Consider the following 56,194-nt stretch of genomic DNA (forward strand, 5'->3'; position numbering starts at 1 on the left):
TGCTGGTGGATGCGCGCGCGGAAGGCGTCGGTGCCCTCGCGGCGCACCAGGCTGTCCGGATCCTCGCCCTCGGGGAGGAACAGGAAGCGCACCCGGCGGCCGTCCTGCAGGTTCGGCAGGCAGGACTCCAGGGCGCGCCAGGCGGCGTTGCGTCCGGCGCTGTCGCCGTCGAAGCAGAACAGCAGGCTCGGCACGACGCGGAACAGGCGCTTGATGTGTTCCTCGCTGGTGGCGGTGCCGAGGGTCGCCACCGCGTTGCGCAGGCCCTGCTGGGCCAGGGCGATGACGTCCATGTAGCCCTCGACCACCAGGATTTCGTCGAGGTCGCGGCTGCTCTTGCGCGCTTCGTAGAGGCCGTAGAGTTCCTGGCCCTTGTGGAACACCGGGGTTTCCGGCGAGTTGAGGTACTTGGGCTTGTCGTCGCCGAGCACCCGGCCGCCGAAGGCGATCACCCGGCCGCGGCTGTCGCGGATCGGGAACATCACCCGGTCGCGGAAGCGGTCGTAGCGCTTGCCGCTGTCGGCGTTCTCGATCAGCAGTCCGGCGTCGATCAGCGCCTTCTGCTGCAGGCTGTCGCCGCCCAGGTGCTTCATCAGGTTGTCCCAGCCGGGCGGGGCGAAGCCGAGGCCGAAGTCGCGGGCGATCACCCCGGACAGGCCGCGGCCCTTGAGGTAGTCGACCGCCGCCTGGCGGGCCGGGTGGCTCTTCAGCGCCTGGCGGTAGTAGCCGGCGGCGGCCTCCAACAGCGGGTAGAGCGGCGAGTCGCCGCTCTGGCGGGGGCGCTGGCCGGGGCGCGCGTCCTCGCGTGGCACGTCGAGCCCGGCGCGCTTGGCCAGATCCTCGACCGCCTGGGGGAAGTCCAGGTGGTCGTGCTCCATCAGGAAGCTCAGGGCGTTGCCGCCGGCGCCGCAGCCGAAGCAGTAGTAGAACTGCTTGTCCGGGCTGACGCTGAACGAGGGGGTCTTTTCCTGGTGGAACGGGCAGCAGGCGCTGTAGTTCTTGCCGGTCTTCTTCAGCTGCACGCGCGAGCCGACCACTTCGACGATGTCGGTGCGGTTGAGCAGGTCGTCGATGAAGCGTTGCGGGATCAGGCCGGCCATGGGGTGCTCGTCTGCGGACCGTTCAGCCGCAGGTGCGGGCTGGCGGGCGGGATTGGAAGCGCTCGGCAATGCAAAAAACTCCGGGCCTTGCCGGGGCAAGTCGGAGTGGCGGTGGATCTAAAGCAAACACCCGGCCTGGGCCGGGTGTGCATGCGAACTGACTGACTGAGTCGGAACTCAGTACAGACGCTCGCGGCGGCGCTGCTCGCGCTGCACTTTCTTGGCGTGGCGCTTCACGGCAGCCGCGGCCTTGCGCTTGCGCTCGGCGGTGGGCTTTTCGTAAAACTCGCGGCTGCGCACTTCGGCCAGTACACCGGCTTTTTCGCAGGAGCGCTTGAAACGACGCAGGGCTACGTCGAAGGGTTCGTTCTCTTTAACTTTGACGGCGGGCATCCAGGTCGTACCTTCACTGATTACCGAGTATGAATGGTGCAATCCAGCAAAAAGGCTCGGGAGGCACCGGTTCTCAAGGGCTGCGGATATTACCCCCTTGCCGGGGGGAATGCAAAGCTTCGCGTGGCGAAAAGCGCCGGCCGGCGGTCTGCCGGGACGCTGCGAGTGCTTGGTGTCGGCCGGTCTGGCGCTTATCATGCGCGGTTTATCACCCCCTATCAGGGCGAAACGAGGCGATTTGCCGATGCGAGTGCTGGGCCTGGAAACCTCCTGCGACGAAACCGGCGTTGCGCTGTACGACAGCGAGCGCGGCCTGCTGAGCGATGCGCTGTTCAGTCAGATCGACCTGCACCGGGTCTACGGCGGTGTGGTGCCCGAGCTGGCCTCGCGCGATCACGTCAAGCGCATGCTGCCGTTGATCCGCGAGGTGCTCGACGGCGCCGGCTGCCGCTTCGCCGACATCGACGCGGTGGCCTATACCGCCGGGCCGGGCCTGGTCGGTGCGCTGCTGGTCGGTGCCTCCTGCGCCCAGGCGCTGGCGCTGGCCTGGGGGGTGCCGGCGGTCGGCGTCCACCACATGGAAGGCCACCTGCTGGCGCCGATGCTGGAGGAAACCCCGCCCGAGTTCCCCTTCGTCGCCCTGCTGGTGTCGGGCGGGCATACCCAGCTGGTGTGCGTCGACGGCATCGGCCGCTACGAGCTGCTCGGCGAGTCGCTGGACGATGCCGCCGGCGAGGCCTTCGACAAGACCGCCAAGCTGATCGGCCTGGGCTATCCGGGTGGCCCGGAGATCGCTCGCCTGGCCGAGCGCGGCACGCCGGGGCGCTTCGTGTTCCCGCGGCCGATGACCGACCGGCCCGGCCTGGCGTTCAGCTTCAGCGGGCTGAAGACCTTCGCCCTCAACACCTGGAAGCAGTGCGAGCGCGAGGGCGGCGACCTCGAACAGGCGCGCGCTGACATCGCCTTGGCCTTCCAGCAGGCGGTGGTGGAGACGCTGACCATCAAGTGCCGGCGCGCACTCAAGCAGACCGGCCTGCAGCGCCTGGTGATCGCCGGCGGGGTGAGCGCCAACCAGGCGCTGCGTCAGGCGCTGGAAACCATGCTCGGCGAGCTCAAGGGCCAGGTGTTCTACGCGCGGCCGCGTTTCTGCACCGACAACGGCGCGATGATCGCCTATGCCGGCTGCCAGCGCCTGCTGGCCGGTCAGCACGAGGGGCCGCAGATCCAGGTGCAGCCGCGCTGGTCGATGGAGAGCCTGCCGGCGGTCTGAGGACGCGCGGTACTCAGCCGAGCAGTGAGCGTTCGCGGCCCTGGCGCAGGGCCCGCAGGTTGTCGCGATGGCGCCAGACGATCAGTATGGACAGCAGGCCGAGCGGCCACAGCAGCTCCGGCTGTTGCCAGGCCAGCAGCGGCAGGCTCAGCGGCGTGGCGCTGAGCGCCGCCAGCGAACTGATGCGGGTCAGGGCGAAGACCAGCAGCCAGACGCCCAGCGCCAGCAGCGCGGCCGGCCAGTAGAGCCCCAGCAGCAGCCCGGCGGCGGTGGCCACGCCCTTGCCGCCGCGAAAGTGGAAATACAGGGGATAGAGATGCCCCAGCACGGCGGCCAGGCCGATCCAGGCCTGCTGCAGCGGCGGCAGCTCCGCCTGGCGGGCCAGCAGTACCGGCAGCAGGCCCTTGCCCAGGTCGCCGAGCAGGGTCAGCGCCGCGGCGCGCTGCCCGGCCAGGCGCAGCATGTTGGTGGCGCCGGGATTGCCCGAGCCGCCCAGACGCGGATCGCCGCTGCCCAGCCAGCGGCCGAGCAGCACGGCGAACGACAGAGAACCGAGCAGATAGGCAAGCAGTGCCAGCAGCCAGGGCATGAGCGATTCCGGGGGCGGCAAAGCCCTGATTCTAACGATGCGCCACGACCTTGTCGTGGCACGAAGAGGGTAGCGTGGACATAGTCTTCATCGACGGGCTGGAAGTCGACACCGTGATCGGCGTGTACGACTGGGAGCGCGGCATTCGCCAGTGCCTGACCCTGGACCTGCAGCTGGGCTGGGACATCCGCCCGGCGGCGGCCGGCGACGACCTGGGCGCGGCCCTCGACTACGCGGCGGTCAGCGCGCGGGTGCAGGCGTTCGCCGCCGCCAGCAGCTTCCAGCTGGTGGAAACCTTCGCCGAGCGGCTCGCCGCGCTGCTGATGACCGAGTTCGGCATCGCCTGGCTGCGCCTGCGTCTGACCAAGCCCGGCGCGGTGCCGGCGGCGCGCGGCGGGGTGGGTGTGGAGATCGAACGCGGATGCCGCTGACCACGGTGTTTCTCGGTCTGGGCAGCAATGTCGACCGTCACCGCCACCTGTGTGCGGGCCTCGATGCGCTTGCGGCCTTCCTCGTCGACCTGCGCTGTTCTCCGGTGTTCGAGAGCGAGCCGGTGGGCATCCGCAGCGGGCCATTCTACAACCTGGCGGTGCTGGCGCAGACCGACCTGCCGCTGGCCGAGCTGGATCGCCGGCTCAAGGCCATCGAGGCGGACAACGGTCGCTACGCGCCGGATCGCAAGGGGTTGCCGCTGGATATCGATGTGCTGCTCTACGACGACCTGATCGGCGACTTCGACGGCCTACAGCTGCCGCGCGCGGAGATTCTGCGCAACGCCTTCGTGCTCTGGCCGCTGGCCCTGCTGGCCCCTGCGGCGCGGCACCCGGCCGAGGGGCGCAGCTTCGCCGCGCTGTGGCAGACGGCGTGCATCGGTCAGCGGCTGTGGCCGGTGTCCTTCGTCTGGCGCGGCGTCGAGCTGACCCCGGCCGAGTTGCGGGCGGCCTTCCCGGCTCCGTAGGGTGCCCGTGCGCACCACTCCGGACACCTCTGTCAGGACGCGGCGCTCCTTACGGCGCCTTGGCGCGTCGCTCCTCGCGAAAGACCTTGAGCGCCGCGAGGCGCGCGCGCTTGAGCGCCTCGCCCAGCTCCGCCCCCTTGAATCCCTGCGCCAGCAGCGGCTGCACCGCCACACCGCGCGCCACGGCGGCGGCGGCACGCAGGTAGTCGGCTTGCGGATAGGCGCGCTGCTCGAAGCCGAGGCGGCCGCGGGCGTCCATCTCGCAGGCGGCGAGGAACTGCTCGAAGCGCTCCGGGCGGCGGTACAGATCGAAGTGCTGGAACAGCTCGGCCAGGGTCTGCGCGCGCAGCTCCAGGGCGCGATGGGCGTGGGTGTGGTATTCGCCGACCAGCAGGGCCAGCTCGGCGCACTCGCGCGGCGCCTTGCAGCGTGCGTTGACCGCTTCGATCAGCGGCAGACCGCGCTGTTCGTGGGCGATGTGTCGCGGCCAGTGGCGCGGGTCGGTGAGGCCCTTGCCCAGATCGTGGAGCAGGCAGGCCCAGCGTACCGCCAGCGGCTGGGCGTGCTCGGCACACTGGCGCAGCACCATCAGCACATGCACGCCGCTGTCGACTTCCGGGTGATGGCTGGCGGTCTGCGGCACGCCGAACAGCGCGTCGACCTCCGGCAGCAGCGCGCGCAGCGCGCCGCAGTCGCGCAGCACCTGGACGAACAGGTCGGGGCGCGGCTCCAGCAGGGCGCGCTCGGTTTCCTTCCATACCCGCTCGGCGGTCAGCGCGGCCAGTTCGCCCGAGGCGGCCAGTTCGCGCATCAGCGCCAGGGTCTCGTCGGCGACGCGAAAGCCCAGCGGCGCGTAGCGGGCGGCGAAGCGGGCGACGCGCAGCACCCGCAGCGGGTCCTCGGCGAAGGCCGGCGAGACATGGCGCAGCAGGCGATCGGCGAGGTCGCGCTGGCCGCCATAGGGGTCGATGATCCGCCCGTCGGCGTCCTCTGCCATGGCGTTGACCGTCAGGTCGCGGCGGATCAGGTCCTCTTCGAGGGTCACCTCGGGGCTGGCATGGAAGACGAAGCCGCCATAGCCGCGCCCGCTCTTGCGTTCGGTGCGCGCCAGGGCGTACTCCTCGCCGGTCTCGGGGTGGAGGAACACCGGGAAATCGGCGCCCACCGGGCGAAAGCCGCGGGCGAGCAGCTCCTCGGCATGGGCGCCGACCACCACCCAGTCGGTTTCCGTGACGGGGCGGCCGAGCAGGCGGTCGCGCACGGCGCCGCCGACCTTGTAGATCTGCATGGACTGTCCTGAAGGCTGCGGGGGCGCACAGGATACCCCGCGCCATCGGCGGGTCGGTAATGCCGCTGGGCGCAGGGCCGGGCACGCGCATGAGGTCGCCGCGGCGCTGCGAGCAGTCCGGCCTCGCCTTGAGGCGGCGTTGCCGGGCGCGGGCGATCGCAGCGAGGGCACTGCGCCCACGGGGTTCGCGGGCGCATCGGACGTCCCTGCACCCGCCTCGCGATCCGTGAACTGCGCCATGCCGGCGGGACGACCTTGAGCGGACTCAGGCCGGAGGGGCGGGGCCGGCGCGGCCTCAGAGCGGACGGACGCCCACCTCGGCGTCCGCCTCGCGCTCGCGGCGCGGCGGCACGTGCTGGACGTTGAGGCGCTGGTCGCCGTGCATGCTTTCCAGGTGCACGTCGAAGCCCCACAGGCGGTGCAGGTGCTTGAGCACATCCTCGGTAGAGCTGCCCAGCGGCTTGCGGTCGTGCTGGTAGTGGCGCAGGGTCAGCGAGCGGTCGCCGCGCAGGTCGACGTTCCAGACCTGGATGTTCGGCTCGCGGTTGCCGAGGTTGTACTGCCCGGCCAGCAGCTCGCGGATGCGCCGGTAGCCGCTGTCGTCGTGGATCGCCTCGACCAGCAGCTCGTCCTTCTGGTCGTCGTCGAGGATGCCGAACAGGCGGAAGTCGCGGATCACCTTGGGCGAGAGGAACTGCAGGATGAAGCTCTCGTCCTTGAAGCTCTGCATGGCGAACTTCAGGGTGGCCAGCCAGTCGCTGCCGGCGATGTCGGGGAACCAGCGGCGGTCCTCCTCGGTCGGTTCCTCGCAGATGCGGCGGATGTCGCGGTACATGGCGAAACCCAGCGCGTAGGGGTTGATGCCGCTGTACCAGGGACTGTCGAAGGCCGGCTGGTAGACCACGCTGGTGTGGTACTGGAGGAATTCCATCATGAAGCCGTCGGTGACCAGGCCCTCGTCGTACAGGTCGTTGAGCAGGGTGTAGTGCCAGAAGGTCGCCCAGCCCTCGTTCATCACCTGGGTCTGGCGTTGCGGGTAGAAGTACTGCGCGATCTTGCGCACGATGCGCACCACCTCGCGCTGCCAGGGTTCGAGCAGCGGCGCGTGCTTCTCGATGAAGTAGAGGATGTTCTCCTGCGGTTCGGCCGGGAAGCGCTTGCCGTCGCCGCCGTGCTCCTTGCCGGCGCCCTTGGGAATGGTCCGCCACAGGTCGTTGACCTGGCGTTGCAGCTGCTCCTCGCGGTCCTTCTGGCGGCGCCGCTCTTCCTCGGCGGAGATCGGGTAGGGGCGCTTGTAGCGGTCGACGCCGTAGTTCATCAGCGCGTGGCAGGAGTCGAGCAGGTCTTCCACCGCGTCGATGCCGTGGCGCTCCTCGCACTGGCTGATGTACTGCTTGGCGTAGACCAGGTAGTCGATGATCGAGCTGGCGTCGGTCCAGCTGTGGAACAGGTAGTTGCCCTTGAAGAAGCTGTTGTGGCCGTAGCAGGCGTGGGCGACCACCAGGGCCTGCATGCAGATGGTGTTTTCTTCCATCAGGTAGGCGATGCAGGGGTTGGAGTTGATCACGATCTCGTAGGCCAGGCCCATCTGGCCGCGCTTGTAGCCCTTTTCGGTGGCGAGGAAGTGCTTGCCGTAGGACCAGTGGTGGTAGCCGATGGGCATGCCGACCGAGGCGTAGGCATCCATCATCTGCTCGGCGGTGATCACCTCGATCTGGTTGGGGTAGGTGTCCAGCGCGTAGCGTTCGGCGATCCGGGCGATCTCCCGGTCGTAGGCGCGGATCAGCTCGAAGGTCCATTCCGAGCTGGTGGACAGGGGCTGGCCCTTGTGGGCGCGCGGGCTCATGCGGCGACCCTCCTCTGGAACAGGGCGCGGAACACGGGGTAGATGTCGGCGGCGGACACCAGTTGCTGCTGGGCGAAGCTCTCCGGGAAGGCTTCGCCGACCTGCAGATACTCGTGCCACAGCGCCTGGTGCTCGCGCGGGGTGATTTCGACGTAGCTGAAGTACTGTACGAACGGCATGATCTGGCGCAGCAGGATGTCGCGGCACACCGGCGAGTCGTCGTTCCAGTTGTCGCCGTCGGAGGCCTGGGCGGCGTAGATGTTCCACTCGTGGGCCGGGTAGCGCGCGGCCATCACTTCCTGCATCAGCTTGAGGGCGCTGGAGACGATGGTGCCGCCGGTCTCGCGCGAGTAGAAGAACTCCTGCTCGTCGACCTCCTTGGCGCTGGTGTGGTGGCGGATGAACACCACCTCGATCTTGTCGTAGCTGCGCTTGAGGAACAGGTAGAGGAGGATGAAGAAGCGCTTGGCGATGTCCTTGGTGGCCTGGGTCATCGAGCCGGAGACGTCCATCAGGCAGAACATCACCGCCTTGGAGGTCGGGTTGGGCTGCTTGACCAGCAGGTTGTACTTGAGGTCGAAGGTGTCGAGGAACGGCAGGCGCTCGATGCGCGCGCGCAGCCCGGCGATCTCCTCCTCCAGGGCGCGGATGTCGCCGAAGTTGTCCGGCTCCTCGATCTTCAGGCGCTCCAGTTCGACCTTCAGCTCGCGCAGGCGGGCGCGGCTGGAACCGGTCAGGGCGATGCGTCGGGCGTGGGCCGAGCGCAGGGTGCGCACGATGTTCAGCCGCGCCGGGGTACCCTCGCTGCTGATCCCGGCGCGCACGGTCTTGAAACTGTCGATACCGGTGAGATGCTTCTTCACCAGATTGGGCAGGGCGAGATCCTCGAACATGAAGTCGAGAAACTCCTCCTGGGTGATCTGGAACACGAAGTCGTCCATGCCTTCGCCGGAGTTGCCGGCCTTGCCCTGACCCGCGCCACCCCCACCGCTGCCGGAGGGACGGGGGATGCGTTCGCCGGTGACGAACTCCTTGTTGCCGGGGTGGACGATGGTCTGCCGGCCGCCGCGGCCGTGGTGCCAGACCGGCTCGTCGATGTCGCGGGAGGGGATGCTGATCTGCTCGCCGTGTTCCATGTCGGTGATCGAGCGGCGGCTGACGGCTTCCTCCACCGCTTTCTTGATGTGGTCGCGATAGCGGCGCAGGAAACGCTGACGGTTCACCGTGCTCTTGTTCTTACCGTTCAGTCGCCGGTCGATGACGTAACTCATGACGTACTCCCGTGCGGGCGGGGAGGCGGAGGCAACGCCCGGAGCGCGTGGCGCTCCGGGGTCGGTCTGTTCCTAGGGTACTACTGCGACTTGCGGACGCGCAGATACCATTCGGCGAGCAGGCGCACCTGTTTCTCGGTGTAGCCGCGCTCGACCATGCGGCGCACGAAGTCGTTGTGCTTCTGCTGCTCTTCCTTGCTGCCCTTGGCGTTGAAGCTGATCACCGGCAGCAGGTCTTCGGTGTTGGAGAACATCTTCTTCTCGATCACCGCGCGCAGCTTCTCGTAGGACAGCCACGACGGGTTCTTGCCGTTGTTGTTGGCCCGCGCGCGCAGCACGAAGTTGACGATCTCGTTGCGGAAGTCCTTCGGGTTGCTGATCCCGGCCGGTTTCTCGATCTTCTCCAGCTCCTCGTTGAGCGCGCCGCGGTTGAGGATCTCGCCGGTTTCCGGGTCGCGGTACTCCTGGTCCTGGATCCAGAAGTCGGCGTACAGCACGTAGCGGTCGAAGATGTTCTGCCCGTACTCGCTGTAGGACTCCAGGTACGCGGTCTGGATCTCCTTGCCGATGAACTCGACGTAGCGCGGCGCCAGGTATTCCTTGATGAAGCGCAGGTAGCGCTCGCGGGTTTCGGCGGGGAACTGTTCCTGCTCGATCTGCTGCTCCAGCACGTAGAGCAGGTGCACCGGGTTGGCCGCCACCTCGTGGGGATCGAAGTTGAACACCTTGGAGAGGATCTTGAAGGCGAAGCGGGTCGACAGGCCGGTCATACCCTCGTCGACGCCGGCAGCGTCGCGGTACTCCTGGATCGACTTGGCCTTGGGGTCGGTGTCCTTGAGGTTCTCGCCGTCGTAGACGCGCATCTTCGAGTAGATGTTGGAGTTGTCCGGCTCCTTCAGGCGGCTCAGTACGGAGAACTGGGCGAGCATCTTCAGGGTGTCTGGGGCGCAGTGGGCCTGGGCCAGGGAGCTGTTGACCAGCAGCTTGTCGTAGATCTTGATCTCGTCGGAGACGCGCAGGCAGTAGGGCACCTTGACGATATAGATGCGGTCGATGAACGCCTCGTTGTTCTTGTTGTTGCGGAAGCTGTGCCACTCGGCCTCGTTGGAGTGGGCCAGCAGGATGCCGCTGTAGGGAATCGCGCCGAGGCCCTCGGTGCTGTTGTAGTTGCCTTCCTGGGTGGCGGTCAGCAGCGGGTGCAGCACCTTGATCGGCGCCTTGAACATCTCGACGAACTCCATGATGCCCTGGTTGGCGCGGCACAGCGCGCCGGAGTAGCTGTAGGCGTCGGGGTCGTTCTGCGGGAATTCTTCCAGCTTGCGGATATCCACCTTGCCGACCAGCGCGGAGATGTCCTGGTTGTTCTCGTCGCCCGGCTCGGTTTTGGCGATGGCGATCTGGTTAAGGATCGACGGGTACAGCTTGACCACGCGGAACTTGCTGATGTCGCCGCCGAATTCGTTGAGCCGCTTGGTCGCCCAGGGCGACATGATCGAGCTCAGGTAGCGCTGCGGGATGCCGTACTCCTCTTCGAGGATCGCGCCGTCCTCGTCGGGGTTGAACAGCCCCAGCGGCGACTCGAACACCGGCGAGCCCTTGATGGCGTAGAAGGGGATGTGCTCCATCAGGTGTTTGAGCTTCTCGGCCAGCGAGGACTTGCCGCCGCCCACCGGACCGAGCAGGTAGAGGATCTGCTTCTTCTCCTCCAGGCCCTGGGCGGCGTGGCGGAAGTAGGAAACGATCTGGTCGATGCACTCTTCCATGCCGTGGAAGTCGGCGAAGGCCGGATAACGGCGGATCACCTTGTTGGAGAAGATCCGCGACAGCCGCGGGTCGCTGGCGGTGTCGACCAGTTGCGCCTCGCCGATGGCCTTGAGCATGCGCTCGGCGGCGCTGGCGTAGGCCATCGGGTCCTGTTTGCACAGGTCCAGGTACTCCTGCAGGGAGTACTCTTCCTGCCGCGTCGTTTCGTAGCGCTGCTGGAAGTGGCTGAAAATACTCATGACTTCACCTCGCTCGATGCCTGGGACCGGAGCGGGCCTCGGGCGGGCGCGAACAGGCAGGCGCAACGCCTGCCTCTCCCCCTCTCTCGACCCCCAATGGTCGTACTGCCTGCCTGGAAGCCGGTGGGCCGGCTTTCCTTCTGTGAAAAGTCTTGAGGCAAGCATAGACCCGCTTGGGCGGGTGTGCAGGCGATCTGCGTGGCGAGCGGCGCGCGCCGGTCAGTCGTCGAGGGCGGCGCGGTCGACGTCGTCCGGGTAGTGGCGGCACCACAGCTCGAAGCCTCCGTCCAGGCTGTAGACCTCGGCGAAGCCCTGGTGGGCGAGGTAGGCGGCGGCGCTCTGGCTGGAATTACCGTGGTAGCAGACCACCACCAGCGGCGCGTCGAAATCGGCAGCGGCGATGAAATCGGCCAGCGAGTGGTTGTCCAGGTGGCGCGCGCCGCGAATGTGGCCGCTGGCGAAGCTTTGCGGGTCGCGGATGTCGACCAGCACGGCGCCGTTCTGGCGCAGCTGCTGGGCGGTGACGGGGTCGATGCGCTGGAAGTCGCTCATGCGGGGTCCTTCTGACAACTGCAGGTATGGCGCTCGCCGCGGTCGACGTCGAGCAGGGTCAGGGCGCCGCCCCAGACGCAGCCGGAGTCGAGGGCCTGGACCCCAGGCTCGTCGCAGCGGCCTTCGAGGGCGGCCCAGTGGCCGAAAATGATCCGTTGGCCGCGCATGCGCCGCTCGGGGTGGCTGAACCAGGGGGCGAAGCCCTTGGGCGCGCTGCCCAGGCCTTCCTTGCTCTTCAGGTCGAGGCGGCCGTCGGCGGTGCAGAAGCGCATGCGGGTGAAGTAGTTGGTGATGGTGCGCAGGCGCGCCACACCGCGCAGCTCGCTGTTCCAGCGATCCGGCTCGTTGCCGTACATGCCGTCGAGGAACAGCGGCAGGCGCGCATCGTCGCGCAGCGCCTCCTCCACCTCGGCGGCGCGCTTGAGCGCCTTCTTCAGCGACCACGGCGGCGGGATGCCGGCATGCACCAGGGTGATTTGCCGCTCGGCGTCGTGATGCACCAGCGGCAGGCGGCGCAGCCAGTCGAGCAGGTCGTCGCGATCCGGCGCGTCGAGGATCTCGCGCAGGGTGTCGCCCTTCTTCAGCCGCTCGATGTTGTGCGCCACCGCCAGCAGGTGCAGGTCGTGGTTGCCCAGCACGCTGACCACCGAGTCGCGCATGGCGAACAGGAAGCGCAGAGTGTCCAGCGACTGCGGGCCGCGGTTGACCAGGTCGCCGACCAGCCACAGGCGGTCGCGCGCCGGGTCGAAGGCGACCCGGTCGAGCAGGCACTTGAGCGGGCCCAGGCAGCCCTGCACGTCGCCGACCGCGTACAGCGCCATCAGTGCAGCGCCCCGGGCACGGCCAGGCGGAACGGGCTGATCGGCGCATCGAAGCCATGGCCGTCGTCGGCCTGCATGCGGAAACTGCCGTGCATGCTGCCGACCGGGGTGGGCAGCATGCAGCCGCTGGTGTAGGTGTGGCTCTGTCCCGGTTCGAGGTGCGGCTGTTCGCCGACTACGCCGGCGCCGCGCACTTCCTGCACCTTGGCGTTGCCGTCGGTGATGATCCAGTGGCGGCTGAGCAGCTTGGCGGCGACCTCGCCGCGATTGTGCAGGGTGACCGTATAGGCGAAGGCGTAGCGTTCCTCGTCCGGCAACGACTGTTCGGGCAGGTGGCGGGAAACGACGTCGACGTCGATCTGGTAGCGCGGGTCGGCTGGGCTCATGGTGGCGGCTTCGAACTTGATGGAGGAAAGCTTAGTGATTCACTCGGGCTTTGTCTGCAGGGCCAGTTGATCGGCCAGACGCACGAAGGCGGCCAGATCGAGTTGCTCCGGGCGCAGGCTGCCGTCCACGCCGGCGGCTTCGATGGCCTGGGCGTCGAGCAGGTTCTTCAGGGTGTTGCGCAGGGTCTTGCGGCGCTGGTTGAAGGCTTCGCGGACCACCCGTTCGAGCAGGCGATGATCCTTGGCCGGGTGCGGCAGCACCGCATGAGGCACCAGACGGACGATCGCCGAGTCGACCTTGGGCGGCGGGTTGAAGGCGCCGGGGCCGACGTTGAACAGGTGCTCGACCCGGCAGTGGTACTGCACCATGATCGACAGGCGGCCCCAGTCGCCGCCGCCCGGCCCCGCGGCCATGCGTTCGACCACTTCCTTCTGCAGCATGAAGTGCATGTCCTCGATCACCGCCGCGTGGTCGAGGAGGTGGAAGATCAGCGGGGTGGAGATGTTGTAGGGCAGGTTGCCGACCACCCGCAGCTTCTCGCCGCCCTCGACCAGGCTGGCGAAGTCGAACTTCAGCGCATCGCCCTGGTGCAGGGTGAACTTCGGATCGAGGCCGAAGCGCATCTTCAGCAGCGGGATCAGGTCCTGGTCCAGCTCGATGACGTCGAGACGCGCATCGCTGCCCAGCAGGCCCTCGGTGATCGCGCCCTGGCCGGGGCCGATCTCCAGCAGGTGCTGATCGGGACGGGCGTGGATGGCACGCAGGATGCGGTGGATGATCCCGGCGTCGTGCAGGAAGTTCTGACCGAAACGCTTGCGCGCGCGGTGTTGGTAGAGTTCGGACATGGGACGGCTCCAGGCTTCGGGCCGCAGGCGCGAAGCGAATGCACAAAGGGGCGCAGTTTAACAGCGAAACAGCGCCGGGTGCCGGAGGGCACCGGGCGGAGCGGTGCATGGGCAAGACTTTTTCCCGGCCATGCAGCGGGTTAAGCTCGCCGCTCACCTACTGCGCAGCGGTCGGCATTGCCTGCCCCTGCCACCACTCAAGGATCGAACCATGCCCTGCCGTCCCCTCCGCTGCCTGCCGCTGCTCCTCGCCGGCGTCCTCGCTCCGGCGCTGGCCGACGACGCGCCGGCCTACACCCGCTGCATGGACGCCGCCGGCGGCGTGACCAGCTCCATGCTCGACTGCATCGCTGCCGAACTGGGCGCGCAGGACGTCCGCCTCAACCGCAGCTACCGGGCCGCCATGGGGACACTCGGCGCCGACCAGCAGACCCGGCTGCGCGACGCGCAGCGCCTGTGGATCCAGTACCGCGACGCCAACTGCACGCTGCTGGGCAGCCTCACCGGCGGCAGCATTGACCGGATCAACGGCGCCGCCTGTCTGCTGGGCATGACCCGGGAGCGGGCTGATGAGTTGGCTCAGATCGGGGAGGGCTGGTGATGGATGAGGAAACCATGACATTCGGTATCGCCGACCCGCTCTACCCGCAGGCCGCCGCCATGCTGCCTGCGGACGAGGTCATGCCGGTGAGCTTCCTGCAGCGCCGGTTGCGCATCGGGTATCATCGGGCGCTGCGCCTGAGCGAGGCGATCCGGGGGCGGGACACGCCTGCGCAAACCACCGCGGCCAAGGCCGGGCACGATCCCGAAGCGCTCTGACTTGGCGGGTTCCGGGGTGTCGGGAAGGTAATGGGCGGATCCACTCCCAGGGTTGGCAGCGCGCGCAGCGATCATCCGGTGGCGGGCGGGCGGGCGGGCGGGCTGAGCTTGGCAGAGGCGTGCTGCGCGAGTCCTCAGCGCAGCTGCAATCGGGGACGCCCCCGATCACGCACTCATCTGATAGGCGGTTTCCAGCGCCACCTGCAGGCTGCCGGTATCGACCCGACCGCTGCCGGCCAGGTCCAGGGCGGTGCCGTGGTCGACCGAGGTCCGCACGATGGGCAGGCCAAGGGTGACGTTGACCGCGGCGCCGAAGCCCTTGTACTTGAGCACCGGTAGGCCCTGGTCGTGGTACATGGCCAGCACCGCGTCGCAGTGCTCCAGGTGCTTGGGGGTGAACAGCGTGTCGGCCGGCAGCGGGCCGACCAGATCGAGGCCTTCGCCGCGCAGCTGCGCCAGGGTCGGCTCGATCACCTCGATTTCCTCGCGGCCCAGGTGGCCGCCTTCGCCGGCGTGCGGGTTGAGGCCGCAGACCAGGATGCGTGGCCTGGCGATGCCGAACTTGCCGCGCAGGTCGGCGTCTAGGATGCGCGCCACCCGGGCCAGGCGTTCGGGCGTGATGGCGTCGGCCACCGCGCGCAGCGGCAGATGGGTGGTCACCAGGGCCACGCGCAGGCCGCGGGTGGCCAGCATCATCACCACCTGTTCGGTACGGGTCAGCTCGGCGAGGAACTCGGTGTGCCCGGAGAAGGGGATGCCGGCCTCGTTGATCACGCCCTTGTGCACCGGCGCGGTGATCATCCCGGCGAAGTTGCCGTTGACGCAGCCGTTGCCGGCGCGCAGCAGGGTTTCCAGCACATAGCCGGCGTTGCGCGCATCGAGCTGGCCGGCGACCGCTGGCACGGCCAGCGGGGTGTCCCAGACGTACAGGCTACCGGCCGGCGCCGGGCTATCCGGCCAGGCGCCGGGGCCGACCTCGAGCAGCTCGATGGCCAGCCCCAGCTGCACGGCGCGCGCGGCCAGCAGGGCGCGACTGGCGACCGCGACCAGCGCGTGCGGCTGGGCCTGGCGGGCCAGCAGCAGGCACAGGTCGGGGCCGATGCCGGCCGGCTCGCCGGGCGTCAGGGCGAAGCGCCGCACTGCACTCACAGGCGGGTTTCCACGTAGGCTTCGTCGCGGATCTGGCGCAGCCAGTTCTGCAGCTCTTCCTCGTACTTGCGGTTGCGCAGCAGGTTGAGCGCCTGCTGTTCGCGGGCTTCGCCGCTGGCGTCGCTGCTGCGCCGGTCGAGCACTTCCAGCACATGCCAGCCGAACGGGCTGCGGAACGGCTGCGACAGTTCGCCGATGCGGCTGGCGGCCATCACTTCGCGGAACTCGGGGACCAGCGCGTTCGGGTCGATCCAGTTCAGCTCGCCGCCGTTGAGGGCGGAGCCCGGGTCTTCGGAGAAGCTCTTGGCCAGGGTGGCGAAGTCCTCGCCGTCGCGCAGGCGCTGGTACAGGCGCGCGGCCAGCTCGCGGGTTTCCGCGTCGCTGCGGATCTCGCTGGGCTTGAGCAGGATGTGGCGCACGCGCACTTCCTCGCGGACCACGCCCTGCTCGCCGCCGCGCTTGTCGAGCAGCTTGAGGAGGATGAAGCCGGGCGGCGTGCGCAGCGGTTCGCTGACTTCGCCGACCCGCATCTGGCCGAGCATCGCGTCGAACGGCGGCGGCAGCTGGGCGGCCTTGCGCCAGCCGATCTCGCCGCCGTCCAGGGCGTTCTCGCTGGCCGAGTTGGCCACCGCCAAGCGGGCGAAGTCGGCACCGCGCTGCAGTTGGGCGTAGAGGTCGCGGGCGCGCTGTTCGGCGCGCTGGATGTCGGCGGGCGAGGCGCCTTCGGCGAGGGGGACGAGGATGTTGGCCAGGCGATATTCCTCGCCCAGCTGCAGCTTGCCGAGGTCGGAGGCGAGGAAGTTCTGCACTTCCTGCTCGCTGACCTGCACGCGCTCGGCGACCCGGCGCTGGCGCACGCGGCTGATCACCAGCTCGCGGCGCACCTGCTCGCGGGCGTCCTCGTAGGACAGGCCGTCGCGCGCCAGGGCGGCGCGGAACTGCTCGAGGCTGAGGTTGTTGCGCTGCGCGATGGTGGCCAGCGCCTGGTTCAGTTCCTCGTCGCCGATGCGGATGCCCGAGCGCTCGCCGAGCTGCAACTGCAGGTTCTCGACGATCAGCCGCTCCAGCACCTGGGCGGCCAGGGCGTCGCCGGGCGGCAGCTCGCCGCCGCGGCGGGCGAGGTTCTGGCGCACCTCGTCGAGGCGCTGCTGCAGCTGGCTGTGCATGATCACGTCGTTGTCGACGATGGCCACCACCCGGTCCAGCGGTCGCACCTCGGCATGGGCCGTGGCGCAGAGCAGCAGGGCGCCGAGGGCGAGCGGGCGCAGACTATCGATAAGCTTGTTCTTCACGTTCACGGTAACCTTGAATGCCTTGGTCGAGGAAGGACTCTACCTTGTTGCCGACGACGCCACCGAGGCCCTTGAGGACGATCTGCAGGAAGATGCCGCGATCCGCCTCGTCGTTGACGTCCGGGTTGAGGCTGGTCTCGTCGTAGTCGATCCAGTAGCGGTTGATCAGGCGCAGCTTCCAGCAGCAGCTGTCGTACTCGAAACCGCCCATGGCTTCCAGAGTGCGGTTGCGGTTGTAGTCGTGCTGCCAGCGGGCGATCACGCTCCACTGCGGGGCGAGCGGCCAGATGGTCGAGACGTCGTGCTGCTGGATCTTGTAGTAGTCCTTGATGTAGCCGGGGGTACCGGGGGTGCCGAAGTCGCCGCCGTAGGTCCAGTTGCCGCTGGCCTGGTCGTAGCGCATGGTGTCGTTGCGGTAACGATAGCCGGCGTTGATCACCTTGCCCGGATTGGCTTCGGGCTGGTAGTGGAACATCAGGCTGCCCGAGCGGGTGCGGTGGACGTCCGGATCCCAGTTGAAGTCCGAGCTCAGCCGCCAGTCGCGGTTGAAGCGGTACAGGTACTGCAGGGCATAGGGCGACTGCGAGGCGGTGGCATCGGCGCGGGTGCGGTAGTCGATGCCCGGCATCTGCACCTTGCGGTCCTCGAAGTGGAAAGCCTGACCGAGGCTGACGACCTGGCGCTCGAAACCGTTGGCCTCGATCCAGCGGCTGGTCGCGCCCAGCGACAGGCGGTTCTCGTCGCCGATGCGGTCGCGGCCGGAGAAGCGGTTGTCGCGCCACAGCGAGGCGTAGCTGAAGCTGCTCTCGCCGCTGTCGAAGATCGGGATGTCGGTCTGGTCTTCTTCAGGTACGTACAGGTAGAAGGCGCGCGGTTCGAAGGTCTGGCGGGTACCCTGGCCGAACCAGCTGGTGGTGCGGTCGAAGTACAGGCCGCCGTCGAGACTGTAGATCGGCACCTGGCGATCCAGGCTGCTCTGGTAGGTCTGCTCGGCCAGCAGGCTGCCCTTGCCACGCTGGTCGAGGTCCAGGTCGTAGCGGGTGTAGGCGTACTTGACCTGCGGGGTGAGGAAGCCCCAGCTGGTGCTCAGCGGCAGGCTGAGGCCCGGCTCGACGTGCAGGCGGTCGCCGTTGGCGCGGGCCAGGCCGCGCAGGTTGTTGTCGTACCAGGGAGCGGTGTTGCCGTCCTTGTCGACGAAGCTGCCGCTGCGCAGATCGCGCTCGAAGCGCACCCATTCGCCGGCGTAGCCCAGGCGTAGGCCGCCCGGCTGGAACGGCAGGGCGCCGTCGATGGACAGCTGCGGCAGGCGGTCGTAGGGAGTGATGTCGACGACGCTGGTCGGCTCGTAGGCGTGCAGGTTGAGCCGCGCGGTATAGCTATCGCCGCGGTAGCTCAGGCCGGCGCGCTGATCGAGGAAGTTCGGCTGGTCGATGTCCAGGTCGGTGTCCAGATCCTGGAAGTAGTAGGGGTCGCTGATGTCGGTGTAGTCGAGTTCGGCGAGCCAGCGCGAATCCAGGCCGGTGGTGTGCTGCCAGCTGTACATCCAGCGCTGGTCTTCGTAGTCCGACTGCAGCTTGCGCTCGTCGTCCTGGTCGTTCAGCCAGGCGCCGCCGAGCTGGCCCTCGCTGCTTGGCGTCAGGTAGCGGAACTCGCCCTCCATCAGCAGGCCGCGGTCGGCCATCAGGGTCGGGTACAGGGTGGCGTCGAAGTTCGGTGCCAGGTTGAAGTAGTAGGGCGTTTGTACGCTGAAGCCGCTATCGCTGGAGCTGCTGAAGCTCGGCGCGAGGAAGCCGGACTGGCGGCGGTCGTCGATCGGGAAATAGATGTACGGGGTGTAGAACACCGGTACGTCCTTGACCCGCAGCGTCACGTTGGTGGCGGTGCCGAAGCCGGTGGCCGGGTTCAGCTTGATGTTGTTGCCTTTCAGCTGCCAGGCGTTGTTGCCCGGCTCGCAGCGGGTGTAGGTGCCGTTCTTGAGGCGCACCACCGCATCGTCCTGGCGCTTGATGTATTGCGCGTCGCCGCGCGCGCGCGCCGCATGCACCACGTATTCGGCGTTGTCGACCTCGGCCTCGCCGTTGTCCAGTTGCACCTGGGCGCTGTCGCCGACCACCAGGAAGCCCTTGTCGCGCAGGCGTACGTTGCCTTGCAGCTCGCCGCGGCCGGTCTGCTGGTTGAGGCTGGCCTCGTCGGCCTGGGCCTGCAGACTGCCCTGACGCAGCACCACGTCGCCGGCCAGGGTGGTGGTCTCGCTCTGCTGGTCGTAGCGCGAGGCGCGGGCGGAAACGAAGGTCGGCGACTCGTCGGCCGGTGTGCGGTCGTCCATGCCCGGGCGCAGCGGCTCGACATAGTCGCCGGCGCAGTAGGGGGCGATTTCCGCGCGCTGGGCCTCGCTCAGCTGCTCGCGCGGCACCCAGTCCAGGTGGCTGTAGTCGGCGCTGCGTGCGGCGACGCTACGCTCGGCGGTGGCCGGTGCGGACGTGCTCGCCGGGGTTGCCGCCGTTGGCTCGGCGGCGACCGGTGCCTGCGGGCGTGGCGGCAGGGCGGCCGGGGCGCTTTTCGGCGTGCAGGCCCAGGCTCCGCTGGCCGAGGCCCGGCAGTCGAACTGCTCGGCGGCCTGCAGAAGAGGCGCGGAACCCAGGGCCAGCAGGCTGCCGGTGACCAGGAGGGGAAACTTTCTACGGAACAGCGGGGGGGTGAGAGCCATCTTTATGGGTATCCGGGCTTCCTGCGCGCCAACAGCCTGTGCGGCCGCACGCCTTTCGATGGGCTGGAGTAAGATTCGCGATGATAAATCAATGCGTCACGCAACGGCTAGCGTGCAAGGGGAGCCCTGAAATGTCTGTGGATGGTCGATTGGAAGGTCTCGAGGCCTGGTTGCACACCTGCCTGCCGGCGCTGTTCGTCGCCCGCGGCTGGGGCGTGCCGGGCGCGGCGCGGCTCACCCCGGCGAGCAGCGATGCCAGCTTCCGCCGCTACTTCCGCTGGGAGGACGGCGCACGCAGTCTGATCGTCATGGACGCGCCGCCGCCTCAGGAGGATTGCCGGCCGTTCGTCAAGGTCGCCAGCCTGCTCGCCGGGGCCGGCGTGCATGTGCCGGAAATCCTCGCCGCCGACCTCGATCGGGGCTACCTGCTGCTGCCCGATCTCGGCCGGCAGACCTACCTGGAGGTGATCGACGAGGGCAACGCCGACGCCCTGTTCGAGGATGCCCTCAAGGCGCTGGTGGCCTTCCAGCGCCTGCCGGTCGAGGGCCTGCTGCCGGCCTACGACGAAGCCCTGCTGCGCCGCGAGCTGCAGCTGTTCCCCGACTGGTACCTGGCCCGGCACCTGGGCGTGACCCTGGCGGGCGAAGCGCTGGTCGCCTGGGAGCGCACCTGCGAGCTGCTGGTCGCCAGCGCCCTGGACCAGCCGCGGGTGCTGGTGCATCGCGACTACATGCCGCGCAACCTGATGCTGAGCAGTCCCAACCCCGGCGTGCTGGACTTCCAGGACGCGGTGTTCGGCCCGGTCACCTACGACGTCACCTGCCTGTTCAAGGACGCCTTCCTCAGCTGGCCCGAGGCGCGCGTCGAGGCCTGGCTGCGCCGCTACTGGCAGCTGGCGCAGGAGGCCGGCATTCCGCTGCCGGAGTCCTTCGAGGCGTTCCGGCGTGCCAGCGACCTGATGGGCGCGCAGCGCCACCTCAAGGTGATCGGCATCTTCGCGCGCATCTGCCACCGCGACGGCAAGCCGAAGTACCTGGGCGACGTGCCGCGCTTCTTCGCCTACCTGGACACGGTGATCGCCCGTCGCCCCGAGCTGGCGCCGCTCGGCGAACTGCTCGCCGGCCTGCCGAAGGAGCCTGCCGCATGAGGGCGATGATCCTCGCCGCCGGCAAGGGCGAGCGCATGCGCCCGCTGACCCTGCACACCCCCAAGCCGCTGCTGCCGGTCGGCGGCATGCCGCTGATCGAGCACCATATCCGCGCCCTGGCCGCCGCCGGCTTCACCGAGCTGGTGATCAACCACGCCTGGCTCGGCCAGCAGATCGAGGACTACCTCGGCGACGGCGCGCGCTTCGGCGTGTCCATCGCCTTCTCCGCCGAGGGCGAGCCGCTGGAGACCGGCGGCGGCATCCGCCGCGCCCTGCCGCTGCTCGGCGAGGCACCTTTCCTGCTGGTCAACGGCGATGTCTGGACCGACTACCCGTTCGCCGACCTGCGCCGCCCGCTCGACGGCCTGGCCCATCTGGTGCTGGTCGACAACCCGGCCCATCACCCCGCCGGCGACTTCCGCCTGCAGGGCGGGCGGGCCGAGCCGCGCGGCGCGCAGCCCGGGCTGACCTACAGCGGCATCGCCGTGCTCGACCCGGCGCTGTTCGCCGGCTGCCCGGCGGGTGCCTTCAAGCTGGCGCCGCTGCTGGTCGAGGCGATGGGCCGCGGCGCGGTCGGTGGCGAGCACTACCGTGGCCAGTGGGTGGATGTCGGCACCGTCGAGCGCCTCGCCGAGGTCGAGCGGCGGCTGGCGGAGCGCCGCTGATGCTCTGGCCGGGCAGCGTTCTGGGCGGGCTGGCCGGCTTCGCCGTCGCCGGCCTGCCCGGCGTGCTGCTCGGCGGGCTGTGCGGCCACTGGCTGGACCGGCGCCTGCAGCTGCAGGGCTGGGCCGACTTGCGCGAACGCCTGGCCGGGCAGGGCGAGGGGGTGCTCGATGCCATGCAGCTGATGCAGCTGCTCGGTCGTCTGGCGGCGGTCAATCCCGCCCAGGCGGTGGCGCAGCGCCGCCAGCTGCGCCACGCCGCCCAGCGCGCCGGGCTGGCCGAGGCGGCGGCGCTGCTGGCCTTCGAGCGCGGCCGGCGCGGCGCCAGCGTCGAGCCGCTGCTGCGGCGCCTGCGCCAGCGTCCGGCGCGCAGCGATACCGTGTTGCGCGCCGCCTGGCGGATGGCCTGGGCCGGCGACTGCTGCGCGCCCGCGGCCCGCGCGTTGCTCGCCGTCTGGGCCGCCGAGCTGGGCTGCAGCGCCGAGCATCTGGCGCGACTCGAATGCCAGGCGCTGGGCCGCCTGCTGCCGGCGCCGCAGGCCGACGACGAGTACCGGGCGGCGCTGCGCCTGCTCGGTGTCGACGCCGACACGCCGCCGGCGGCGATGCGCCAGGCCTACCGGCGCCTGCGCAGCCGGCACCACCCGGACAAGCTCGGTCGCGCCGATCCCGAGCGTCTGGCCGTCGCCACCGAGCACAGCCGCCGGCTGCGCGCCGCCTGGGAGCTGCTGCGCGAGCGTCACGACCTGCGCTGAGCGCGCGCCCGCTCCGCGCCCCGGACGATGGCCCGCCGGGCGGGTTACAATCGCCCCGCTTCGCTCCGCAGCCGAGTTGGTTGCCCCCTTTCGTCCAGATTCGCCCCTTGCCGAGGTCTTCATGCAGCCGTTCGCCATCGCTCCGTCGATTCTCTCCGCCGATTTCGCCCGACTGGGCGAGGAAGTCGACAAGGTCCTCGCCGCCGGCGCCGACATCGTCCACTTCGACGTGATGGACAACCACTACGTACCCAACCTGACCATCGGCCCGATGGTCTGCAGCGCCCTGCGCAAGTACGGCATCACCGCGCCGATCGATGCGCACCTGATGGTCAAGCCGGTCGACCGGATCATCGGCGACTTCATCGAGGCCGGCGCCAGCTACATCACCTTCCACCCCGAGGCCAGCGAGCACATCGACCGCTCGCTGCAGCTGATCCGCGACGGCGGCTGCAAGGCCGGCCTGGTGTTCAACCCGGCCACCCCGCTGGAGGTGCTGAAGTACGTGATGGACAAGGTCGACATGATCCTGTTGATGAGCGTCAACCCCGGCTTCGGCGGGCAGAAATTCATCCCCGCCACCCTCGACAAGCTGCGCGAGGCGCGCGCGCTGATCGACGCCTCGGGCCGCGAGATCCGCCTGGAGATCGACGGCGGGGTCAACGTGCAGAACATCCGCGCGATTGCCGAGGCCGGTGCCGACACCTTCGTCGCCGGCTCGGCGATCTTCAACCAGCCGGACTACCAGGCGGTGATCGACGCCATGCGCGGCGAGCTGGCCCAGGTTCGGGCATGACCTCGGCCTGCCTGCCGGCCGCGCCGGCGACTCTGCTCCATGCACTGTTCGCCGGGCGTCTGCCGCGCCTGGCGATGTTCGATCTGGACGGCACCCTGGTCGACTCGGTGCCGGACCTGGCCGCCGCGGTCGACCGCATGCTGCTTGCCCTCGGCCGCGAGCCGGCCGGTCTCGAGCGGGTGCGCCTGTGGGTCGGCAACGGCGCGCGGGTGCTGGTGCGCCGCGCGCTGGCCGGCGGCCTCGACCACGCCGGGGTCGACGAGGCGCTGAGCGAGCGGGCGCTGGCGCTGTTCATGGATGCCTACGCCGACAACCACGCGCTGACCCGCGTCTATCCCGGGGCGGTCGAGACCCTCGAACGGCTGCGCGCCGAGGGCGTGGCGCTGGCGCTGATCACCAACAAACCGGCGCGTTTCCTGCCCGAACTGCTGGCCGACAAGGGGCTGGACGGCTACTTCCAGTGGCAGGTCGGCGGCGACACCCTGCCGCAGCAGAAGCCCGACCCGGCCGCCTTGCTGTGGGTGATGGCGCAGGCCGGCGTCGCCCCGCACGAGGCGCTGTTCGTTGGCGACTCGCGCAACGACGTGCGCGCCGCCCGCGCCGCCGGTGTCCCCTGCGTGGCGCTGTCCTATGGCTACAACCACGGCGAGTCCATCGCCCTGGAGCGCCCGGCGCGGGTGATCGACGACCTGCGCGAGCTGTTCGCCGCGGCGGCACGTCCGTAGGGTGGGCCGCGTCGATCCTGCCGGTGCGCTTCTCCGGCCGCGGCATGCCCGGCTCGTCCCGTTCGAGCGCATGCGAGCGTCCCGTGCGGCTTGCTTCACCGGGGGCGCTGCGCTAGTGTGCGGCGCTACCCGTAGCAAATCCCGCCGAAGAGATCAGATCGTGGTGGTCACCTGCAAACTGTGGATGAAAGTCATCAAGGCACTGGCCCGCTGGCGCTGGCGCGCCTGATTTCGTCCCTGGCCGGCTTGCCGGCGCGCTTTGCATATCGACCGTTCACCAGGCCCCGAGGCTGATCATGACCCGTGAAGAATTCCTGCGTTTGGCCGCTGCCGGCTACAACCGCATCCCGCTCGCCCGCGAAACCCTCGCCGACTTCGACACCCCGCTGTCGATCTACCTGAAGCTGGCCGACGCGCCCAACTCCTACCTGCTCGAATCGGTGCAGGGCGGCGAGAAATGGGGCCGCTACTCGATCATAGGCCTGCCGGCGCGCACGGTGCTGCGCGTCCACGGCCACGAGGCGCGGGTGAGCGTCGACGGCGTGGAAACCGAGCGCCACGAGTGCACCGATCCGCTGGCCTTCGTCGAGCAGTTCAAGGCGCGCTACAACGTGCCGACCCTGGCAGGCCTGCCGCGCTTCAACGGCGGGCTGGTCGGCTACTTCGGCTACGACAGCGTGCGCTACGTCGAGCGGCGCCTGGGCGCCTGCCCCAATCCCGACCCGCTGGGCACCCCGGACATCCTGCTGATGGTTTCCGACGCCGTGGTGGTGTTCGACAACCTGGCGGGCAAGCTGCACGCCATCGTCCTCGCCGATCCGAGCGAGGCAGGCGCCTTCGAGGCCGGCCTGGCCCGCCTCGATGCGCTGATCGCCCGCCTGCGCCAGCCGATCGCCCCGCGCCTGGGGGTGGACCTGGCTGCGCCGCTCAGCCCGGAGCCGGCGTTCCGCTCCAGCTTCAGCCACGACGACTTCGAGCGCGCGGTGCGCGCCATCAAGGAATACATCCTCGCCGGCGACTGCATGCAGGTGGTGATCTCCCAGCGCATGTCGATCCCGTTCGCCGCCGCGCCGATCGACCTGTACCGCGCGCTGCGCACCATCAACCCGACGCCGTACATGTACTTCTTCAACTTCGGCGACTTCCACGTGGTCGGCTCCTCCCCGGAGGTGCTGGTGCGCGTCGAGGACGGCCTGGTCACCGTGCGCCCCATCGCCGGCACCCGCCCGCGCGGGGCCAGCGAGGAAACCGATCTGGCGCTGGAGAAGGACCTGCTGTCCGACACCAAGGAGCTGGCCGAGCACCTGATGCTGATCGACCTGGGCCGCAACGACGTCGGCCGTGTGTCCAGCACCGGCTCGGTGAAGGTCACCGAGCGGATGGTCATCGAGCGCTACTCCAACGTCATGCACATCGTCTCCAACGTCACCGGCCAGCTGAAGCCGGAGCTGTCGGCGATGGATGCGCTGCGCGCCATCCTGCCGGCCGGCACCCTGTCCGGCGCGCCGAAGATCCGCGCCATGGAGATCATCGACGAGTTGGAGCCGGTCAAGCGCGGCGTCTACGGCGGCGCCGTCGGCTACCTGGCGTGGAACGGTAACATGGACACCGCCATCGCCATCCGTACCGCGGTGATTAAGGACGGCGAGCTGCACGTGCAGGCCGGCGCCGGCATCGTCGCCGACTCGGTGCCCGCCCTGGAGTGGGAAGAAACCCTCAACAAGCGCCGCGCGATGTTCCGCGCGGTGGCCCTGGCCGAACAAAGTGCAGAGTGAAGGGGTGCTGACATGCTGCTGATGATCGACAACTACGACTCCTTCACCTTCAATCTGGTGCAGTACTTCGGCGAACTGGGTGCCGAGGTCAAGGTGGTGCGCAACGACGAGCTGACCGTGGAGCAGATCCGCGCGCTGAATCCCGAGCGCATTGTGGTCTCCCCCGGCCCCTGCACGCCGAACGAGGCCGGCGTGTCGCTGGCGGTGATCCGCGAGTTCGCCGGCCGGCTGCCGCTGCTTGGCGTCTGCCTCGGCCACCAGAGCATCGGCCAGGCCTTCGGCGGCGAGGTGGTGCGCGCTCGCGTGGCCATGCACGGCAAGACCAGCCCGGTGTTCCACCAGGACCAGGGCGTGTTCGAGGGGCTGGCCAATCCGCTCACCGTGACCCGCTACCACTCGCTGGTGGTGCGCCGCGAGAGCCTGCCGGACTGCTTGGAGATCACCGCCTGGACCCAGCTGGAAGACGGCTCGGTCGACGAGATCATGGGCCTGCGCCACAAGACGCTGAACGTCGAGGGCGTGCAGTTCCACCCCGAATCGATCCTCACCCAGCAGGGCCACGAGCTGCTGGCCAATTTCCTCAAGCAGAGCGGAGGCGTGCGCTGATGGACATCAAGGAAGCCCTCAACCGAGTGGTCAACCAGCTGGACCTGTCCACCGCCGAGATGCAGGACGTGATGCGTCAGATCATGACCGGCCAGTGCAGCGACGCGCAGATCGGCGCCTTCCTGATGGGCATGCGCATGAAGAGCGAGACCATCGACGAGATCGTCGGTGCGGTGGCGGTGATGCGCGAACTGGCCAGCCAGGTGGCGCTGCCCGACCTGCGAGGCGTGGTGGACATCGTCGGCACCGGCGGCGACGGCGCGAACATCTTCAACGTCTCCTCGGCGTCGGCCTTCGTGGTCGCCGCCGCCGGCGGCAAGGTGGCCAAGCACGGCAACCGCGCGGTGTCCGGCAAGAGCGGCAGCGCCGACCTGCTGGAGGCCGCCGGCATCCACCTGAACCTCGCCCCCGAGCAGGTGGCGCGCTGCATCGAGACGGTGGGGGTGGGCTTCATGTTCGCCCAGGTGCATCACAGCGCCATGCGCTTCGCCGCCGGCCCGCGCCGCGAGATGGGCCTGCGCACCCTGTTCAACATGCTCGGCCCGCTGACCAACCCGGCCGGGGTGCGTCATCAGGTGGTCGGCGTGTTCAGCCGCGAGCTGTGCCGGCCGCTGGCCGAAGTGCTGCGCCGCCTCGGCAGCGAGCACGTGCTGGTGGTGCATTCGCGCGACGGCCTCGACGAGTTCAGCCTCGCCGCGCCGACCCATGTCGCCGAGCTGCAGGGCGGCGAGGTGCGCGAGTACGAGGTGCAGCCCGAGGATCTGGGCCTGCGCAGCCAGAGCCTGATCGGCCTGACCGTCGGCGATGCCCAGGAGTCGCTGGCGCTGGTGCGCGACGCGCTCGGCCGGCGCAAGACCGAGAACGGCCAGAAGGCCGCCGAGATGATCATCCTCAATGCCGGCGCGGCGCTGTACGCCGCCGACCACGCCACCAGCCTCAAGGAAGGCGTGCAACTGGCCCACGACGCCCTGCACACCGGCCTCGCCCGCGAGAAGATGGACGAGCTGGCGGCTTTCACCAACGTGTTCAAAGTGGAGAATCAGGCATGAGCGTGCCGACCGTGCTGGAAAGGATCGTCGCCCGCAAGGTCGAGGAAGTCGCCGCTGCCCGCGCCCAGGTCAGTCTGGCCGAGCAGGAGGCGCGCGCCCGCGAGGCCTCTGCGCCGCGCGGCTTCGCCCGCGCCCTGCAGCGGCAGGCGGCGCAGCGCCGGCCGGCGGTGATCGCCGAGGTGAAGAAGGCTTCGCCGAGCAAGGGGGTGATCCGCGCCGACTTCGACCCCGCGCAGATCGCCGCCAGCTACCAGGCCGGCGGCGCCACCTGCCTGTCGGTGCTCACCGACGTCGACTTCTTCCAGGGCGCCAACGCCTACCTGCAGCAGGCGCGCGCCGCCTGCGCGCTGCCGGTGATCCGCAAGGACTTCCTGATCGATCCCTATCAGGTGGTCGAGGCGCGCGCCATCGGCGCCGACTGCGTGCTGCTGATCGCCGCCTGCCTGGACGACGGGCAGCTGGTCGAGCTGGCCCAGGTGGCGAGGGAGCAGGGGCTCGACGTGCTGGTCGAGGTGCACGACGGCGCGGAGCTGGAGCGTGCGCTCAAGTATCTGGACACGCCGCTGCTGGGCATCAACAACCGGAACTTGCACAACTTCGAGGTCAGCCTGCAGACCACCCTCGATCTGCTGCCGCGGATTCCGGCCGATCGTCTGGTGATCACCGAGAGCGGCATCCTCGCCCGCGCCGACGTCGAGCTGATGGAGCAGCATGACGTGTGGAGCTTCCTGGTCGGCGAGGCGTTCATGCGCGCCGAGGAGCCGGGCGAGGAGCTGCGCCGGCTGTTCTTCCCCGGCTGAGCGGGGCCCCGATACAAAAAAAGGCCGTCCCTCGGGACGGCCTTTTGCGTTGGCGGCGCGGGCTTCAGCGGGTGCCGAACACCACCATGGTCTTGCCCTTGACGTTGACCAGGCCCTGCTCTTCCAGGGCTTTGAGCACCCGGCCGACCATCTCCCGCGAGCAGCCGACGATGCGGCCGATTTCCTGGCGGGTGATCTTGATCTGCATGCCGTCGGGGTGGGTCATGGCGTCGGGCTGCTTGCACAGGTCGAGCAGGGTGCGCGCCACCCGGCCGGTGACGTCGAGGAAGGCCAGGTCGCCGACCTTGCGGGTGGTCTGGCGCAGGCGCTCGGCCATCTGGCTGCCGAGGGTGTAGAGGATGTCCGGATCCTGCTGGGCCAGTTCGCGGAACTTGGCGTAGCTGATCTCGGCCACTTCGCATTCGGTCTTGGCGCGCACCCAGGCGCTGCGCTCCTGGGCCAGGCTGCCCTGCTCGAACAGCCCCATTTCGCCGAAGAAGTCCCCCGGGTTCAGGTAGGAGATGATCATCTCCCGGCCGTCGTCGTCCTCGATGAGGATGGTCACCGAACCCTTGATGATGAAGAACAGGCTTTCGCAGCGGTCGCCCGCGTAGATGATGGTGCTTTTCGCCGCATAGCGGCGGCGGTGGCAGTGGGCCAAGAGTTTGTCGAGGTGTTTGGTCCTTGGGGGAAGAGTGATAGCAACCATGCCCGGTCCTGAATAGTGAAATAAACGCATCCTGAATGCAGGCAATGCCTGGCGTCTTCGCGCTGCCAGAGTGCCATGAGCGTGGCCAGCTTAGCAGAGAGCGTCTGCCGGCAAGCCCGGCAAACTGTGCGGTGGTTCTCAATGCGCCGACGGCAGAGGCCACAATGCGCCTGTGGTAAGCTTCGGTGTTTTTTCGAGCACGGAGTCAGGTGGATGAAAGCGCGTATCCAGTGGGCCGGCGAGGCCATGTTCCTCGGTGAGTCGGGCAGCGGCCATGTGGTGGTGATGGACGGCCCGCCCGAGCACGGCGGGCGCAACCTCGGCGTGCGGCCGATGGAAATGCTGCTGCTCGGCCTCGGCGGCTGCAGCAGCTTCGATGTGGTGAGCATCCTCAAGAAGTCGCGCCAGGCAGTGGAGAGCTGCGAGGCGTTCATCGAGGCCGAGCGCGCCGAGAGCGAGCCGAAGGTGTTCACCAAGATCCACCTGCGCTTCGTGGTCAAGGGTCGCGGCCTCAAGGAGGCGCAGGTCAAGCGCGCGGTCGAGCTGTCGGCGGAGAAGTACTGCTCGGCGTCGATCATGCTGGAACGTGCCGGCGTCGAGGTGAGCCACGGCTACGAAATCGTCGAACTGGGCGCCTGACCGCCCAGGCACAAAGTGGCGACAGACTCTAGGCGAGCGGCATCCGCATCGGCATAATGTCGCGCTTATTTTTCAAGGCGTCGCGCGGTCCGCAAGGGATGGCGCGGCGCCTTCTTCTATATGCCAATCGCCAATGCGAAGAGGTGCAAGCCGTCCTACGCAGGTGCTGCGTGCATCTGACGGGCATGCCATAACTGCGGCGCTGCCGCACACACCTGGGGAGTACCGACGGTGAAAAGCAAACTCAAGCTCCATGGTTTCAACAACCTGACGAAGACCTTGAGCTTCAACATCTATGACATCTGCTACGCCGAGACGCCGGAAGACCAGCAGGCCTACGTCCAGTACATCGACGAGGTCTACGATGCCGAGCGTCTGACGCAGATTCTCACCGATGTGGTGGAGATCATCGGTGCCAACATCCTGAACATCGCCCGTCAGGACTACGATCCCCAGGGTGCCAGCGTGACCATCCTGGTCTCCGAGCAGCCGGTGGAGCCCACCGACAGCCAGATCGAGGAGTCGCCCGGTCCGCTGCCGGAAACCATCCTCGCCCACCTGGACAAGAGCCACATCACCGTCCACACCTACCCGGAAATCCACCCGGTGGAAGGCATCGCCACCTTCCGCGTGGACATCGACGTGTCGACCTGCGGGGTGATCTCGCCGCTCAAGGCGCTCAACTACCTGATCCACTCGTTCGACTCGGACATCGTCACCGTCGACTACCGGGTACGCGGCTTCACCCGCGATGTGGAAGGCAAGAAGCACTTCATCGATCACGAGATCAACTCGATCCAGAAGTACCTCTCCGACGACACCAAGGAGGCGTACCAGATGACCGACGTCAACGTGTACCAGGAGAACCTGTTCCACACCAAGATGCTGCTCAAGGACTTCGACCTGGACAACTACCTGTTCGGCGATGCCACCAACAACCTGTCCGCCGAACAACGCGCCCAGGTGGAAGAGCGCGTGCGTCACGAGATGCTGGAAATCTTCTACGGCCGCAACATGCCGCACTGAGTGCGGCGGCGCGTCGAACAAGGGCACCTTCGGGTGCCCTTTTGCGTTTCTGCGCCGGGCTCAGATCCGGTAGGTGGTCTTGGTCATCACCTTGGATAGCAGGCTCATGCCGGCCTTGATCGGTGCCGGGAAGCGCAGGCCGCCGGCGTCCAGGGCGGCGGTGGCATGCTGCAGCTCGTCCTCGCGCATCTGTTCGAGGATCGCCTGCGAGCGCGCATCGCCGGTCGGCAGCTCGGCCAGGTGCTGGTCGAGGTGCTTGACCACCTGATCCTCGGTGGCGGCGACGAAGCCCAGGCTGATCCGGTCGCTGATCGCCCCGGCGGTGGCGCCGATGCCGAACGAAAGGCCGTAGAACAGCGGGTTGAGCAGGCTGGGCCGGCCGCCCAGTTCGCGGATGCGCTGCTCGCACCAGGCCAGGTGGTCGATTTCCTCGTCGGCGGCCTGCTCCATGGCCTGGCGCACCGCGGGCAGTTTCGCGGTCAGCGCCTGGCCCTGATAGAGCGCCTGGGCGCATACCTCGCCGGTATGGTTGATGCGCATCAGGCCGCAGACATGGCGGGCCTGGGCCTCGTCGAGGGCGCTGTCCGGATGCGCCTGGGCCGGCGAGGGACGGTTCGGCTGGCCGCTGAACGGCAGCAGGGTGCGCAGGGCGGCATCGGCCTGCAGCAGCAGGCGGTCGGCGGGGGAGTAGTGGCGTTGGCTGGTCATCGGCGCTCTCCGGTGGCTGGGGCGGCAGTCTGGCGGGGCCGGGCAAGGCCCGGCCTGGGCGAGGTCAGGCGTGCGGCGCTCAGCCCGGCGGCCAGTGCATCTGGCGCTGGCCGAGCACGTGCATGTGGATGTGGTAGACGGTCTGGCCGCCCTGCTCGTTGCAGTTCATCACCACCCGGAAGCCCTCTTCGCAGCCCTGCTCGCGGGCCAGGCGCTGGGCGGTGTAGACGACATGGCCGAGCAGCGCGCGGTCGTCCTCGTCCATGTCGTTCAGCGTGGCGATGTGCTTCTTGGGGATGACCAGAAAATGCACCGGCGCCTGCGGGGCGATGTCGTGGAAGGCGACCACCCGGTCGTCTTCGTAGAGTTTGCGCGCCGGAATGTCACCGTTGACGATCTTGCAGAACAGGCAGTCCACAAGCGTATCTCCTGAAAGGCTGGCAGTGGGCCGAGTGTAGCGGTCGCGCCGCCGTGCGCCCAGCCCCGCGTCAAGACCCCTGCAGGCGGCGGTTGAGGTGCGCGGCGATGCGCCGGGCCAGCGTCCGCGGAGTCAGGCGCGCCAGTGTCGCCAGCAGGCGATTGCGCCAGCCGGGGACGATCAGCGCCCGGTTGCGCTCCAGGCCGCGCAGGGCCAGCAGGGCCAGCTGCTCGGCGTTCATCAGCCACTGGCTGCGCTCGAGCGGGCGCAGGTCGAGGCGCGCATTGCGCCAGAAGGGAGTGCGTACCGGCCCCGGGCAGAGCGCCGAGACCTGCACCCCCAGCGGTGCCAGCTCCTCGCGCAGGCCTTCGGAGAAGTGCAGGACGAAGGCCTTGCTGGCGTAGTAGCTGCTCATCCACGGCCCGGCCTGGAAGGCGGCCATGGAGGCGACGTTGAGGATCTGCCCGCTGCCGCGGCGGGCCATGGCGTTGCCCAGCGCGTGGCACAGGCGCGAGACGGCGAACACGTTGAGCTCCAGCAGCTTGCGCTCGCGCTGCCAGTCCTGATCGAGAAAGCCGCCGGCGCAGGCCGCGCCGGCGTTGTTGACCAGGAGCTCGATGCGATAGTCGCACTGCTCCAGCTCGTAGAGCAGGCCGGAGAGCTGCAGCGGCTCGGTCAGGTCGCAGACCCGGAACAGCACCTCGACGCCGAAGCGCTGGCTCAGCTCGCAGGCGATGCTTTCCAGCGCCGGGCGTTCGCGGGCCACCAGGATCAGGGCATCGCCGCGCCTGGCCAGGGCTTCGGCGAGCGCCAGGCCGATGCCGCTGGAGGCGCCGGTGATCAGGGCATAGCGGGACATGCGGGGTCTCCGTGAGGGCCGCAGGGCGGGGGCGAAAAGGCGCGCAGTCTACCTGCGCGCCGGCCGCTGCGGTACTGCCGGGCGGCTCAGAACGGCTTGACCACCACGAGGATGACGATGGCCAGCAGGAACAGCACCGGCACCTCGTTGAACCAGCGGTAGAACACGTGGCTGCGGGTGTTCTCGCCGCGGGCGAACTTCTTCAGCAGCGAGCCGCAGGCATGCTGGTAGCCGATCAGCAGCGCCACCAGGGTCAGCTTGGCGTGCAGCCAGGCGCCGGTGGCGAACAGTCCCGGGTTGATGCTCAGCATCCACAGGCCGAACACCAGGGTGGCGATCATCGAGGGCACCATGATGCCGCGGTACAGCTTGCGCTCCATCGTGCAGAAGCGCTCGCGGCTCGGCGCGTCCTCGCTCATCGCGTGGTAGACGAACAGGCGCGGCAGGTAGAACAGGCCGGCGAACCAGCAGACGATGGCGATGATGTGCAGGGCCTTGAGCCACAGGTAGAGCATGGGGCGATCCTTTCGGTGGGGTGCGGAAAATGCGCACGGCGGCCAGATGGTAGTCGGCGGCGTTTTCCCCGTCATCCCGCGGTTGGCCGGGCATGGGCCGCGGCCTTATCATTCGCGGGTATTTTCCACAGATGGCCCGCGGGGACACGAGATGATCAAGGTCGGCATTGTTGGGGGAACCGGGTACACCGGTGTGGAGTTGCTGCGTCTGCTGGCCCAGCATCCGCAGGCGCAGGTGGAGGTGATCACCTCGCGCTCAGAGGAGGGCGTGCGCGTCGCCGACATGTACCCCAACCTGCGCGGCCATTACGACGAGCTGCGCTTCAGCGTACCGGACGTGGCACGCCTGGGCGCCTGCGACGTGGTGTTCTTCGCTACCCCGCACGGCGTCGCCCATGCCCTGGCCGGCGAGCTGCTGGCCGCCGGCACCCGGGTGATCGACCTGTCCGCCGACTTCCGCCTGCAGGACACCGAGGAGTGGGCCCGGTGGTACGGCCAGCCCCACGGCGCGCCGGAGCTGCTGCCCGAAGCGGTATACGGCCTGCCCGAGGTCAACCGCGAGGCGATCAAGGGCGCCCGGCTGATCGCCGTGCCCGGCTGCTACCCGACGGCCACCCAGCTCGGCCTGATTCCGCTGCTGGAGGCCGGCCTGGCCGATGCGTCGAGCCTGATCGCCGACTGCAAGTCCGGGGTCAGCGGCGCCGGGCGCGGCGCCAGCGTCGGCTCGCTGCTGTGCGAGGCGGGCGAGAGCATGAAGGCCTACGCGGTCAAGGGTCACCGCCACCTGCCGGAGATCGGCCAGGGCCTGCGCCGCGCCGCCGGCGGCCCGGTCGGCCTGACCTTCGTGCCGCACCTGACGCCGATGATCCGCGGCATCCATGCGACCCTGTATGCCCGCGTCGTCGACCGCAGCGTCGACCTGCAGGCGCTGTTCGAGCAGCGCTACGCCAACGAGCCGTTCGTCGACGTGATGCCGGTCGGTAGCCACCCGGAAACCCGCAGCGTGCGCGGCGCCAACGTCTGCCGCATCGCCGTGCACCGGCCGCAGGACGGCGACCTGGTGGTGGTGCTGTCGGTGATCGACAACCTGGTCAAGGGCGCTTCCGGCCAGGCGGTGCAGAACATGAACATCCTGTTCGGCCTGGACGAGCGCATGGGCCTGTCGCAGGCGGCGCTGCTGCCCTGACGAGGTCGCCGGCCCGCCTGCGCGGGCGGGCCGGTGGACCCGCGATGTGGACGGCGGCGGCGGGAATGCCCGGCACCGTCGCTGAATAGTTGACCGTTTCGCTCGGTGAGCGATAATGCGTCGCCTCTGTGCTGCAATACGGCCGCGCGCCTGGAGTTCCGGACATGAGCATTGAAACCTTCACCCCCACCCCGCTGCAGTTCACCCAGGGGGCGGCCAACAAGGTGAAGAGCCTGATCGAAGAAGAGGGCAACCCGCGCCTGAAGCTGCGAGTCTTCGTCACCGGCGGCGGCTGCTCGGGCTTCCAGTACGGCTTCACCTTCGACGAGGAGCTGGCCGACGACGATACCGTGGTCGAGCGCGACGGCGTCAGCCTGGTGATCGACCCGATGAGTTTCCAGTACCTGGTCGGCTCCGAAGTCGACTATCAGGAAGGGCTGGAGGGTTCGCGCTTCGTCATCAAGAACCCGAACGCCAGCACCACCTGCGGCTGCGGTCAGTCGTTCTCGATCTGACACCGCGTCCATCCCAAAACGCCAACGCCGCGCTGATGCGCGGCGTTGGCGTTTCTGCAGGAGCGGGTTTCAGGCCGGATAGAGCGCGCCGAGGATGCGCGGGCCGCGCGCGCCGGTGACTTCCGGGCAGTTGCCGGGCAGGCCCTCCAGGCAGCGATGCGCGAGCCAGGCGAAGGCCATCGCCTCGATCCAGTCGGCCGGCAGGCCGCGACTGTCGGTGCTGGCGACCCGGCAGGTCGGCAGCAGTTCGCCGAGGCGCTGCATCAGCCGGCGGTTGTGCGCGCCGCCGCCGCAGACCAGCAGTTCCTCGGCCTGCGGCAGGCTGCGCTGCAGGTCGGCGGCGATGCTGCGTGCGCTCAGCTCCAGCAGGCTGGCCTGCACGTCTGCCGGGGCGACCGGCGGGTGGGCCTGCAGGTGGGCAAGCAGCCAGGACAGATTGAAGCGTTCGCGACCGGTGCTCTTCGGGCCGCGCTGCTGGAAGTAGTCGTCGGTCAGCAGGCGGGCCAGCAGGGCTGCATCGGCCCGCCCGCTGGCCGCCCAGGCGCCGTCTGCGTCGAAGGGGAGGCCTTGCTGGTGACCGATCCAGGCGTCCAGCAGCACGTTGCCCGGCCCGCAGTCGAAGCCGCGCACCGGCGCATCCGGCGCCAGCAGGGTCAGGTTGCTGAAGCCGCCCACGTTGAGGATGGCGCGCGGCCGCTCCTGGCCGAACAATGCGGCGTGGAAGGCCGGGACCAGCGGGGCGCCCTGGCCGCCGGCGGCGACATCGCGGCGGCGGAAGTCGGCGACCACGTCGATCCCGCTCAGCTCGGCGAGCAGCGCGGGGTTGCCGATCTGCACGCTGAAGCCGCGTTGCGGTTCGTGGCGGATTGTCTGGCCGTGGCTGCCGATGGCGCGGACCTGTGCGGGCTGCAGCCCTTCGCGTTCGAGCAGGCTGGCGATGCCCTGGGCGGCCAGCGCCACCCACGCGTGCTCGGCCAGCGCGCTGCGGGCGATTTCGTCCGCGCCGCTCTGGCACAGCGCCAGCAGCTGCTGGCGCAGGGCATCGGGCATCGGCAGATAGAGACTGGCACGCAGGCGGGTGGCCTGGGTGTGCTGCTCGATCAGGGCGATGTCCAGCCCATCCAGGCTGGTGCCGGACATCACCCCGATATAGAGAGGCATGCCTCAGCGCTTGTTCATGGCCAGCAGCGTCGAGCGCTCCTGATCCATGCGGGCGAGCAGCGGACGGCTTTGCTGCAGGAAGCGCTGACGCTCGTTGCCGGCGATCGGATCGGCCATCGGCAGCTTCTGGCTCAGCGGGTCGACGTGGGTGCCGTTGATCTGGAACTCGTAGTGCAGGTGCGGACCGGTCGACAGGCCGGTGGTGCCGACGTAGCCGATGATCTGCCCCTGGCGGACCTGGCTGCCGTTGCGCACGCCCTTGGCGAAGCCGTTCATGTGCGCATACAGGGTACGATAGCGCTGGCCGTGCTGGATGACCACGGTATTGCCATAGCCGCCCTTGCGTCCGGCCAGAACCACCTTGCCGTCGCCGGTAGCCTTGATCGGTGTGCCGCGCGGGGCGGCGTAGTCGACGCCCTTGTGGGCGCGGATCTTGTTCAGCACCGGGTGACGACGGCCGGTGGAAAAGCGCGAGCTGATCCGTGCGAAATCGACGGGGGTGCGGATGAAGGCCTTGCGCATGCTGCCGCCGTCGGCGGTGTAATAAGTGGTGCTGCCCTGACGGCTGGTGTAGCGCACGGCGGTGTAGGTCTTGCCGCGGTTGGTGAAGCGCGCGGCGAGGATGTTGCCGTGGCCGACCGGCTTGCCGTCGACGACCTTCTGCTCGTAGACCACCTCGAACTCGTCGCCCTTGCGGATGTCCAGGGCGAAGTCGACTTCGTAGCCGAAGATGTTCGACAGCTCCAATGCCAGGCGATGCGGCAGGCCCGCGCGTTTGGTGGCGACGAACAGCGAGCTGTCGATCACGCCGCGGGCATAGGCCTGCTGCACGGCCGGCTTGATGGCCTCGTGCTTGACGCTGAAACCCTTGTCGGTACGGGCGACATGCAGGCTTTCCAGGCTGTTCAGGCGCGAACTGAGGCTTTCCAGATCGCCCTCGGTGGTGCGGGTGATCTCGAAGGTCTGCCCGGGCTTGATATGGGTCAGCTTGCGTGCGTCCTTGCCGCTGGCCAGCAGCTGGTGCAGGGTGCCGCTCGGCAGGCCGGCGCGGGCGAACACGGTCGACAGGGTGTCGCCGTTCGCCACGGTCACGCTCAGGGTCCGCTCGGGGAGTGCGGCGGCGCTGTCCTGCGCCTGCTCCGCGGTTTCGGGGGCGGCGCTCAGGGCGAACGGCGACGTGACTTGTGCGCGCAGCTGTTCGTCATTGTCGTGAGGCTGCTCCTGCAGGTTGGCGCTCTCGACGCTTTCGATGTCGAGCGGCAGCAGGGTCTTCTTGGCCTCGACCTGGCTGCTGGGGAAGATCAGCAGCGTCAGGCTCAGCAGCGCCGCAATCCCGCTGGCTGCCAGCAGGTGGCTCTTGGGATAGGGTGGAGTGTTCCTGGACGAATCCGTCATGGCGGGTGAGTTTCTTGAGACTGCAATAACTGCCTAAATTATAACCAAAGCGTCTTTGAGGCAACCCTGACAGGCCGGTTCGCGATGTGCGGCGCGGCCCTTCTGTGTGGCATTTTGTAAATGCCTGGTGATCTTGTATCGTGATCGCCCTTTTTTCGTGTCGTAGTGGGCAGCCTCATGAAGTCGGTCGAAGAGCAGCTGGCGCTGATCAAGCGTGGAGCGGAAGAGATCCTGGTCGAGTCGGAGCTTGTCGCCAAGCTCGAGCGCGGGCAGCCCCTGCGCATCAAGGCCGGTTTCGATCCAACCGCCCCCGATCTGCACCTCGGGCACACCGTGCTGATCAACAAGCTGCGCCAGTTCCAGGAGCTGGGGCATCAGGTCGTCTTCCTGATCGGCGACTTCACCGGGATGATCGGCGATCCCAGCGGCAAGAATGCCACCCGTCCGCCGTTGACCCGCGAGCAGGTGCTGGAGAACGCCGAGACCTACAAGGCGCAGGTGTTCAAGATCCTCGATCCGGCCAGGACCGAAGTGGCCTTCAACTCCACCTGGATGGATCAGCTGTCGCCGGCTGACTTCATCCGCCTGGCCTCGCAGTACACCGTGGCGCGCATGTTGGAGCGCGACGACTTCCACAAGCGCTATACCGGCAGCCAGCCGATCGCCATTCACGAGTTCCTTTATCCGCTGGTGCAGGGCTACGACTCCGTTGCGCTGCGGGCGGATGTCGAGCTGGGTGGTACCGACCAGAAGTTCAACTTGCTGATGGGGCGTGAGCTGCAGCGCGCCTACGGCCAGGAGTCCCAGGTCATCCTCACCATGCCGTTGCTGGAGGGGCTGGACGGGGTGAAGAAGATGTCCAAGTCGCTGGGCAACTATGTCGGTATCCAGGAAGCGCCTGGTGTCATGTACAACAAGCTGGTTTCCTTGCCGGACTCGTTGATGTGGCGCTACTTCGAGCTGCTGAGCTTCCGGCCGATGGGCGAGATCGAGGAGTTCCGGCGCGACGTCGAGCGCGGCGCCAATCCGCGCGACATCAAGATCAAGCTGGCCGAAGAGATCGTTGCGCGCTTCCACGGCGAGGAGGCTGCAGCGACTGCCCACCGATCTGCGGGTAACCGTTTGAAGGATGGCGAGCTGCCGGAGGATCTGCCCGAGGTATTGCTCGAATCGGATGTCGATCTGCCGATCTCGGCGGTACTGAATCGTGCTGGCCTGGTACGCAATGCTGCCGCAGCGCGCGACATGCTCGGTGCCGGCAGTGTCAAGGTGGATGGCGAGGTGGCGGATCGGGACTTCATCTTCGCCATTGGCAGGACGCATGTCTGCCAGGCAGGTAAAAAGGCCTTTGCACGGATCACCGTGCGCGCCCAGTAAGTTTTTTGTGAAAACTCGTTGACGGCTGCTGGAAGTGGCCTATAATGCGCGCCACTTCCAGCGAGAAGCTGAACAAAAAGCCTTTTAAATCAATAGGTTGCAAAGTTCAGGCGATTGAGCGATGCTTGCGTCGCTCGCTCTTGCAGGGAGTGCGGGGCTCGGGTCCTGCTGCGGTTTTCGCCTCCGGGCGGTGCTGCAAAGAGGTGTTGACTTCGGCTCGAAAGGCTGTAAGATGCGCGCCTCGCTGATCGGAAGGGTCCTTCCGGAAGGCGCCAAGCGATTGAATCGAAAAGAAATTTTCAAAAATCGCTTGACAGGTTGAAAGGCTGCTGTAGAATGCGCGGCCTCGGTTGAGACGAAACACTGGCTCGGTCGAAACGCTCTTTAATAAGTTGAATCAAGCAATTCGTGTGGGTGCTTGTGAGATAAGACTGACAGTCGCAAGATTATCAGCATCACAAGTAACACTCGTGAATTCGAGAGTTTTTTGCGATTGCTGAGCCAAGTTTAGGGTTTTCTCAAAACCCAGATTGATTTGAACTGAAGAGTTTGATCATGGCTCAGATTGAACGCTGGCGGCAGGCCTAACACATGCAAGTCGAGCGGATGAAGGTAGCTTGCTACCGGATTCAGCGGCGGACGGGTGAGTAATGCCTAGGAATCTGCCCGGTAATGGGGGATAACGTTTCGAAAGGAACGCTAATACCGCATACGTCCTACGGGAGAAAGCAGGGGACCTTCGGGCCTTGCGTTATCGGATGAGCCTAGGTCGGATTAGCTAGTTGGTGAGGTAATGGCTCACCAAGGCGACGATCCGTAACTGGTCTGAGAGGATGATCAGTCACACTGGAACTGAGACACGGTCCAGACTCCTACGGGAGGCAGCAGTGGGGAATATTGGACAATGGGCGAAAGCCTGATCCAGCCATGCCGCGTGTGTGAAGAAGGTCTTCGGATTGTAAAGCACTTTAAGTTGGGAGGAAGGGCAGTCAGTTAATACCTTGCTGTCTTGACGTTACCAACAGAATAAGCACCGGCTAACTTCGTGCCAGCAGCCGCGGTAATACGAAGGGTGCAAGCGTTAATCGGAATTACTGGGCGTAAAGCGCGCGTAGGTGGTTCAGCAAGTTGGATGTGAAAGCCCCGGGCTCAACCTGGGAACTGCATCCAAAACTACTGAGCTAGAGTACGGTAGAGGGTGGTGGAATTTCCTGTGTAGCGGTGAAATGCGTAGATATAGGAAGGAACACCAGTGGCGAAGGCGACCACCTGGACTGATACTGACACTGAGGTGCGAAAGCGTGGGGAGCAAACAGGATTAGATACCCTGGTAGTCCACGCCGTAAACGATGTCAACTAGTTGTTGGGTTCCTTGAGAACTTAGTAACGAAGCTAACGCGATAAGTTGACCGCCTGGGGAGTACGGCCGCAAGGTTAAAACTCAAATGAATTGACGGGGGCCCGCACAAGCGGTGGAGCATGTGGTTTAATTCGAAGCAACGCGAAGAACCTTACCTGGCCTTGACATGCAGAGAACTTTCCAGAGATGGATTGGTGCCTTCGGGAGCTCTGACACAGGTGCTGCATGGCTGTCGTCAGCTCGTGTCGTGAGATGTTGGGTTAAGTCCCGTAACGAGCGCAACCCTTGTCCTTAGTTACCAGCACGTTATGGTGGGCACTCTAAGGAGACTGCCGGTGACAAACCGGAGGAAGGTGGGGATGACGTCAAGTCATCATGGCCCTTACGGCCAGGGCTACACACGTGCTACAATGGTCGGTACAGAGGGTTGCCAAGCCGCGAGGTGGAGCTAATCCCACAAAACCGATCGTAGTCCGGATCGCAGTCTGCAACTCGACTGCGTGAAGTCGGAATCGCTAGTAATCGTGAATCAGAATGTCACGGTGAATACGTTCCCGGGCCTTGTACACACCGCCCGTCACACCATGGGAGTGGGTTGCTCCAGAAGTAGCTAGTCTAACCTTAGGGAGGGCGGTTACCACGGAGTGATTCATGACTGGGGTGAAGTCGTAACAAGGTAGCCGTAGGGGAACCTGCGGCTGGATCACCTCCTTAATCGAAGACTTCAGCTTCCTCATAAGCTCCCACACGAATTGCTTGATTCACTCGCGAAAGGCGATTGGGTCTGTAGCTCAGTTGGTTAGAGCGCACCCCTGATAAGGGTGAGGTCGGCAGTTCGAATCTGCCCAGACCCACCAATTGTCGTGGTGCGCAGGCTGATCGAAAGATGGGGCCATAGCTCAGCTGGGAGAGCGCCTGCTTTGCACGCAGGAGGTCAGGAGTTCGATCCTCCTTGGCTCCACCACTTAATCGCCAAGCTCAGAAATGAGTGCTTGTACTGCAACATGCAGTGCGAAACGAGCATTGATTTCTGGTCTTATCGCCAGACGTTCTTTAAAAATTCGGGTATGTGATAGAAGTAGACTGAATGATCTCTTTCACTGGTGATCATTCAAGTCAAGGTAAAATTTGCGAGTTCAAGCGCAAGTTTTCGGCGAATGTCGACATTCACGCACATAATCACAGTCAATCAGATCCTCGGATCACAGATTGCTTGGGGTTATATGGTCAAGTGAATAAGCGCATACGGTGGATGCCTTGGCAGTCAGAGGCGATGAAAGACGTGGTAGCCTGCGATAAGCTTCGGGGAGTCGGCAAACAGACTTTGATCCGGAGATCTCTGAATGGGGAAACCCACTCAGCATAAGCTGGGTATCTTGTACTGAATACATAGGTGCAAGAGGCGAACCAGGGGAACTGAAACATCTAAGTACCCTGAGGAAAAGAAATCAACCGAGATTCCCTTAGTAGTGGCGAGCGAACGGGGATTAGCCCTTAAGCTGCTTGGATTTTAGTAGAAGGCTCTGGAAAGTGCCGCCATAGTGGGTGATAGCCCCGTATACGAAAAGATCCTTGCAGTGAAATCGAGTAGGACGGAGCACGAGAAACTTTGTCTGAATATGGGGGGACCATCCTCCAAGGCTAAATACTACTGACTGACCGATAGTGAACCAGTACCGTGAGGGAAAGGCGAAAAGAACCCCGGAGAGGGGAGTGAAATAGAACCTGAAACCGTATGCGTACAAGCAGTGGGAGCCTACTTTGTTGGGTGACTGCGTACCTTTTGTATAATGGGTCAGCGACTTATATTCAGTGGCAAGCTTAACCGTATAGGGGAGGCGTAGCGAAAGCGAGTCTTAATAGGGCGTTTAGTCGCTGGGTATAGACCCGAAACCGGGCGATCTATCCATGAGCAGGTTGAAGGTTAGGTAACACTGACTGGAGGACCGAACCCACTCCCGTTGAAAAGGTAGGGGATGACTTGTGGATAGGAGTGAAAGGCTAATCAAGCTCGGAGATAGCTGGTTCTCCTCGAAAGCTATTTAGGTAGCGCCTCACGTATCACTCCAGGGGGTAGAGCACTGTTTCGGCTAGGGGGTCATCCCGACTTACCAAACCGATGCAAACTCCGAATACCTGGAAGTGTCAGCGTGGGAGACACACGGCGGGTGCTAACGTCCGTCGTGAAAAGGGAAACAACCCAGACCGTCAGCTAAGGTCCCAAAGTTGTGGTTAAGTGGTAAACGATGTGGGAAGGCTTAGACAGCTAGGAGGTTGGCTTAGAAGCAGCCATCCTTTAAAGAAAGCGTAATAGCTCACTAGTCGAGTCGGCCTGCGCGGAAGATGTAACGGGGCTCAAACCACACACCGAAGCTACGGGTTCATCCTTTGGATGAGCGGTAGAGGAGCGTTCTGTAAGCCTGTGAAGGTCAGTTGAGAAGCTGGCTGGAGGTATCAGAAGTGCGAATGCTGACATGAGTAACGACAATGGGAGTGAAAAACTCCCACGCCGAAAGACCAAGGGTTCCTGCGCAACGTTAATCGACGCAGGGTTAGTCGGTCCCTAAGGCGAGGCTGAAGAGCGTAGTCGATGGGAAACAGGTTAATATTCCTGTACTTCTAGTTACTGCGATGGAGGGACGGAGAAGGCTAGGCCAGCTTGGCGTTGGTTGTCCAAGTTTAAGGTGGTAGGTCGAATTCTTAGGCAAATCCGGGAATTCAAGACCGAGAGCTGATGACGAGCGTTCTTTTAGAATGCGAAGTGGTTGATGCCATGCTTCCAGGAAAAGCTTCTAAGCTTCAGGTAACTAGGAACCGTACCCCAAACCGACACAGGTGGTTGGGTAGAGAATACCAAGGCGCTTGAGAGAACTCGGGTGAAGGAACTAGGCAAAATGGCACCGTAACTTCGGGAGAAGGTGCGCCGGTGAGGGTGAATGACTTGCTCAGTAAGCCCACGCCGGTCGAAGATACCAGGCCGCTGCGACTGTTTATTAAAAACACAGCACTCTGCAAACACGAAAGTGGACGTATAGGGTGTGACGCCTGCCCGGTGCCGGAAGGTTAATTGATGGGGTTAGCGAAAGCGAAGCTCTTGATCGAAGCCCCGGTAAACGGCGGCCGTAACTATAACGGTCCTAAGGTAGCGAAATTCCTTGTCGGGTAAGTTCCGACCTGCACGAATGGCGTAACGATGGCGGCGCTGTCTCCACCCGAGACTCAGTGAAATTGAAATCGCTGTGAAGATGCAGTGTATCCGCGGCTAGACGGAAAGACCCCGTGAACCTTTACTATAGCTTTGCACTGGACTTTGAGCTTGCTTGTGTAGGATAGGTGGGAGGCTTTGAAGTGGAGACGCCAGTTTCCATGGAGCCATCCTTGAAATACCACCCTGGCAATCTTGAGGTTCTAACTCTGGTCCGTTATCCGGATCGAGGACAGTGTATGGTGGGTAGTTTGACTGGGGCGGTCTCCTCCTAAAGAGTAACGGAGGAGTACGAAGGTGCGCTCAGACCGGTCGGAAATCGGTCGCAGAGTATAAAGGCAAAAGCGCGCTTGACTGCGAGACAGACACGTCGAGCAGGTACGAAAGTAGGTCTTAGTGATCCGGTGGTTCTGTATGGAAGGGCCATCGCTCAACGGATAAAAGGTACTCCGGGGATAACAGGCTGATACCGCCCAAGAGTTCATATCGACGGCGGTGTTTGGCACCTCGATGTCGGCTCATCACATCCTGGGGCTGAAGCCGGTCCCAAGGGTATGGCTGTTCGCCATTTAAAGTGGTACGCGAGCTGGGTTTAGAACGTCGTGAGACAGTTCGGTCCCTATCTGCCGTGGACGTTTGAGATTTGAGAGGGGCTGACCTTAGTACGAGAGGACCGGGTTGGACGAACCTCTGGTGTTCCGGTTGTCACGCCAGTGGCACTGCCGGGTAGCTATGTTCGGAAAAGATAACCGCTGAAAGCATCTAAGCGGGAAACTTGCCTCAAGATGAGATCTCACTGAAGCCTTGAGCTTCCTGAAGGGTCGTCGAAGACTACGACGTTGATAGGTCGGGTGTGTAAGCGCTGTGAGGCGTTGAGCTAACCGATACTAATTGCCCGTGAGGCTTGACCATATAACACCCAAACAATCTGACAATTGTTGCGTGTGACAGGCCGAAAGCTTGCATGAACCGCAAATACCGAATAGAAACACCGCTATCACATACCTGATTCGGGATCGCGCCACGGCGAGATCCCAACCGAATTGCTTGACGACCATAGAGCGTTGGAACCACCTGATCCCATCCCGAACTCAGCAGTGAAACGACGCATCGCCGATGGTAGTGTGGGGCTTCCCCATGTGAGAGTAGGTCATCGTCAAGCACCTATACCAAACCCCCGATCAGCAAACGCTGGTCGGGGGTTTCTCTTTGCGCCGAAAATGAACGGCGGCGAGAGGCGTGCGCTACGATGCGGCAGGGGGGCGGCTGTCATTTCGCATAGCCAATCCTATGTACCCATGATGCCAACTGCACCTGTAGGCGTTTATGATGCCGCTCATGTCGAGTCGAGGTGTCTATCTTGCAACTATTACGATTGCTGGCCGATGGCCGCTTCCACTCAGGTGAAGAGCTGGGCACTGCGCTTGGTATCAGTCGCAGCGCAGTCTGGAAGCGCTTGCAGCAACTCTCAGCAGAGCATGTTCTTGTCCTGCACAAAGTGCGCGGCAAGGGATATCGTCTGGAGCAGCCGTTAAGCCTGCTGTCGGTTAGCGAACTCTCGGCGCGGTTGCCAAGTTTGACGCTCTGGGTAGAGGACTGCGTCGACTCCACGAATGCCATGGCATTGAAGAAGCTGGCAGAGCCCGCCGTCGCCCTTCCCTTTGCCATTCTGGCTGAGTCACAGAGTGCTGGTCGTGGCAGGCGTGGTCGACACTGGGTCAGTCCCTACGGGCAAAGCCTGTACCTTTCATATGCCATCCGTGTCGAGCGTGCAGCCCAGTTGCAGGCGCTGAGCCTGGTGGTGGGCCTTGCCGTCAGGCGTGCATTGCAGAGTTTCGGTGTGAGTAACGTAGGCTTGAAGTGGCCGAATGACCTGCTGGTTTCAGGTTGCAAGATTGCCGGCATTCTCCTCGAGCTCAGTGGTGACCCCGCCGATGTCTGTCATGTCGTGATTGGCATCGGCATCAACGCCAATCTGCTCGATGCCAATGGTATCGACCAGGCCTGGACTTCCGTGCAACGGGTCACCGGCTGCCCTGTCGACCGTAATGCACTGGCAGCAGTCCTGCTGGAGCAACTGGATTGTGTGCTTACCGAGCATCGCGAACACGGTTTTGCTGCCTTTCATGAGGAGTGGGAGGCGGGTCATCTATGGCAGGGGTGCGAGGTCCGGCTCACGAGCGGAGTGCATGAGATTGATGGCCGGGTGCTGGGGGTGACTCTGGATGGTGCCTTGCGGCTGCTCGTCGATGGAGTGGAGCGCACCTACAGTGGTGGGGAGCTGACTCTGAGGCTGAGACATGATTCTTGACCTGGACTGCGGCAATACCCTGATCAAGTGGCAGTTGCAGACTAACGGTCGAGTATTCGCCAGAGGGCGGGCGCTATCCGATCAGGAGCTGGTCAGGCAAGTCGGTTGCCAGCTGGACACGACGCCGCTGGACTTATGTCGCCTGGCCAGTGTCCGCAGTCCGGCAGAAACCCAAGAGCTGTTGGCGGTACTGCAGATGCATTACCCGCATGCCCGGTTGTTGCAGGCGACCGTGGTCGAGAGTTGTGCCGGTGTACACAATGGCTACCTAGAGCCCGGGCGACTTGGGCTGGATCGCTGGCTGGCGATGCTGGGCGCCTATCATGCCGCCCGGCAGGCTTGCCTGGTGCTCGATCTGGGCACGGCGGTGACCGCGGATTTGGTCGATGCGGCTGGCCGGCATCTGGGGGGCTATATCTGCCCCGGTCTGCCGCTGATGCGCACGCAATTGCAGACCCATACGCGGCGGATTCGTTATGACGAGCAGGAGGCGGCGCTCTCTCCCCAGGAGCTGCCGCCGGGTTGCAGTACGGCTGAGGCTGTCGAGCGTGGATGTATCCTGATGCTGCGGGGTTTCGTGCTTACCCAGTTGGAGCTTGCGCGCAGCTATTGGCAGGAGAGCTTCGAGGTGTTCCTGACCGGAGGCGATGCTGCCCTGGTTGCTGATCACATACCTGGCGTACGCCATGTGCCCGATCTGGTTTTTTCCGGGCTGGCCTTGGCTTGCCCGTTAGGTGGGGAGGTATAGCATGCGTGGCGTGGTCATCCTGGTGCTGGTGCTGAATCTGCTATTGCTGTCCTGGCACTGGCTGCGAGAGCCGTTGATGCCGGCAGTCGCCCCCGTGCTTCCCGAGCGCCCAGATACCCCGAGCCTGTCCCTGCTCAGTGAGTCTCCTGCAGGGGGGCGTCTGGAGGGATCCGTTGCCGACATTGCGGGATCCTGCTGGGAAGTTGGTGGTTTCGAGCGATTGGAGTTTGCTCGAGTGTTAGAGCACTTGCTAGGTGATAGCGTCGACCGGCAGATACTGGTGCGTGATCGGCAGGTGGGTGAGTGGTACTGGGTATATCTTCCACCCTTGCCTTCGCCTCAAGAGGCGCTGCGCTACCAAGAGGAATTGCGTGCTGCCGGGCTCGAAAGCCAGTTGATCGCAGAGGGAGCGCTAGCCAATGCTGTGGTGCTGGGCTTGTTCGGGCGTCGAGCCGATGCCGATGCTGTACTAATCCGCTTGAGGGCTTTGAAGTTGGCTGGTGAGATACGTGAAATCCCACGGCTGAGGCAGGAGTACTGGCTGCGCTTGCCAGAGGGTTCTCATGCGCTGGAGCGTCTGCGAGCTACCTCAGAATTTTCTGAGTTAAAACATCGAGTTAGCGCCTGCTCGGGGGTTGCAATCGAGAAATGACTCCCTTAGAATGCGCAGCACTTGAGGCTTGGCTGAAAGCCTGGCGAAAGTAGTCAAGCGAGTGAAAATAATCCTTGACTAAGTGTGGTAAGCAGGTAAAATACCACGCCATTCGGAGGGGTTCCCGAGCGGCCAAAGGGATCAGACTGTAAATCTGACGTCTACGACTTCGAAGGTTCGAATCCTTCCCCCTCCACCAGATTTAGCGTGAGCTGCAGGCTCCGCGGGTATAGTTCAGTGGTAGAACCTCAGCCTTCCAAGCTGATGATGCGGGTTCGATTCCCGCTACCCGCTCCAGTATGTTGTTCGTGCATAATGTTTGGCTCATGTAGCTCAGCTGGTAGAGCACACCCTTGGTAAGGGTGAGGTCAGCGGTTCAAATCCGCTCATGAGCTCCAGATCAGCAAAAGGCAGATACGAAGGTATCTGCCTTTTGCTTTTTGTGGCGGTTGTTTTACGCTGCTGGCTGCATGATTGGTGCGGACTGCAATGCGTAAAGAAGTTTGAGCCAGTGGTTGATCTTTTCAGGTTTCGCGGGTATATTCGTCGGCCTGACTCAGTTACAGGCCAGTAGCTCAATTGGCAGAGCGGCGGTCTCCAAAACCGCAGGTTGGGGGTTCGATTCCCTCCTGGCCTGCCAGATTTCTCAGGAAAATCTGGCGCCCTCATAAGGTCCTTGCAGATGAACGCCAAGGCAGAAAGCAAAGATTCCCGTCTCGATATCCTCAAATGGTCTGCGGTCGCCCTGCTGGTGGTCGTCGCTGTCGTGGGGAATCAGTATTTTTCGGCCGAGCCCATTCTGTATCGCGTGCTGGGTATCCTGCTGCTGGCCGGTGGCGCCGCCTTTGTGGCGCTGCAGACAGCCAAGGGGGATGCCTTCTTCACCCTAGTGAAGGAAGCGCGCGCCGAGATGCGCAAGGTCGTCTGGCCGACACGCCAAGAAACCACGCAGACCACCCTGATCGTAGTTGCCGTTGTGCTGGTTATGGCGCTGCTGCTGTGGGGGTTGGACTCGCTGCTCGGCTGGTCGGTTTCGTTGATCGTAGGTTAAGGGTGCATCGTGGCTAAGCGTTGGTATGTTGTGCATGCCTATTCCGGATACGAAAAGCATGTGATGCGCTCCCTGATCGAGCGCGTGAAGCTGGCCGGCATGGAAGAGCAGTTCGGCGAGATTCTTGTCCCCACCGAAGAGGTGGTGGAAATGCGGAACGGTCAAAAGCGCAAGAGCGAGCGCAAGTTCTTCCCCGGCTACGTGCTGGTGCAGATGGAAATGAATGAAGCGACCTGGCACCTGATCAAGGATACGCCGCGCGTCATGGGCTTCATCGGTGGTACGGCCGACAAGCCGGCGCCGATCACCGAGAAGGAAGCCGAAGCCATTCTGCGCCGTGTTGCCGATGGCAGCGATAAGCCGCGGCCGAAGACGCTGTTCGAGCCGGGTGAAGTGGTGCGCGTGGTCGATGGCCCGTTTGCCGACTTCAACGGCGTCGTCGAAGAGGTCAATTACGAAAAGAGCCGGATCCAAGTGGCTGTGCTCATTTTCGGTCGCTCCACTCCGGTGGAGTTGGAGTTCGGTCAGGTCGAGAAGGTTTGACCGATAGACGTCCCCGGCCCCGCAGCTCAAAGCTGCGGGGTTTTGTTGTCACTGGGGCAAAGCGAAAGCAAACGGGGAGCCGCAAGGCGCATGTACCCGCAACTGGAGTAGCAGATGGCTAAGAAGATTACGGCTTATATCAAGCTGCAAGTGAAGGCCGCGCAGGCCAACCCGTCGCCGCCGGTCGGTCCGGCCCTCGGTCAGCACGGCGTGAACATTATGGAGTTCTGCAAGGCGTTCAATGCCCGTACTCAGGGCATGGAGCCGGGCCTGCCGACTCCGGTGATCATCACCGTTTACAGCGACCGCAGCTTCACCTTTGAAACCAAGAGCACCCCGGCTGCCGTACTGCTGAAGAAAGCAGCTGGCGTGCAGAGCGGCTCCGCTCGCCCGAACACCCAGAAAGTCGGCACCGTGACCCGTGCGCAGCTGGAAGAGATCGCCAAGACCAAGCAGGCCGATCTGACTGCAGCTGATCTCGATGCGGCCGTGCGTACCATCGCCGGCTCCGCCCGTAGCATGGGCCTGAACGTGGAGGGTGTGTAATGGCTAAGCTGACCAAGCGCCAAAAGGCTATTGCCGAGAAAGTCCAGGCTGGCAAGCAGTACGGTTTCGAAGACGCCGCCCAGCTGCTGGCTGAGCTGTCTACCATCAAGTTCAAGGAATCCGTGGATATTGCCATCAATCTGGGCGTCGATCCGCGTAAATCCGACCAGGTCGTACGTGGCGCCACCGTGCTGCCGAACGGCACCGGCAAGAGCGTGCGCGTTGCCGTGTTCACCCAGGGTCCGGCTGCCGAGGCCGCTCTGGCTGCCGGCGCCGACCGCGTGGGCATGGACGACCTGGCTGCCGAAATGAAGGGCGGCGATCTGAACTATGACGTAGTCATCGCCTCTCCTGACGCGATGCGCGTGGTTGGTCAGCTGGGCCAGGTGCTCGGCCCGCGCGGCCTGATGCCGAACCCGAAGGTCGGTACCGTGACCCCGGACGTGGCCACTGCCGTGAAAAATGCCAAGGCCGGTCAGGTGCGCTTCCGTACCGACAAGAACGGTATCATCCACGCATCCGTGGGCAAGGTCGACTTCGAGCCGGCCAAGCTGAAGCAGAACGTCGAAGCCCTGCTGGCCGATCTGAAGCGCCTGAAGCCGTCCTCCTCGAAGGGCGTCTACGTCAAGCGCGTGACCCTGAGCACCACCATGGGTCCGGGTCTGCAGATCGACCAGGCTTCTCTCGACGCCTAAGTACTATAGGGCGAGGGCACGGCCTTCGCCCGAATCATTGGGGTCCCTGCCTGGCGGGGGCTATCCAAGACCGTAGGTGGCGCAAGCCTTAAATCACCGGCCTACGCAGATGGTGCTCCCGATTCGTTTGCCGAATCAGACACCAAAACGACGTCCGGCTCCGGTCGGACGAAACGGTAACATCCAGGAGTAAACCCGTGGCAATTAAGCTCGAAGACAAGAAGGCCATTGTCGCTGAAGTCAACGAGGCTGCCCAAGCTGCCCTGTCCGCTGTCGTGGCCGATGCCCGTGGCGTGACCGTAGGCGCCATGACCGGACTCCGTAAAGAGGCCCGCGCGGCCGGTGTGTACGTGAAAGTCGTGCGTAACACCCTGGCTCGTCGCGCCGTCGAGGGCACCCAGTTCGAGGTGCTGAACGACGTGTTCAAGGGCCCGACCCTGATTGCGTTCTCCAACGAGCATCCGGGCGCTGCCGCCCGTATCTTCAAGGAGTTCGCCAAGGGTCAGGACAAGTTCGAGATCAAGGCGGCTGCCTTCGAAGGCAAGTTCATCGCAGCCAATCAGATCGACGTGCTGGCAACTCTGCCGACCTACGACGAAGCCATTTCTCAGCTGATGAGCGTGATCCAAGGCGCTACCAGCAAGCTGGCTCGTACTCTGGCGGCGGTTCGCGACAAGAAGGAAGCCGAGGCTGCCTGAGGCGCCGCGGATCCTTTCACACCTTTTTTGTTAATAAGACCGCCCGTGGGCTGTCATCCAATACAGGAATAGAGTCATGGCTCTGACCAACGAAGATATCATCAACGCCGTTTCCGAAATGTCCGTGATGCAGGTTGTTGAACTGATCAAGGCGATGGAAGAGAAGTTCGGCGTGACCGCCGCTGCTGCCGTTGCTGCCGGCCCGGCTGCCGCTGCTGCCGCTGTCGAAGAGCAGACCGAGTTCACCATCGTTCTGGCCGAAGCTGGCGAGAAGAAGGTCAACGTCATCAAGGTCGTGCGCGAGCTGACCGGTCTGGGCCTGAAAGAAGCCAAGGCTGTCGTTGACGGCGCCCCGGGCGTGGTCAAGGAAGGCGCTTCCAAGGAAGAGGCCGAAGCTGCCAAGAAAGCCCTGGAAGAAGCTGGCGCCAAGGTCGAGCTCAAGTAAGCTGAGGCGACATTGCGTCGACAGCCCGGGCTACAGGTTTTGGGCTGATGGCTGGTGGCTTATGCCACCGGCCTTTTTCCGTTGTGGGTGGCCCGACATGGTCGACCACCCGCAGCGCGAAACTCCCACCGCATGCGGTGGCGGCAAACCGAGGGTTTGCACGATTTTCCGGCTACTCCCGTCGGAGAGGCCAAACAAGCAGGTGACCAAGCTGGGGAACGCTGATGGCTTACTCATACACTGAGAAAAAACGTATCCGCAAGGACTTTAGCAAGTTGCCGGACGTCATGGATGTGCCGTATCTGCTGGCCATTCAACTGGATTCGTACCGTGAATTCCTGCAGGCGGGCGCCAGCAAGGAGCATCTCCGCGACGTCGGCCTGCATGCGGCCTTCAAGTCCGTTTTCCCGATTATCAGCTATTCCGGCAATGCCGCCCTGGAATACGTCGGCTATCGCCTGGGCGAGCCGGCATTTGACGTCAAGGAATGCGTGCTGCGCGGCGTGACCTTTGCCGTACCGCTGCGGGTGAAAGTGCGTCTGATCATTTTCGACAAGGAATCGTCGAGCAAGGCAATCAAGGACATCAAGGAGCAGGAAGTCTACATGGGGGAAATCCCCCTGATGACCGAGAACGGTACCTTCATCATCAACGGTACCGAGCGCGTCATCGTTTCCCAGCTGCACCGCTCGCCGGGCGTGTTCTTCGACCACGACCGCGGCAAGACCCACAGCTCGGGCAAGCTGCTGTACTCCGCACGCATCATTCCCTACCGCGGCTCCTGGCTGGACTTCGAGTTCGATCCCAAGGACTGCGTGTTCGTGCGTATCGACCGTCGCCGCAAGCTGCCGGCCTCGGTGCTGCTGCGTGCGCTGAACTACGGCACCGAGGAGATCCTCGATGCCTTCTATGACACCAACGTCTTCAACCTGCGCGACCAGTCGGTCAGCCTGGAGCTGGTGCCGCAGCGCCTGCGTGGCGAGATCGCCGGTTTCGACATCAAGGACGAGGGCGGCAAGGTCATCGTCGAGCAGGGTCGCCGGATCACCGCGCGGCACATCAACCAGCTGGAAAAGTCCGCCATCAAGGAGCTGGACGTTCCGCTGGACTACGTGCTCGGCCGCACCCTGGCCAAGGCCATCGTCCACCCGGCCACCGGCGAGATCATCGCCGAGTGCAACACCGAACTGACCACCGACCTGCTGGCCAAGATCGCCAAGGCCCAGGTGGTGCGCATCGAGACGCTGTACACCAACGAGATCGACTGCGGTCCGTTCGTCTCCGATACCCTGAAGATCGACTCGACTTCCAATCAGCTGGAAGCGCTGGTCGAGATCTACCGGATGATGCGTCCCGGCGAGCCGCCGACCAAGGACGCCGCCGAGACCCTGTTCAACAACCTGTTCTTCAGCGCCGAGCGTTACGACCTGTCCGCGGTCGGCCGCATGAAGTTCAACCGTCGCATCGGTCGCGAAGAGATCGAAGGCCCGGGCGTGCTCAGCCGCGAAGACATCGTCGCCGTGCTGAAGACCCTGGTCGACATCCGTAACGGCAAGGGCATCGTCGACGACATCGACCATCTCGGTAACCGCCGCGTGCGTTGCGTCGGCGAGATGGCCGAAAACCAGTTCCGTGTCGGCCTGGTGCGCGTCGAGCGCGCGGTCAAGGAACGCCTGTCGATGGCCGAAAGCGAAGGCCTGATGCCGCAGGACCTGATCAACGCCAAGCCGGTGGCCGCCGCGATCAAGGAGTTCTTCGGTTCCAGCCAGCTGTCGCAGTTCATGGACCAGAACAACCCGCTGTCGGAGATCACCCACAAGCGCCGCGTTTCCGCGCTTGGCCCGGGCGGTCTGACCCGCGAGCGCGCCGGCTTCGAAGTCCGCGACGTACACCCGACCCACTACGGCCGCGTGTGCCCGATCGAAACGCCGGAAGGCCCGAACATCGGCCTGATCAACTCGCTGGCCACCTACGCGCGCACCAACCAGTACGGCTTCCTGGAAAGCCCGTACCGCGTGGTCAAGGGCGGCCAGGTGACCGACGAGATCGTCTTCCTGTCGGCGATCGAGGAAGCCAACCACGTCATCGCCCAGGCTTCGGCGACCCTCAACGAGCAGGGTCAGCTGGTCGACGAGCTGGTGGCCGTGCGTCACCTCAACGAATTCACCGTGAAGGCGCCGGAAGACGTCACCCTGATGGACGTTTCGCCCAAGCAGGTGGTTTCCGTCGCGGCCTCGCTGATTCCGTTCCTCGAGCACGACGACGCCAACCGCGCGCTGATGGGTTCGAACATGCAGCGTCAGGCCGTGCCGACCCTGCGTGCCGACAAGCCGCTGGTGGGTACCGGCATGGAGCGCAACGTCGCCCGTGACTCCGGCGTCTGCGTGGTGGCCCGTCGCGGCGGCGTGATCGACTCGGTCGACGCCAGCCGCATCGTGGTGCGCGTCAACGACGACGAGGTCGAGACCGGCGAAGCGGGTGTCGACATCTACAACCTGACCAAGTACACCCGTTCCAACCAGAACACCTGCATCAACCAGCGCCCGCTGGTCAGCAAGGGCGATCAGGTGGCGCGCGGCGACATCATGGCCGACGGCCCGTCCACCGACATGGGCGAGCTGGCACTGGGTCAGAACATGCGCGTGGCGTTCATGCCGTGGAACGGCTTCAACTTCGAAGACTCCATCTGCCTGTCCGAGCGCGTGGTCCAGGAAGACCGCTTCACCACCATCCACATCCAGGAACTGACCTGCGTGTCGCGCGACACCAAGCTCGGCCCGGAGGAGATCACCGCGGACATCCCGAACGTCGGCGAGGCTGCGCTGAACAAGCTGGATGAGGCGGGCATCGTCTACGTCGGTGCCGAGGTGCAGGCCGGCGACATCCTGGTCGGCAAGGTCACCCCGAAAGGCGAGACCCAGCTGACTCCGGAAGAGAAGCTGCTGCGCGCGATCTTCGGCGAGAAGGCGTCCGACGTGAAGGACACCTCCCTGCGCGTGCCGACCGGCACCAAGGGCACCGTGATCGACGTCCAGGTGTTCACCCGCGACGGCGTGGAGCGCGACTCGCGCGCCCTGTCGATCGAGAAGATGCAGCTCGACGAGATCCGCAAGGACCTCAACGAGGAGTTCCGTATCGTCGAAGGCGCCACCTTCGAGCGTCTGCGCAGCGCCCTGGTCGGCCAGAAGGCCGAAGGCGGTCCGGCGGGCCTGAAGAAGGGCGCCGAGATCAGCCACGAGTACCTCGACGGCCTCGAGCGCGGCCAGTGGTTCAAGCTGCGCATGGCCGACGAGGCGCTGAACGAGCAGCTGGAGAAGGCCCAGGCCTACATCTCCGACCGCCGTCAGCTGCTCGACGACAAGTTCGAGGACAAGAAGCGCAAGCTGCAGCAGGGCGACGATCTGGCGCCGGGCGTGCTGAAGATCGTCAAGGTCTACCTGGCGATCAAGCGCCGCATCCAGCCGGGCGACAAGATGGCCGGCCGTCACGGTAACAAGGGTGTGGTCTCGGTGATCATGCCGGTGGAAGACATGCCGCACGACGAGCATGGCACGCCGGTGGACATCGTCCTCAACCCGCTGGGCGTACCGTCGCGGATGAACGTCGGGCAGATCCTCGAAACCCACCTGGGCCTCGCGGCCAAGGGCCTGGGCGAGAAGATCCAGCGCATGCTCGAAGAGCAGCGCAAGGTCGCCGAGCTGCGCGAGTTCCTGCACCAGGTCTACAACGAGATCGGCGGTCGCCGCAAGGAAGAGTTGGATGCCTTCAGCGATGCCGAGATCCTCGATCTGGCCAGCAACCTGCGCAAGGGTGTGCCGATGGCTACCCCGGTGTTCGATGGCGCCGAGGAAACCGAGATCAAGGCCATGCTGCGCCTGGCCGATCTGCCGGACAGCGGTCAGATGCAGCTGTACGACGGTCGTACCGGTAATGCCTTCGAGCGCAAGACCACCGTCGGCTACATGTACATGCTCAAGCTGAACCACCTGGTCGACGACAAGATGCACGCGCGTTCCACCGGCTCCTACAGCCTGGTCACCCAGCAACCGCTGGGCGGCAAGGCGCAGTTCGGTGGCCAGCGTTTCGGGGAGATGGAGGTCTGGGCGCTGGAAGCCTATGGCGCCGCCTACACCCTGCAGGAAATGCTGACCGTCAAGTCGGACGACGTGAACGGCCGTACCAAGATGTACAAGAACATCGTGGATGGCGATCACCGCATGGAGGCCGGCATGCCCGAGTCCTTCAACGTGCTGATCAAGGAAATCCGTTCCCTCGGCATCGACATCGAGCTGGAATCCGAATAAACCGCGACGCGTACCGCTGGCAGGCGTGCCTGCCAGCGGCTCCGTGAGGAGGAAAGGCCTTGAAAGACCTGCTTAACCTTTTGAAAAACCAGGGTCAGATCGAAGAGTTCGATGCCATCCGTATCGGCCTGGCGTCGCCCGAGATGATCCGCTCCTGGTCCTTCGGCGAAGTGAAGAAGCCGGAGACCATCAACTACCGTACCTTCAAGCCCGAGCGTGACGGCCTGTTCTGCGCCAAGATCTTCGGCCCGGTGAAGGACTACGAGTGCCTGTGCGGCAAGTACAAGCGCCTCAAGCACCGCGGCGTGATCTGCGAGAAGTGCGGCGTGGAAGTCGCTCTGGCCAAGGTGCGCCGCGAGCGCATGGGTCACATCGAACTGGCTTCGCCGGTCGCCCACATCTGGTTCCTCAAGTCGCTGCCGTCGCGCATCGGCCTGCTGCTGGACATGACCCTGCGCGACATCGAGCGCGTGCTCTACTTCGAGAGCTACGTGGTCATCGAGCCGGGCATGACCCCGCTGGAGAAAGGCCAGCTGCTCAACGACGAGCAGTACTTCGAGGCTCTCGAGGAGCACGGCGACGACTTCGACGCGCGCATGGGCGCCGAGGCGGTCTTCGAGCTGCTTGCCGGCATCGATCTGGAGCACGAGATCGACCGTCTGCGCGAGGAAATCCCGCAGACCAACTCCGAGACCAAGATCAAGAAGCTGTCCAAGCGCCTCAAGCTGATGGAAGCCTTCCAGGGTTCGGGCAACAAGCCGGAGTGGATGGTGCTGACCGTCCTGCCGGTGCTGCCGCCGGACCTGCGCCCGCTGGTGCCGCTGGACGGTGGCCGCTTCGCGACCTCCGACCTGAACGACCTGTACCGCCGGGTGATCAACCGCAACAACCGCCTCAAGCGCCTGCTCGATCTGGCTGCGCCGGACATCATCGTGCGCAACGAGAAGCGCATGCTGCAGGAAGCCGTGGACGCCCTGCTGGACAACGGCCGTCGCGGCCGTGCCATCACCGGCTCCAACAAGCGCCCGCTGAAGTCGCTGGCCGACATGATCAAGGGCAAGCAGGGCCGCTTCCGTCAGAACCTGCTCGGCAAGCGCGTCGACTACTCCGGTCGTTCGGTGATCACCGTCGGCCCGACCCTGCGCCTGCACCAGTGCGGTCTGCCGAAGAAGATGGCCCTGGAGCTGTTCAAGCCGTTCATCTTCGGCAAGCTCGAAGCGCGCGGCATGGCCACCACCATCAAGGCGGCCAAGAAGATGGTCGAGCGCGAGCTGCCCGAGGTCTGGGACGTGCTGGCCGAGGTGATCCGCGAACATCCCGTGCTGCTCAACCGTGCACCGACCCTGCACCGTCTGGGTATCCAGGCGTTCGAGCCGGTGCTCATCGAAGGCAAGGCGATCCAGCTGCACCCGCTGGTCTGCGCCGCGTACAACGCCGACTTCGACGGTGACCAGATGGCCGTGCACGTGCCGCTGACGCTGGAAGCCCAGCTGGAAGCGCGCGCGCTGATGATGTCCACCAA

At 65.2% G+C, this 56,194-nt stretch carries 50 protein-coding genes, 6 tRNA genes, 3 rRNA genes and 1 pseudogene (2 of these 60 only partly in view); 39 read left to right on the forward strand and 21 right to left on the reverse strand.

From position 1 onward, the window contains the following. On the reverse strand, positions 1–1,100 hold the 5' portion of the coding sequence (dnaG, locus tag BLU22_RS06160; protein ID WP_090212938.1) for a DNA primase. It extends 799 nt beyond the left edge of the window; 1,100 of the gene's 1,899 nt are visible here — the first part of the coding sequence; the start codon lies at positions 1,098–1,100; the stop codon falls past the left edge of the window. A 177-nt stretch (positions 1,101–1,277) separates the two neighbouring features. Continuing rightward, positions 1,278–1,493, reverse strand: a complete 216-nt coding sequence (gene rpsU / locus BLU22_RS06165; protein WP_003085057.1) for a 30S ribosomal protein S21 — start codon at positions 1,491–1,493, stop codon at positions 1,278–1,280. 244 nt (positions 1,494–1,737) lie between these two features. Between rpsU and tsaD the strand changes: the two genes are divergently transcribed. Then, complete coding sequence (tsaD, locus tag BLU22_RS06170) at positions 1,738–2,763, forward strand: tRNA (adenosine(37)-N6)-threonylcarbamoyltransferase complex transferase subunit TsaD (RefSeq protein WP_090212939.1); 1,026 nt, start codon at positions 1,738–1,740, stop codon at positions 2,761–2,763. Between the two features lie 13 nt (positions 2,764–2,776). On the opposite strand, the gene plsY is transcribed toward tsaD, so the two are convergent. Next, positions 2,777–3,352, reverse strand: coding sequence for a glycerol-3-phosphate 1-O-acyltransferase PlsY (gene plsY, locus BLU22_RS06175; RefSeq protein ID WP_090212941.1), 576 nt, complete (start codon positions 3,350–3,352; stop codon positions 2,777–2,779). Positions 3,353–3,426: 74 nt separating this feature from the next. Here plsY and folB point away from each other — a divergent pair, with 74 nt between their 5' ends. After that, positions 3,427–3,783 carry a dihydroneopterin aldolase gene (gene folB, locus BLU22_RS06180; protein WP_090212942.1) on the forward strand — a complete coding sequence of 119 codons (357 nt, stop codon included), beginning with the start codon at positions 3,427–3,429 and terminating at the stop codon, positions 3,781–3,783. Continuing rightward, positions 3,774–4,310 (forward strand): 2-amino-4-hydroxy-6-hydroxymethyldihydropteridine diphosphokinase, encoded by a 537-nt coding sequence (folK, locus tag BLU22_RS06185; protein ID WP_090212944.1) that lies wholly within the window; start codon positions 3,774–3,776, stop codon positions 4,308–4,310. Before folB ends, folK begins: the two co-directional genes overlap by 10 nt. Positions 4,311–4,359: 49 nt before the next feature. On the opposite strand, the gene BLU22_RS06190 is transcribed toward folK, so the two are convergent. The 8 genes from BLU22_RS06190 to rsmA form a co-directional block, all read right to left on the reverse strand. After that, complete coding sequence (locus BLU22_RS06190; RefSeq protein ID WP_090212946.1) at positions 4,360–5,598, reverse strand: multifunctional CCA addition/repair protein; 1,239 nt, start codon at positions 5,596–5,598, stop codon at positions 4,360–4,362. Between the two features lie 295 nt (positions 5,599–5,893). Beyond that, on the reverse strand, positions 5,894–7,444 hold the full coding sequence (locus BLU22_RS06195; RefSeq protein WP_090212948.1) for a SpoVR family protein: 1,551 nt from the start codon (positions 7,442–7,444) through the stop codon (positions 5,894–5,896). Further along, positions 7,441–8,715, reverse strand: a complete 1,275-nt coding sequence (locus BLU22_RS06200; RefSeq protein WP_090212950.1) for a YeaH/YhbH family protein — start codon at positions 8,713–8,715, stop codon at positions 7,441–7,443. Before BLU22_RS06200 ends, BLU22_RS06195 begins: the two co-directional genes overlap by 4 nt. A gap of 80 nt (positions 8,716–8,795) precedes the next feature. Further along, entirely contained in the window at positions 8,796–10,718 is a 1,923-nt protein-coding gene (locus BLU22_RS06205; RefSeq protein ID WP_090212952.1) for a PrkA family serine protein kinase, read from the reverse strand. A gap of 219 nt (positions 10,719–10,937) precedes the next feature. Further along, entirely contained in the window at positions 10,938–11,270 is a 333-nt protein-coding gene (glpE, locus tag BLU22_RS06210) for a thiosulfate sulfurtransferase GlpE (RefSeq protein WP_090212953.1), read from the reverse strand. Continuing rightward, entirely contained in the window at positions 11,267–12,091 is an 825-nt protein-coding gene (locus BLU22_RS06215) for a symmetrical bis(5'-nucleosyl)-tetraphosphatase (RefSeq protein ID WP_090212955.1), read from the reverse strand. The genes glpE and BLU22_RS06215 overlap by 4 nt, the downstream gene beginning before the upstream one ends. Further along, positions 12,091–12,477, reverse strand: a complete 387-nt coding sequence (gene apaG, locus BLU22_RS06220; RefSeq protein ID WP_090212956.1) for a Co2+/Mg2+ efflux protein ApaG — start codon at positions 12,475–12,477, stop codon at positions 12,091–12,093. The genes BLU22_RS06215 and apaG overlap by 1 nt, the downstream gene beginning before the upstream one ends. A 39-nt stretch (positions 12,478–12,516) precedes the next feature. Next, positions 12,517–13,323 (reverse strand): 16S rRNA (adenine(1518)-N(6)/adenine(1519)-N(6))-dimethyltransferase RsmA, encoded by an 807-nt coding sequence (gene rsmA / locus BLU22_RS06225; protein ID WP_090212958.1) that lies wholly within the window; start codon positions 13,321–13,323, stop codon positions 12,517–12,519. Between the two features lie 211 nt (positions 13,324–13,534). Here rsmA and BLU22_RS06230 point away from each other — a divergent pair, with 211 nt between their 5' ends. Both BLU22_RS06230 and BLU22_RS06235 read left to right on the forward strand, forming a co-directional pair. After that, positions 13,535–13,924 carry a lysozyme inhibitor LprI family protein gene (locus BLU22_RS06230; RefSeq protein ID WP_173867169.1) on the forward strand — a complete coding sequence of 130 codons (390 nt, stop codon included), beginning with the start codon at positions 13,535–13,537 and terminating at the stop codon, positions 13,922–13,924. Beyond that, a complete protein-coding gene (locus BLU22_RS06235) occupies positions 13,924–14,142 on the forward strand; it encodes a DNA translocase FtsK (protein ID WP_090212960.1) in 219 nt (72 codons plus the stop codon). Before BLU22_RS06230 ends, BLU22_RS06235 begins: the two co-directional genes overlap by 1 nt. A gap of 165 nt (positions 14,143–14,307) precedes the next feature. On the opposite strand, the gene pdxA is transcribed toward BLU22_RS06235, so the two are convergent. The 3 genes from pdxA to BLU22_RS06250 are packed head-to-tail and all read right to left on the reverse strand — an operon-like array spanning position 14,308 to position 19,290. Then, positions 14,308–15,282, reverse strand: a complete 975-nt coding sequence (pdxA, locus tag BLU22_RS06240; RefSeq protein ID WP_177343871.1) for a 4-hydroxythreonine-4-phosphate dehydrogenase PdxA — start codon at positions 15,280–15,282, stop codon at positions 14,308–14,310. Positions 15,283–15,287: 5 nt separating this feature from the next. After that, positions 15,288–16,589 carry a peptidylprolyl isomerase gene (locus tag BLU22_RS06245; protein ID WP_090212963.1) on the reverse strand — a complete coding sequence of 434 codons (1,302 nt, stop codon included), beginning with the start codon at positions 16,587–16,589 and terminating at the stop codon, positions 15,288–15,290. Then, positions 16,561–19,290, reverse strand: coding sequence for an LPS-assembly protein LptD (locus tag BLU22_RS06250; protein WP_090212964.1), 2,730 nt, complete (start codon positions 19,288–19,290; stop codon positions 16,561–16,563). Before BLU22_RS06250 ends, BLU22_RS06245 begins: the two co-directional genes overlap by 29 nt. Before the next feature lie 131 nt (positions 19,291–19,421). Here BLU22_RS06250 and BLU22_RS06255 point away from each other — a divergent pair, with 131 nt between their 5' ends. The 9 genes and pseudogenes from BLU22_RS06255 (at position 19,422) to trpC (ending at position 27,606) form a co-directional block, all read left to right on the forward strand. Beyond that, positions 19,422–20,438: an aminoglycoside phosphotransferase family protein gene (locus BLU22_RS06255; protein WP_090212966.1), complete on the forward strand. Its 1,017-nt coding sequence runs from the start codon at positions 19,422–19,424 to the stop codon at positions 20,436–20,438. Beyond that, positions 20,435–21,103, forward strand: coding sequence for an N-acetylmuramate alpha-1-phosphate uridylyltransferase MurU (murU, locus tag BLU22_RS06260; RefSeq protein WP_090212967.1), 669 nt, complete (start codon positions 20,435–20,437; stop codon positions 21,101–21,103). Before BLU22_RS06255 ends, murU begins: the two co-directional genes overlap by 4 nt. Beyond that, positions 21,103–21,855 (forward strand): co-chaperone DjlA, encoded by a 753-nt coding sequence (locus BLU22_RS06265; RefSeq protein WP_090212969.1) that lies wholly within the window; start codon positions 21,103–21,105, stop codon positions 21,853–21,855. The genes murU and BLU22_RS06265 overlap by 1 nt, the downstream gene beginning before the upstream one ends. A 121-nt stretch (positions 21,856–21,976) precedes the next feature. Then, positions 21,977–22,651: a ribulose-phosphate 3-epimerase gene (gene rpe / locus BLU22_RS06270; RefSeq protein WP_090212971.1), complete on the forward strand. Its 675-nt coding sequence runs from the start codon at positions 21,977–21,979 to the stop codon at positions 22,649–22,651. Then, positions 22,648–23,605: pseudogene (locus BLU22_RS06275) on the forward strand (phosphoglycolate phosphatase). The gene rpe and the pseudogene BLU22_RS06275 overlap by 4 nt, the downstream one beginning before the upstream one ends. A 67-nt stretch (positions 23,606–23,672) precedes the next feature. Continuing rightward, entirely contained in the window at positions 23,673–25,151 is a 1,479-nt protein-coding gene (trpE, locus tag BLU22_RS06280; RefSeq protein WP_090212974.1) for an anthranilate synthase component I, read from the forward strand. Between the two features lie 12 nt (positions 25,152–25,163). Further along, complete coding sequence (locus BLU22_RS06285; RefSeq protein WP_090212976.1) at positions 25,164–25,757, forward strand: aminodeoxychorismate/anthranilate synthase component II; 594 nt, start codon at positions 25,164–25,166, stop codon at positions 25,755–25,757. Then, on the forward strand, positions 25,757–26,806 hold the full coding sequence (gene trpD / locus BLU22_RS06290) for an anthranilate phosphoribosyltransferase (protein WP_090212977.1): 1,050 nt from the start codon (positions 25,757–25,759) through the stop codon (positions 26,804–26,806). Before BLU22_RS06285 ends, trpD begins: the two co-directional genes overlap by 1 nt. After that, positions 26,803–27,606, forward strand: a complete 804-nt coding sequence (gene trpC, locus BLU22_RS06295) for an indole-3-glycerol phosphate synthase TrpC (protein ID WP_090212979.1) — start codon at positions 26,803–26,805, stop codon at positions 27,604–27,606. The genes trpD and trpC overlap by 4 nt, the downstream gene beginning before the upstream one ends. Positions 27,607–27,670: 64 nt before the next feature. Here the strand turns inward: trpC and crp are convergent, their stop codons facing one another. Beyond that, on the reverse strand, positions 27,671–28,315 hold the full coding sequence (gene crp, locus BLU22_RS06300; RefSeq protein WP_090212980.1) for a cAMP-activated global transcriptional regulator CRP: 645 nt from the start codon (positions 28,313–28,315) through the stop codon (positions 27,671–27,673). Positions 28,316–28,528: 213 nt separating this feature from the next. Between crp and BLU22_RS06305 the strand changes: the two genes are divergently transcribed. Together BLU22_RS06305 and speD are read left to right on the forward strand one after the other, a co-directional pair. Then, positions 28,529–28,954 carry an OsmC family protein gene (locus BLU22_RS06305; protein WP_090212982.1) on the forward strand — a complete coding sequence of 142 codons (426 nt, stop codon included), beginning with the start codon at positions 28,529–28,531 and terminating at the stop codon, positions 28,952–28,954. A 231-nt stretch (positions 28,955–29,185) separates the two neighbouring features. Next, entirely contained in the window at positions 29,186–29,980 is a 795-nt protein-coding gene (speD, locus tag BLU22_RS06310) for an adenosylmethionine decarboxylase (RefSeq protein ID WP_090212983.1), read from the forward strand. 60 nt (positions 29,981–30,040) lie between these two features. Here the strand turns inward: speD and coq7 are convergent, their stop codons facing one another. The 4 genes from coq7 to hemJ form a co-directional block, all read right to left on the reverse strand. Next, positions 30,041–30,688, reverse strand: a complete 648-nt coding sequence (coq7, locus tag BLU22_RS06315; RefSeq protein ID WP_090212985.1) for a 2-polyprenyl-3-methyl-6-methoxy-1,4-benzoquinone monooxygenase — start codon at positions 30,686–30,688, stop codon at positions 30,041–30,043. 79 nt (positions 30,689–30,767) lie between these two features. Further along, complete coding sequence (locus BLU22_RS06320) at positions 30,768–31,106, reverse strand: histidine triad nucleotide-binding protein (RefSeq protein WP_090212987.1); 339 nt, start codon at positions 31,104–31,106, stop codon at positions 30,768–30,770. Positions 31,107–31,176: 70 nt separating this feature from the next. After that, on the reverse strand, positions 31,177–31,965 hold the full coding sequence (locus BLU22_RS06325) for an SDR family NAD(P)-dependent oxidoreductase (RefSeq protein WP_090212989.1): 789 nt from the start codon (positions 31,963–31,965) through the stop codon (positions 31,177–31,179). 86 nt (positions 31,966–32,051) lie between these two features. After that, positions 32,052–32,480 carry a protoporphyrinogen oxidase HemJ gene (hemJ, locus tag BLU22_RS06330; protein ID WP_090212990.1) on the reverse strand — a complete coding sequence of 143 codons (429 nt, stop codon included), beginning with the start codon at positions 32,478–32,480 and terminating at the stop codon, positions 32,052–32,054. A gap of 151 nt (positions 32,481–32,631) precedes the next feature. On the opposite strand from hemJ, the gene argC reads away from it, so the two are divergent. Beyond that, positions 32,632–33,666: an N-acetyl-gamma-glutamyl-phosphate reductase gene (argC, locus tag BLU22_RS06335; RefSeq protein WP_090212992.1), complete on the forward strand. Its 1,035-nt coding sequence runs from the start codon at positions 32,632–32,634 to the stop codon at positions 33,664–33,666. Positions 33,667–33,830: 164 nt separating this feature from the next. Beyond that, positions 33,831–34,181: an iron-sulfur cluster insertion protein ErpA gene (erpA, locus tag BLU22_RS06340; RefSeq protein WP_090212993.1), complete on the forward strand. Its 351-nt coding sequence runs from the start codon at positions 33,831–33,833 to the stop codon at positions 34,179–34,181. A 69-nt stretch (positions 34,182–34,250) separates the two neighbouring features. On the opposite strand, the gene BLU22_RS06345 is transcribed toward erpA, so the two are convergent. Further along, positions 34,251–35,342 (reverse strand): anhydro-N-acetylmuramic acid kinase, encoded by a 1,092-nt coding sequence (locus tag BLU22_RS06345; RefSeq protein WP_090212995.1) that lies wholly within the window; start codon positions 35,340–35,342, stop codon positions 34,251–34,253. A 3-nt stretch (positions 35,343–35,345) separates the two neighbouring features. Beyond that, positions 35,346–36,737, reverse strand: a complete 1,392-nt coding sequence (locus tag BLU22_RS06350) for a peptidoglycan DD-metalloendopeptidase family protein (RefSeq protein WP_090212997.1) — start codon at positions 36,735–36,737, stop codon at positions 35,346–35,348. Positions 36,738–36,914: 177 nt separating this feature from the next. Between BLU22_RS06350 and tyrS the strand changes: the two genes are divergently transcribed. The 21 genes from tyrS to rpoC form a co-directional block, all read left to right on the forward strand. After that, positions 36,915–38,114, forward strand: a complete 1,200-nt coding sequence (gene tyrS, locus BLU22_RS06355; RefSeq protein WP_090212998.1) for a tyrosine--tRNA ligase — start codon at positions 36,915–36,917, stop codon at positions 38,112–38,114. 537 nt (positions 38,115–38,651) lie between these two features. Further along, a 16S ribosomal RNA gene (locus BLU22_RS06360) occupies positions 38,652–40,188 on the forward strand. 66 nt (positions 40,189–40,254) lie between these two features. Next, positions 40,255–40,331: transfer RNA gene (locus tag BLU22_RS06365), tRNA-Ile, on the forward strand. A 31-nt stretch (positions 40,332–40,362) separates the two neighbouring features. Further along, positions 40,363–40,438 (forward strand) — tRNA-Ala (locus BLU22_RS06370). A gap of 261 nt (positions 40,439–40,699) precedes the next feature. Further along, positions 40,700–43,591 (forward strand): 23S ribosomal RNA (locus BLU22_RS06375). Between the two features lie 134 nt (positions 43,592–43,725). Further along, positions 43,726–43,841 (forward strand): 5S ribosomal RNA (rrf, locus tag BLU22_RS06380). The 16S, 23S and 5S rRNA genes sit together here with 2 tRNA genes alongside, the layout of an rRNA operon. A 195-nt stretch (positions 43,842–44,036) precedes the next feature. Then, on the forward strand, positions 44,037–44,990 hold the full coding sequence (gene birA, locus BLU22_RS06385; RefSeq protein WP_090216306.1) for a bifunctional biotin--[acetyl-CoA-carboxylase] ligase/biotin operon repressor BirA: 954 nt from the start codon (positions 44,037–44,039) through the stop codon (positions 44,988–44,990). Further along, a complete protein-coding gene (locus tag BLU22_RS06390) occupies positions 44,980–45,738 on the forward strand; it encodes a type III pantothenate kinase (protein ID WP_090213000.1) in 759 nt (252 codons plus the stop codon). The genes birA and BLU22_RS06390 overlap by 11 nt, the downstream gene beginning before the upstream one ends. Before the next feature lies 1 nt (position 45,739). After that, positions 45,740–46,390 (forward strand): SPOR domain-containing protein, encoded by a 651-nt coding sequence (locus BLU22_RS06395; RefSeq protein ID WP_090213002.1) that lies wholly within the window; start codon positions 45,740–45,742, stop codon positions 46,388–46,390. A 114-nt stretch (positions 46,391–46,504) separates the two neighbouring features. Then, positions 46,505–46,589, forward strand: a tRNA-Tyr gene (locus tag BLU22_RS06400). A 24-nt stretch (positions 46,590–46,613) separates the two neighbouring features. After that, positions 46,614–46,687: transfer RNA gene (locus BLU22_RS06405), tRNA-Gly, on the forward strand. Positions 46,688–46,712: 25 nt separating this feature from the next. Beyond that, a tRNA-Thr gene (locus BLU22_RS06410) sits at positions 46,713–46,788 on the forward strand. 166 nt (positions 46,789–46,954) lie between these two features. After that, a tRNA-Trp gene (locus BLU22_RS06415) sits at positions 46,955–47,030 on the forward strand. Between the two features lie 42 nt (positions 47,031–47,072). Beyond that, the gene (gene secE / locus BLU22_RS06420; RefSeq protein WP_090213004.1) at positions 47,073–47,441 is read left to right on the forward strand and encodes a preprotein translocase subunit SecE; all 369 of its coding nucleotides are present in this window, start codon (positions 47,073–47,075) and stop codon (positions 47,439–47,441) included. A gap of 9 nt (positions 47,442–47,450) precedes the next feature. Then, the gene (gene nusG / locus BLU22_RS06425; RefSeq protein ID WP_090213006.1) at positions 47,451–47,984 is read left to right on the forward strand and encodes a transcription termination/antitermination protein NusG; all 534 of its coding nucleotides are present in this window, start codon (positions 47,451–47,453) and stop codon (positions 47,982–47,984) included. Between the two features lie 114 nt (positions 47,985–48,098). After that, on the forward strand, positions 48,099–48,530 hold the full coding sequence (gene rplK / locus BLU22_RS06430; protein WP_090213008.1) for a 50S ribosomal protein L11: 432 nt from the start codon (positions 48,099–48,101) through the stop codon (positions 48,528–48,530). Beyond that, positions 48,530–49,225, forward strand: a complete 696-nt coding sequence (gene rplA / locus BLU22_RS06435) for a 50S ribosomal protein L1 (RefSeq protein WP_090213010.1) — start codon at positions 48,530–48,532, stop codon at positions 49,223–49,225. Before rplK ends, rplA begins: the two co-directional genes overlap by 1 nt. A 197-nt stretch (positions 49,226–49,422) precedes the next feature. After that, positions 49,423–49,923 carry a 50S ribosomal protein L10 gene (rplJ, locus tag BLU22_RS06440; RefSeq protein ID WP_090213011.1) on the forward strand — a complete coding sequence of 167 codons (501 nt, stop codon included), beginning with the start codon at positions 49,423–49,425 and terminating at the stop codon, positions 49,921–49,923. Positions 49,924–49,999: 76 nt separating this feature from the next. Further along, positions 50,000–50,368 (forward strand): 50S ribosomal protein L7/L12, encoded by a 369-nt coding sequence (rplL, locus tag BLU22_RS06445; RefSeq protein WP_090213013.1) that lies wholly within the window; start codon positions 50,000–50,002, stop codon positions 50,366–50,368. 224 nt (positions 50,369–50,592) lie between these two features. Then, positions 50,593–54,672 carry a DNA-directed RNA polymerase subunit beta gene (gene rpoB / locus BLU22_RS06450; protein ID WP_090213014.1) on the forward strand — a complete coding sequence of 1,360 codons (4,080 nt, stop codon included), beginning with the start codon at positions 50,593–50,595 and terminating at the stop codon, positions 54,670–54,672. Between the two features lie 59 nt (positions 54,673–54,731). Beyond that, a protein-coding gene (rpoC, locus tag BLU22_RS06455) for a DNA-directed RNA polymerase subunit beta' (RefSeq protein ID WP_090213016.1) crosses the window boundary here: on the forward strand, positions 54,732–56,194 show its start. It continues 2,740 nt past the right edge of the window; the window shows 1,463 of its 4,203 coding nt (coding positions 1–1,463); the start codon lies at positions 54,732–54,734; its stop codon lies off the right edge, out of view.

This window comes from Pseudomonas guangdongensis, from assembly GCF_900105885.1.
In the GTDB taxonomy this organism is placed as follows: Bacteria; Pseudomonadota; Gammaproteobacteria; order Pseudomonadales; family Pseudomonadaceae; genus Geopseudomonas; species Geopseudomonas guangdongensis.

Coding starts and splice junctions, on each gene's coding strand:
- rpsU (WP_003085057.1), bottom strand. CDS start 1,493: ATGCCCGCCGTCAAAGTTAAAGAGAACGAACCCTTCGACGTAGCCCTG.
- tsaD (WP_090212939.1), top strand. CDS start 1,738: ATGCGAGTGCTGGGCCTGGAAACCTCCTGCGACGAAACCGGCGTTGCG.
- plsY (WP_090212941.1), bottom strand. CDS start 3,352: ATGCCCTGGCTGCTGGCACTGCTTGCCTATCTGCTCGGTTCTCTGTCG.
- folK (WP_090212944.1), top strand. CDS start 3,774: ATGCCGCTGACCACGGTGTTTCTCGGTCTGGGCAGCAATGTCGACCGT.
- BLU22_RS06190 (WP_090212946.1), bottom strand. CDS start 5,598: ATGCAGATCTACAAGGTCGGCGGCGCCGTGCGCGACCGCCTGCTCGGC.
- BLU22_RS06195 (WP_090212948.1), bottom strand. CDS start 7,444: ATGAGCCCGCGCGCCCACAAGGGCCAGCCCCTGTCCACCAGCTCGGAA.
- BLU22_RS06200 (WP_090212950.1), bottom strand. CDS start 8,715: ATGAGTTACGTCATCGACCGGCGACTGAACGGTAAGAACAAGAGCACG.
- BLU22_RS06205 (WP_090212952.1), bottom strand. CDS start 10,718: ATGAGTATTTTCAGCCACTTCCAGCAGCGCTACGAAACGACGCGGCAG.
- glpE (WP_090212953.1), bottom strand. CDS start 11,270: ATGAGCGACTTCCAGCGCATCGACCCCGTCACCGCCCAGCAGCTGCGC.
- BLU22_RS06215 (WP_090212955.1), bottom strand. CDS start 12,091: ATGGCGCTGTACGCGGTCGGCGACGTGCAGGGCTGCCTGGGCCCGCTC.
- apaG (WP_090212956.1), bottom strand. CDS start 12,477: ATGAGCCCAGCCGACCCGCGCTACCAGATCGACGTCGACGTCGTTTCC.
- rsmA (WP_090212958.1), bottom strand. CDS start 13,323: ATGTCCGAACTCTACCAACACCGCGCGCGCAAGCGTTTCGGTCAGAAC.
- BLU22_RS06230 (WP_173867169.1), top strand. CDS start 13,535: ATGCCCTGCCGTCCCCTCCGCTGCCTGCCGCTGCTCCTCGCCGGCGTC.
- BLU22_RS06235 (WP_090212960.1), top strand. CDS start 13,924: ATGGATGAGGAAACCATGACATTCGGTATCGCCGACCCGCTCTACCCG.
- BLU22_RS06250 (WP_090212964.1), bottom strand. CDS start 19,290: ATGGCTCTCACCCCCCCGCTGTTCCGTAGAAAGTTTCCCCTCCTGGTC.
- BLU22_RS06255 (WP_090212966.1), top strand. CDS start 19,422: ATGTCTGTGGATGGTCGATTGGAAGGTCTCGAGGCCTGGTTGCACACC.
- murU (WP_090212967.1), top strand. CDS start 20,435: ATGAGGGCGATGATCCTCGCCGCCGGCAAGGGCGAGCGCATGCGCCCG.
- BLU22_RS06265 (WP_090212969.1), top strand. CDS start 21,103: ATGCTCTGGCCGGGCAGCGTTCTGGGCGGGCTGGCCGGCTTCGCCGTC.
- rpe (WP_090212971.1), top strand. CDS start 21,977: ATGCAGCCGTTCGCCATCGCTCCGTCGATTCTCTCCGCCGATTTCGCC.
- trpE (WP_090212974.1), top strand. CDS start 23,673: ATGACCCGTGAAGAATTCCTGCGTTTGGCCGCTGCCGGCTACAACCGC.
- BLU22_RS06285 (WP_090212976.1), top strand. CDS start 25,164: ATGCTGCTGATGATCGACAACTACGACTCCTTCACCTTCAATCTGGTG.
- trpD (WP_090212977.1), top strand. CDS start 25,757: ATGGACATCAAGGAAGCCCTCAACCGAGTGGTCAACCAGCTGGACCTG.
- trpC (WP_090212979.1), top strand. CDS start 26,803: ATGAGCGTGCCGACCGTGCTGGAAAGGATCGTCGCCCGCAAGGTCGAG.
- crp (WP_090212980.1), bottom strand. CDS start 28,315: ATGGTTGCTATCACTCTTCCCCCAAGGACCAAACACCTCGACAAACTC.
- BLU22_RS06305 (WP_090212982.1), top strand. CDS start 28,529: ATGAAAGCGCGTATCCAGTGGGCCGGCGAGGCCATGTTCCTCGGTGAG.
- coq7 (WP_090212985.1), bottom strand. CDS start 30,688: ATGACCAGCCAACGCCACTACTCCCCCGCCGACCGCCTGCTGCTGCAG.
- BLU22_RS06325 (WP_090212989.1), bottom strand. CDS start 31,965: ATGTCCCGCTATGCCCTGATCACCGGCGCCTCCAGCGGCATCGGCCTG.
- hemJ (WP_090212990.1), bottom strand. CDS start 32,480: ATGCTCTACCTGTGGCTCAAGGCCCTGCACATCATCGCCATCGTCTGC.
- argC (WP_090212992.1), top strand. CDS start 32,632: ATGATCAAGGTCGGCATTGTTGGGGGAACCGGGTACACCGGTGTGGAG.
- erpA (WP_090212993.1), top strand. CDS start 33,831: ATGAGCATTGAAACCTTCACCCCCACCCCGCTGCAGTTCACCCAGGGG.
- BLU22_RS06345 (WP_090212995.1), bottom strand. CDS start 35,342: ATGCCTCTCTATATCGGGGTGATGTCCGGCACCAGCCTGGATGGGCTG.
- BLU22_RS06350 (WP_090212997.1), bottom strand. CDS start 36,737: ATGACGGATTCGTCCAGGAACACTCCACCCTATCCCAAGAGCCACCTG.
- tyrS (WP_090212998.1), top strand. CDS start 36,915: ATGAAGTCGGTCGAAGAGCAGCTGGCGCTGATCAAGCGTGGAGCGGAA.
- BLU22_RS06390 (WP_090213000.1), top strand. CDS start 44,980: ATGATTCTTGACCTGGACTGCGGCAATACCCTGATCAAGTGGCAGTTG.
- BLU22_RS06395 (WP_090213002.1), top strand. CDS start 45,740: ATGCGTGGCGTGGTCATCCTGGTGCTGGTGCTGAATCTGCTATTGCTG.
- secE (WP_090213004.1), top strand. CDS start 47,073: ATGAACGCCAAGGCAGAAAGCAAAGATTCCCGTCTCGATATCCTCAAA.
- rplK (WP_090213008.1), top strand. CDS start 48,099: ATGGCTAAGAAGATTACGGCTTATATCAAGCTGCAAGTGAAGGCCGCG.
- rplA (WP_090213010.1), top strand. CDS start 48,530: ATGGCTAAGCTGACCAAGCGCCAAAAGGCTATTGCCGAGAAAGTCCAG.
- rplL (WP_090213013.1), top strand. CDS start 50,000: ATGGCTCTGACCAACGAAGATATCATCAACGCCGTTTCCGAAATGTCC.
- rpoB (WP_090213014.1), top strand. CDS start 50,593: ATGGCTTACTCATACACTGAGAAAAAACGTATCCGCAAGGACTTTAGC.